This window comes from Bacillus sp. SJ-10 (assembly GCF_002843505.1).
Classification (GTDB): Bacteria; Bacillota; Bacilli; order Bacillales; family Bacillaceae; genus Bacillus; species Bacillus velezensis.
Genome location: NZ_CP025258.1, coordinates 565,001 through 622,500, shown reverse-complemented (window position 1 = coordinate 622,500; position 57,500 = coordinate 565,001). Strand labels below are relative to the sequence as shown.

General features: G+C 45.9%; 59 protein-coding genes, 2 tRNA genes and 3 rRNA genes (2 of these 64 running past the window's edge). 63 read left to right on the top strand and 1 reads right to left on the bottom strand.

Annotated features, from left to right (window positions below; translation table 11 throughout):
• The 15 genes from CXL14_RS03235 to rsmI all read left to right on the top strand — a co-directional run.
• Positions 1–1,640: ribosomal RNA gene (locus tag CXL14_RS03235) — 23S ribosomal RNA — on the top strand; it begins 1,290 nt to the left of the window's first position.
• A 50-nt stretch (positions 1,641–1,690) separates the two neighbouring features.
• Positions 1,691–1,806 (top strand): 5S ribosomal RNA (gene rrf, locus CXL14_RS03230).
• A 174-nt stretch (positions 1,807–1,980) separates the two neighbouring features.
• Complete coding sequence (locus CXL14_RS03225; protein ID WP_007409914.1) at positions 1,981–2,175, top strand: sigma factor G inhibitor Gin; 195 nt, start codon at positions 1,981–1,983, stop codon at positions 2,173–2,175.
• Between the two features lie 149 nt (positions 2,176–2,324).
• Positions 2,325–2,939: a 5-bromo-4-chloroindolyl phosphate hydrolysis family protein gene (locus CXL14_RS03220; protein ID WP_014416714.1), complete on the top strand. Its 615-nt coding sequence runs from the start codon at positions 2,325–2,327 to the stop codon at positions 2,937–2,939.
• 15 nt (positions 2,940–2,954) lie between these two features.
• Positions 2,955–4,073: a toxic anion resistance protein gene (locus CXL14_RS03215; RefSeq protein WP_014416715.1), complete on the top strand. Its 1,119-nt coding sequence runs from the start codon at positions 2,955–2,957 to the stop codon at positions 4,071–4,073.
• Between the two features lie 77 nt (positions 4,074–4,150).
• Positions 4,151–5,584: an aminotransferase class I/II-fold pyridoxal phosphate-dependent enzyme gene (locus CXL14_RS03210; protein WP_014416716.1), complete on the top strand. Its 1,434-nt coding sequence runs from the start codon at positions 4,151–4,153 to the stop codon at positions 5,582–5,584.
• A complete protein-coding gene (tmk, locus tag CXL14_RS03205; RefSeq protein ID WP_014416717.1) occupies positions 5,581–6,219 on the top strand; it encodes a dTMP kinase in 639 nt (212 codons plus the stop codon). The genes CXL14_RS03210 and tmk overlap by 4 nt, the downstream gene beginning before the upstream one ends.
• Before the next feature lie 70 nt (positions 6,220–6,289).
• Positions 6,290–6,619, top strand: coding sequence for a cyclic di-AMP receptor DarA (darA, locus tag CXL14_RS03200; protein ID WP_004264734.1), 330 nt, complete (start codon positions 6,290–6,292; stop codon positions 6,617–6,619).
• Between the two features lie 12 nt (positions 6,620–6,631).
• A complete protein-coding gene (locus CXL14_RS03195) occupies positions 6,632–7,072 on the top strand; it encodes a YaaR family protein (RefSeq protein WP_004264730.1) in 441 nt (146 codons plus the stop codon).
• Between the two features lie 11 nt (positions 7,073–7,083).
• A complete protein-coding gene (gene holB, locus CXL14_RS03190; RefSeq protein ID WP_007409919.1) occupies positions 7,084–8,073 on the top strand; it encodes a DNA polymerase III subunit delta' in 990 nt (329 codons plus the stop codon).
• 2 nt (positions 8,074–8,075) lie between these two features.
• The gene (gene ricT / locus CXL14_RS03185) at positions 8,076–8,903 is read left to right on the top strand and encodes a competence/sporulation regulator complex protein RicT (RefSeq protein WP_004264723.1); all 828 of its coding nucleotides are present in this window, start codon (positions 8,076–8,078) and stop codon (positions 8,901–8,903) included.
• 14 nt (positions 8,904–8,917) lie between these two features.
• Entirely contained in the window at positions 8,918–9,277 is a 360-nt protein-coding gene (yabA, locus tag CXL14_RS03180; RefSeq protein ID WP_004264720.1) for a replication initiation-control protein YabA, read from the top strand.
• Positions 9,278–9,337: 60 nt separating this feature from the next.
• Positions 9,338–10,081 (top strand): tRNA1(Val) (adenine(37)-N6)-methyltransferase, encoded by a 744-nt coding sequence (locus tag CXL14_RS03175; protein ID WP_004264717.1) that lies wholly within the window; start codon positions 9,338–9,340, stop codon positions 10,079–10,081.
• Positions 10,068–10,367, top strand: coding sequence for a GIY-YIG nuclease family protein (locus CXL14_RS03170; protein ID WP_007409921.1), 300 nt, complete (start codon positions 10,068–10,070; stop codon positions 10,365–10,367). The genes CXL14_RS03175 and CXL14_RS03170 overlap by 14 nt, the downstream gene beginning before the upstream one ends.
• The gene (rsmI, locus tag CXL14_RS03165; RefSeq protein WP_014416718.1) at positions 10,342–11,223 is read left to right on the top strand and encodes a 16S rRNA (cytidine(1402)-2'-O)-methyltransferase; all 882 of its coding nucleotides are present in this window, start codon (positions 10,342–10,344) and stop codon (positions 11,221–11,223) included. The genes CXL14_RS03170 and rsmI overlap by 26 nt, the downstream gene beginning before the upstream one ends.
• A 48-nt stretch (positions 11,224–11,271) precedes the next feature.
• Here rsmI and abrB read toward each other — a convergent pair whose 3' ends face one another.
• Complete coding sequence (gene abrB / locus CXL14_RS03160) at positions 11,272–11,562, bottom strand: transition state genes transcriptional regulator AbrB (protein WP_169510469.1); 291 nt, start codon at positions 11,560–11,562, stop codon at positions 11,272–11,274.
• Between the two features lie 482 nt (positions 11,563–12,044).
• Here abrB and metG point away from each other — a divergent pair, with 482 nt between their 5' ends.
• The 48 genes from metG to CXL14_RS02920 all read left to right on the top strand — a co-directional run.
• On the top strand, positions 12,045–14,036 hold the full coding sequence (gene metG / locus CXL14_RS03155) for a methionine--tRNA ligase (RefSeq protein ID WP_014416719.1): 1,992 nt from the start codon (positions 12,045–12,047) through the stop codon (positions 14,034–14,036).
• 76 nt (positions 14,037–14,112) lie between these two features.
• Positions 14,113–14,880, top strand: a complete 768-nt coding sequence (locus CXL14_RS03150) for a TatD family hydrolase (RefSeq protein WP_032864028.1) — start codon at positions 14,113–14,115, stop codon at positions 14,878–14,880.
• A 134-nt stretch (positions 14,881–15,014) separates the two neighbouring features.
• A complete protein-coding gene (locus tag CXL14_RS03145) occupies positions 15,015–16,340 on the top strand; it encodes a resuscitation-promoting factor (RefSeq protein WP_014720609.1) in 1,326 nt (441 codons plus the stop codon).
• Positions 16,341–16,475: 135 nt separating this feature from the next.
• Complete coding sequence (gene rnmV / locus CXL14_RS03140; RefSeq protein ID WP_014416722.1) at positions 16,476–17,039, top strand: ribonuclease M5; 564 nt, start codon at positions 16,476–16,478, stop codon at positions 17,037–17,039.
• Complete coding sequence (gene rsmA, locus CXL14_RS03135; protein ID WP_004264694.1) at positions 17,029–17,910, top strand: 16S rRNA (adenine(1518)-N(6)/adenine(1519)-N(6))-dimethyltransferase RsmA; 882 nt, start codon at positions 17,029–17,031, stop codon at positions 17,908–17,910. Before rnmV ends, rsmA begins: the two co-directional genes overlap by 11 nt.
• Positions 17,911–18,082: 172 nt before the next feature.
• Positions 18,083–18,958, top strand: coding sequence for a sporulation peptidase YabG (yabG, locus tag CXL14_RS03130; RefSeq protein WP_004264691.1), 876 nt, complete (start codon positions 18,083–18,085; stop codon positions 18,956–18,958).
• Positions 18,959–19,169: 211 nt separating this feature from the next.
• Positions 19,170–19,430, top strand: coding sequence for a biofilm formation stimulator Veg (gene veg / locus CXL14_RS03125; protein ID WP_003218330.1), 261 nt, complete (start codon positions 19,170–19,172; stop codon positions 19,428–19,430).
• 162 nt (positions 19,431–19,592) lie between these two features.
• Complete coding sequence (locus CXL14_RS03120; RefSeq protein ID WP_011996172.1) at positions 19,593–19,781, top strand: small, acid-soluble spore protein, alpha/beta type; 189 nt, start codon at positions 19,593–19,595, stop codon at positions 19,779–19,781.
• Positions 19,782–19,924: 143 nt separating this feature from the next.
• The gene (gene ispE, locus CXL14_RS03115; protein ID WP_007409927.1) at positions 19,925–20,794 is read left to right on the top strand and encodes a 4-(cytidine 5'-diphospho)-2-C-methyl-D-erythritol kinase; all 870 of its coding nucleotides are present in this window, start codon (positions 19,925–19,927) and stop codon (positions 20,792–20,794) included.
• 55 nt (positions 20,795–20,849) lie between these two features.
• Entirely contained in the window at positions 20,850–21,707 is an 858-nt protein-coding gene (gene purR, locus CXL14_RS03110) for a pur operon repressor (protein ID WP_004264666.1), read from the top strand.
• Positions 21,704–22,084, top strand: coding sequence for a 2-iminobutanoate/2-iminopropanoate deaminase (ridA, locus tag CXL14_RS03105; RefSeq protein WP_004264663.1), 381 nt, complete (start codon positions 21,704–21,706; stop codon positions 22,082–22,084). The genes purR and ridA overlap by 4 nt, the downstream gene beginning before the upstream one ends.
• Positions 22,085–22,279: 195 nt before the next feature.
• Positions 22,280–22,573, top strand: a complete 294-nt coding sequence (spoVG, locus tag CXL14_RS03100) for a septation regulator SpoVG (protein ID WP_004264660.1) — start codon at positions 22,280–22,282, stop codon at positions 22,571–22,573.
• 191 nt (positions 22,574–22,764) lie between these two features.
• Positions 22,765–24,135, top strand: a complete 1,371-nt coding sequence (glmU, locus tag CXL14_RS03095) for a bifunctional UDP-N-acetylglucosamine diphosphorylase/glucosamine-1-phosphate N-acetyltransferase GlmU (RefSeq protein ID WP_014416723.1) — start codon at positions 22,765–22,767, stop codon at positions 24,133–24,135.
• 21 nt (positions 24,136–24,156) lie between these two features.
• The gene (locus CXL14_RS03090; RefSeq protein WP_004264656.1) at positions 24,157–25,110 is read left to right on the top strand and encodes a ribose-phosphate diphosphokinase; all 954 of its coding nucleotides are present in this window, start codon (positions 24,157–24,159) and stop codon (positions 25,108–25,110) included.
• 84 nt (positions 25,111–25,194) lie between these two features.
• Positions 25,195–25,803, top strand: coding sequence for a 50S ribosomal protein L25/general stress protein Ctc (locus CXL14_RS03085; protein WP_014416724.1), 609 nt, complete (start codon positions 25,195–25,197; stop codon positions 25,801–25,803).
• Positions 25,804–25,887: 84 nt separating this feature from the next.
• A complete protein-coding gene (pth, locus tag CXL14_RS03080; RefSeq protein WP_014416725.1) occupies positions 25,888–26,454 on the top strand; it encodes an aminoacyl-tRNA hydrolase in 567 nt (188 codons plus the stop codon).
• 61 nt (positions 26,455–26,515) lie between these two features.
• On the top strand, positions 26,516–26,746 hold the full coding sequence (locus CXL14_RS03075; protein ID WP_004264650.1) for an anti-sigma-F factor Fin: 231 nt from the start codon (positions 26,516–26,518) through the stop codon (positions 26,744–26,746).
• A gap of 69 nt (positions 26,747–26,815) precedes the next feature.
• Complete coding sequence (mfd, locus tag CXL14_RS03070; protein ID WP_014416726.1) at positions 26,816–30,349, top strand: transcription-repair coupling factor; 3,534 nt, start codon at positions 26,816–26,818, stop codon at positions 30,347–30,349.
• A gap of 136 nt (positions 30,350–30,485) precedes the next feature.
• Positions 30,486–31,022, top strand: coding sequence for a stage V sporulation protein T (gene spoVT, locus CXL14_RS03065; RefSeq protein WP_004264646.1), 537 nt, complete (start codon positions 30,486–30,488; stop codon positions 31,020–31,022).
• 168 nt (positions 31,023–31,190) lie between these two features.
• The gene (locus CXL14_RS03060; protein ID WP_014416727.1) at positions 31,191–32,771 is read left to right on the top strand and encodes a putative polysaccharide biosynthesis protein; all 1,581 of its coding nucleotides are present in this window, start codon (positions 31,191–31,193) and stop codon (positions 32,769–32,771) included.
• Positions 32,761–34,236, top strand: a complete 1,476-nt coding sequence (mazG, locus tag CXL14_RS03055) for a bifunctional methyltransferase/pyrophosphohydrolase YabN (protein ID WP_014416728.1) — start codon at positions 32,761–32,763, stop codon at positions 34,234–34,236. The genes CXL14_RS03060 and mazG overlap by 11 nt, the downstream gene beginning before the upstream one ends.
• Before the next feature lies 1 nt (position 34,237).
• Positions 34,238–34,498: an RNA-binding S4 domain-containing protein gene (locus tag CXL14_RS03050; protein WP_007409934.1), complete on the top strand. Its 261-nt coding sequence runs from the start codon at positions 34,238–34,240 to the stop codon at positions 34,496–34,498.
• Between the two features lie 78 nt (positions 34,499–34,576).
• On the top strand, positions 34,577–34,879 hold the full coding sequence (yabP, locus tag CXL14_RS03045; protein WP_004264638.1) for a sporulation protein YabP: 303 nt from the start codon (positions 34,577–34,579) through the stop codon (positions 34,877–34,879).
• Positions 34,876–35,511, top strand: coding sequence for a spore cortex biosynthesis protein YabQ (gene yabQ / locus CXL14_RS03040; RefSeq protein ID WP_014416729.1), 636 nt, complete (start codon positions 34,876–34,878; stop codon positions 35,509–35,511). Before yabP ends, yabQ begins: the two co-directional genes overlap by 4 nt.
• Before the next feature lie 17 nt (positions 35,512–35,528).
• Positions 35,529–35,906 (top strand): cell division protein DivIC, encoded by a 378-nt coding sequence (divIC, locus tag CXL14_RS03035; RefSeq protein WP_014416730.1) that lies wholly within the window; start codon positions 35,529–35,531, stop codon positions 35,904–35,906.
• Between the two features lie 80 nt (positions 35,907–35,986).
• Complete coding sequence (locus tag CXL14_RS03030) at positions 35,987–36,373, top strand: S1 domain-containing RNA-binding protein (RefSeq protein ID WP_004264630.1); 387 nt, start codon at positions 35,987–35,989, stop codon at positions 36,371–36,373.
• A 157-nt stretch (positions 36,374–36,530) separates the two neighbouring features.
• Positions 36,531–36,607, top strand: a tRNA-Met gene (locus tag CXL14_RS03025).
• Between the two features lie 9 nt (positions 36,608–36,616).
• Positions 36,617–36,688, top strand: a tRNA-Glu gene (locus CXL14_RS03020).
• A 209-nt stretch (positions 36,689–36,897) separates the two neighbouring features.
• Positions 36,898–39,387: a stage II sporulation protein E gene (gene spoIIE / locus CXL14_RS03015; protein WP_007409936.1), complete on the top strand. Its 2,490-nt coding sequence runs from the start codon at positions 36,898–36,900 to the stop codon at positions 39,385–39,387.
• Positions 39,388–39,454: 67 nt separating this feature from the next.
• Positions 39,455–40,192 (top strand): vWA domain-containing protein, encoded by a 738-nt coding sequence (locus tag CXL14_RS03010; protein WP_101287653.1) that lies wholly within the window; start codon positions 39,455–39,457, stop codon positions 40,190–40,192.
• Positions 40,158–41,159, top strand: coding sequence for a protein kinase domain-containing protein (locus CXL14_RS03005; RefSeq protein WP_101287651.1), 1,002 nt, complete (start codon positions 40,158–40,160; stop codon positions 41,157–41,159). The genes CXL14_RS03010 and CXL14_RS03005 overlap by 35 nt, the downstream gene beginning before the upstream one ends.
• A 104-nt stretch (positions 41,160–41,263) precedes the next feature.
• The gene (tilS, locus tag CXL14_RS03000) at positions 41,264–42,682 is read left to right on the top strand and encodes a tRNA lysidine(34) synthetase TilS (protein WP_101287931.1); all 1,419 of its coding nucleotides are present in this window, start codon (positions 41,264–41,266) and stop codon (positions 42,680–42,682) included.
• Positions 42,679–43,218, top strand: a complete 540-nt coding sequence (gene hpt, locus CXL14_RS02995) for a hypoxanthine phosphoribosyltransferase (RefSeq protein ID WP_004264611.1) — start codon at positions 42,679–42,681, stop codon at positions 43,216–43,218. Before tilS ends, hpt begins: the two co-directional genes overlap by 4 nt.
• Positions 43,219–43,315: 97 nt before the next feature.
• Positions 43,316–45,235, top strand: coding sequence for an ATP-dependent zinc metalloprotease FtsH (gene ftsH / locus CXL14_RS02990; RefSeq protein ID WP_004264608.1), 1,920 nt, complete (start codon positions 43,316–43,318; stop codon positions 45,233–45,235).
• A 148-nt stretch (positions 45,236–45,383) separates the two neighbouring features.
• Positions 45,384–46,160: a type III pantothenate kinase gene (locus CXL14_RS02985; RefSeq protein ID WP_007409940.1), complete on the top strand. Its 777-nt coding sequence runs from the start codon at positions 45,384–45,386 to the stop codon at positions 46,158–46,160.
• A gap of 10 nt (positions 46,161–46,170) precedes the next feature.
• Complete coding sequence (hslO, locus tag CXL14_RS02980; protein ID WP_004264606.1) at positions 46,171–47,046, top strand: Hsp33 family molecular chaperone HslO; 876 nt, start codon at positions 46,171–46,173, stop codon at positions 47,044–47,046.
• 45 nt (positions 47,047–47,091) lie between these two features.
• Positions 47,092–47,982 (top strand): peptidyl-prolyl cis-trans isomerase, encoded by an 891-nt coding sequence (locus tag CXL14_RS02975; RefSeq protein WP_014416734.1) that lies wholly within the window; start codon positions 47,092–47,094, stop codon positions 47,980–47,982.
• Positions 47,983–48,057: 75 nt separating this feature from the next.
• Positions 48,058–48,984, top strand: a complete 927-nt coding sequence (gene cysK / locus CXL14_RS02970) for a cysteine synthase A (RefSeq protein WP_007615206.1) — start codon at positions 48,058–48,060, stop codon at positions 48,982–48,984.
• A gap of 166 nt (positions 48,985–49,150) precedes the next feature.
• Entirely contained in the window at positions 49,151–50,572 is a 1,422-nt protein-coding gene (gene pabB, locus CXL14_RS02965) for an aminodeoxychorismate synthase, component I (protein ID WP_014720621.1), read from the top strand.
• 6 nt (positions 50,573–50,578) lie between these two features.
• Positions 50,579–51,166: an aminodeoxychorismate/anthranilate synthase component II gene (gene pabA / locus CXL14_RS02960; RefSeq protein WP_007409944.1), complete on the top strand. Its 588-nt coding sequence runs from the start codon at positions 50,579–50,581 to the stop codon at positions 51,164–51,166.
• Positions 51,163–52,047, top strand: a complete 885-nt coding sequence (pabC, locus tag CXL14_RS02955) for an aminodeoxychorismate lyase (RefSeq protein ID WP_014416736.1) — start codon at positions 51,163–51,165, stop codon at positions 52,045–52,047. Before pabA ends, pabC begins: the two co-directional genes overlap by 4 nt.
• Positions 52,028–52,885 (top strand): dihydropteroate synthase, encoded by an 858-nt coding sequence (gene folP / locus CXL14_RS02950; protein WP_014416737.1) that lies wholly within the window; start codon positions 52,028–52,030, stop codon positions 52,883–52,885. The genes pabC and folP overlap by 20 nt, the downstream gene beginning before the upstream one ends.
• Positions 52,878–53,240, top strand: a complete 363-nt coding sequence (gene folB, locus CXL14_RS02945) for a dihydroneopterin aldolase (RefSeq protein ID WP_014416738.1) — start codon at positions 52,878–52,880, stop codon at positions 53,238–53,240. Before folP ends, folB begins: the two co-directional genes overlap by 8 nt.
• Complete coding sequence (folK, locus tag CXL14_RS02940) at positions 53,237–53,740, top strand: 2-amino-4-hydroxy-6-hydroxymethyldihydropteridine diphosphokinase (protein WP_014416739.1); 504 nt, start codon at positions 53,237–53,239, stop codon at positions 53,738–53,740. The genes folB and folK overlap by 4 nt, the downstream gene beginning before the upstream one ends.
• Positions 53,692–53,901 carry a helix-turn-helix domain-containing protein gene (locus tag CXL14_RS02935; protein WP_003150668.1) on the top strand — a complete coding sequence of 70 codons (210 nt, stop codon included), beginning with the start codon at positions 53,692–53,694 and terminating at the stop codon, positions 53,899–53,901. Before folK ends, CXL14_RS02935 begins: the two co-directional genes overlap by 49 nt.
• A gap of 21 nt (positions 53,902–53,922) precedes the next feature.
• Complete coding sequence (gene dusB, locus CXL14_RS02930) at positions 53,923–54,924, top strand: tRNA dihydrouridine synthase DusB (RefSeq protein ID WP_007409948.1); 1,002 nt, start codon at positions 53,923–53,925, stop codon at positions 54,922–54,924.
• Between the two features lie 89 nt (positions 54,925–55,013).
• Positions 55,014–56,513: a lysine--tRNA ligase gene (gene lysS, locus CXL14_RS02925; protein WP_014416740.1), complete on the top strand. Its 1,500-nt coding sequence runs from the start codon at positions 55,014–55,016 to the stop codon at positions 56,511–56,513.
• 328 nt (positions 56,514–56,841) lie between these two features.
• Positions 56,842–57,500: ribosomal RNA gene (locus CXL14_RS02920) — 16S ribosomal RNA — on the top strand; it runs 891 nt beyond the window's last position.

Sequence of the window (57,500 nt, the reverse complement as noted above, 5' to 3'; positions counted from 1 at the left end):
GAGAATGCCGGTATGAGTAGCGAAAGAGGGGTGAGAATCCCCTCCACCGAATGCCTAAGGTTTCCTGAGGAAGGCTCGTCCGCTCAGGGTTAGTCGGGACCTAAGCCGAGGCCGAAAGGCGTAGGCGATGGATAACAGGTTGATATTCCTGTACCACCTCCTCACCATTTGAGCAATGGGGGGACGCAGGAGGATAGGGTAAGCGCGGTATTGGATATCCGCGTCCAAGCAGTTAGGCTGGGAAATAGGCAAATCCGTTTCCCGTGAAGGCTGAGCTGTGATGGCGAGCGAATTATAGTAGCGAAGTTCCTGATTCCACACTGCCAAGAAAAGCCTCTAGCGAGGTGAGAGGTGCCCGTACCGCAAACCGACACAGGTAGGCGAGGAGAGAATCCTAAGGTGATCGAGAGAACTCTCGTTAAGGAACTCGGCAAAATGACCCCGTAACTTCGGGAGAAGGGGTGCTCTGTTAGGGTGCAAGCCCGAGAGAGCCGCAGTGAATAGGCCCAGGCGACTGTTTAGCAAAAACACAGGTCTCTGCGAAGCCGTAAGGCGAAGTATAGGGGCTGACGCCTGCCCGGTGCTGGAAGGTTAAGAGGAGCGCTTAGCGTAAGCGAAGGTGCGAATTGAAGCCCCAGTAAACGGCGGCCGTAACTATAACGGTCCTAAGGTAGCGAAATTCCTTGTCGGGTAAGTTCCGACCCGCACGAAAGGCGCAACGATCTGGGCACTGTCTCAACGAGAGACTCGGTGAAATTATAGTACCTGTGAAGATGCAGGTTACCCGCGACAGGACGGAAAGACCCCGTGGAGCTTTACTGCAGCCTGATATTGAATGTTGGTACAGCTTGTACAGGATAGGTAGGAGCCTTGGAAACCGGAGCGCCAGCTTCGGTGGAGGCATCGGTGGGATACTACCCTGGCTGTATTGACCTTCTAACCCGCCGCCCTTATCGGGCGGGGAGACAGTGTCAGGTGGGCAGTTTGACTGGGGCGGTCGCCTCCTAAAAGGTAACGGAGGCGCCCAAAGGTTCCCTCAGAATGGTTGGAAATCATTCGCAGAGTGTAAAGGCACAAGGGAGCTTGACTGCGAGACCTACAAGTCGAGCAGGGACGAAAGTCGGGCTTAGTGATCCGGTGGTTCCGCATGGAAGGGCCATCGCTCAACGGATAAAAGCTACCCCGGGGATAACAGGCTTATCTCCCCCAAGAGTCCACATCGACGGGGAGGTTTGGCACCTCGATGTCGGCTCATCGCATCCTGGGGCTGTAGTCGGTCCCAAGGGTTGGGCTGTTCGCCCATTAAAGCGGTACGCGAGCTGGGTTCAGAACGTCGTGAGACAGTTCGGTCCCTATCCGTCGCGGGCGCAGGAAATTTGAGAGGAGCTGTCCTTAGTACGAGAGGACCGGGATGGACGCACCGCTGGTGTACCAGTTGTTCTGCCAAGGGCATCGCTGGGTAGCTATGTGCGGACGGGATAAGTGCTGAAAGCATCTAAGCATGAAGCCCCCCTCAAGATGAGATTTCCCATTCCGCAAGGAAGTAAGATCCCTGAAAGATGATCAGGTTGATAGGTCTGAGGTGGAAGTGTGGCGACACATGGAGCTGACAGATACTAATCGATCGAGGACTTAACCAATTTGAATGTATGCTTACTGTTATCTAGTTTTGAGAGAACACTCTCAATGGTTTGGTGGCGATAGCGAAGAGGTCACACCCGTTCCCATGCCGAACACGGAAGTTAAGCTCTTCAGCGCCGATGGTAGTCGGGGGTTTCCTCCTGTGAGAGTAGGACGCCGCCAAGCTATTATTACGGTAAAGGCAGCTCATCATGAGCTGCCTTTTTTGTTTTTGAATAAAAACAAAACAAACACCGAAATACGGAAACGCCCATATACTAATTGTAAACTTCAAAAAGGTCCAAATTGTGTATACAATCAACAGCTTAAGGGAAGGCTATTCATACGGAGGTGGGCAAAATGAATGAAACGTCCAGCCATGAAGAAACATGTATTGTGTGTGAAACCAAAAAAAGCAGGGGAATCCATATTTATACGAAATTTATATGTTTAGAGTGTGAGAAGAAAGTAGTTTCCACTCCGACCTCTGATCCGAATTATGAATTTTTCGTTCGTAAACTGAAAAGCCTTCATACACCGACGTTATATTCTTAACCCTGAAAAGGGTCTTTTTTTTTGCCTGAAATCAGAGGAGTTTTTACACTTTTTATAAAAGAACTGATACGATAAGAAGAGGAACTTGTTTAGACATGGAATGTAATAGATAATACTGATAAAAGTGAATAAATAGGAGTCGATCAAGTATGAAACCGTTTATTCAATATATGAAATGGACGCTTTGCGGCAGCACAGTTTTTGTATTAGCGGGGATAACCTTCTTTACGATAGGGCATCAGCCTTTTCTGTATTCGCTTTTATACGGGGCAGCCAGCGGAGCCGCAGTCAGTGCGGCCGGTCTGTGGAATGCGAAGCGTCTCTTTTTAAAAAAACACCGGCTGACAAGAAAAGAATATGCTTATATCAAGGAAAATCTTGAGGAAGCAAAGGGTAAAATCATCCGATTACGCAGGGCGCTTTTTCGCTCTAAAAGTATACAAATGCTGAAGCAGAATGCAGAGATACTGCGGATAACCCGACGAATATATCTGCTCACAAAGCAGGAGCCGAAGCGTTTTTATCAGGCAGAGCGTTTCTATTATCAAACGCTTGATTCTGTTGTGGAACTGACGGAAAAGTATGCTCTGCTCTCCTCACAGCCGCGAAAAAATAAAGATTTATCAATGTCCTTGAGTGAGACGAGGATGACTCTAGCAGAGCTTTCCAGAAGGCTGGAAGAGGATCTTCATGAACTGATGAAGGAGGACATCGACGACCTGCACTTTGAATTAGATATGGCAAAGCATTCACTGAGAAAATAAGAAAGGAAGAAGGAAATGGCCAAAGACCGTTCCGACGACAGCATGGGCGCCCAAAATGACCAGACTCATCTAAAGCTTGCAGATACCCTGCCGGAAGAAAAAAGAGAAGCGGCACTTCAGCTCGCTGAAAAACTGGACCCTGGGAACATGCAAAGCATTGTTCTGTTTGGTTCACAGGCGCAGGCGAATCTTCTGGAATTTTCCCACACGATGATAGAGCACGTGCAAAGAAAAGATGCAGGAGAGATGGGACAGATACTGGCTGATCTGATGCTGAAGCTTGACCAGGTAAACCCTGATGATCTGCAGATGAAGAACAAAGGGTTTTTCGCCCGGCTGTTTAAAAGGGTATCCGGTTCTGTGCAGGAAGTGCTTTCGAAATATCAAAAGACAAGTGTGCAGATTGACCGTATCAGCAGAAGGCTGGAACATTCTAAAAATGTGCTGTTGAGTGATAATAAATTGTTAGATCAGCTGTACGCCCAAAATAAACAATACTTTTCTGATTTAACTATGTATATAGCAGCGGGGGAATTAAAATTAGATGAGCTGAAAACAAAGCTGATACCCGAAGCGGCAAGAAAAGCCGAATTACAAGAACACAATCAAATGGCCGCGCAGGAGGTGAATGATCTTCGCCAGTTTGCCGACCGTCTGGATAAGAGGGTGCATGATCTGCTGCTGAGCAGGCAGATTACGCTCCAGAGTGCGCCGCAAATCCGTCTGATTCAAAACACGAATCAGGCACTGGCAGAGAAAATTCAGTCCTCCATTGTTACGGCTATTCCTTTATGGAAGAATCAAGTCGCCATCGCGCTGACGCTTATGAGGCAGCGGAGTGCGGCAGATGTGCAGCAGAAGGCGGCGGATACGACAAATCAATTGCTGCTGAAAAACGCCGAACTTCTGAAAACAAGTACAGTCGAGACCGCCAAAGCCAATGAGCGCGGACTTGTTGAGGCAGAAACCCTCAAAAAAGTGCAGGAAAGCTTAGTCAGCACACTTGAAGAAATCATGTCTATTCAAGAAGAAGGCAGGATGAAACGCAGGCGTGCCGAGGAGGAGCTTGTTATCATGGAAGGCGATTTAAAAAAGAAGCTGCTTGATATGGGGGCCGGCCGGGATAACGGCTAGATGGCAAAAAGTCTTAGCTTTAAGTTGGCTCGCAGTCACGATATAATAAGAAAGACAGGCAAAGGATTTGTTTAAAAATGGACACACCTTTATATACAGCGCTGATGAAGCATGCGCACCGAAATACGTATTCTTTTCATGTTCCGGGACATCACAATGGAGATGTCTTTTTTGATGAAGCCAAATCTGTATATCAATCTCTTTTATCTATTGATATGACTGAGATCACGGGTCTTGATGACTTGCACCACCCGACGGGGGTCATTAAGGAAGCGCAGGATTTGGTGAGCAGATTTTACGGCTCTCAGGAAAGTTTCTTTCTCGTCAATGGAACGACCGCCGGCAATCTGGCGATGATTTTAGCTGTTTGTGAACCGGGTGAACCCATTCTGATCCAGCGTAATTGTCACAAGTCTGTTTTCCATGCGGCGGCATTGGCCGGAGCCAAGCCGGTTTATTTGTTGCCGGAAATCGATGAAAACATGCATGTGCCGGCACATGTATCCCTTTCAGTCATCGAAAAAGCGCTGGCGTCATATCCGAACGCGAAAGGACTTGTTCTGACCAATCCGACTTACTTCGGACACGCCGCCGATTTGACTGCGGCAGTTAAAAAAGCCCATTCATACGGCGTTCCTGTACTGGTGGATGAGGCTCATGGGGCTCACTTTGTGTTAGGCCAGCCTTTCCCGCCTTCATCATTGGCTATGGGGGCGGACGCCGTTGTTCAATCGGCTCATAAAACGCTTCCGGCTATGACGATGGGGTCTTACTTTCATTTGAACAGCACCAGAATTGACAGAGACCGATTAACTTATTATATAAGCAGTCTGCAAAGCAGCAGCCCGTCATACCCGATTATGGCATCTTTAGATACGGCGCGCGCTTATGTGCAGGATATTGCTGAAAAAGGGACACTTCCCGTTCATATGGAGCACATTGAGAAAATCAAACGAAGGTTCGCATCAATTTCTTCTATTGAAATAATCGAGCCTTCCGGATATGGGCTGCGGGCGGACCCGTTAAAATTAATTCTTCGGTCAAAGCTCGGACATTCCGGCTATTCATTACAACGTATTTTGGAGAGTGAAGACATTGTTGCCGAGCTGGCTGACGAGTACCAAGTATTGCTCGTACTGCCGATAGGCGGCCGGCGAATGATAGAACAGGAAACCGTAAGAAACATACAGCAGAAACTGGAGAAAACACCGCCTGATAAATTGCCGGATGCCGTGAATTGGACATTTCCGTCCATTTCGACACTTGAATATCCGCAAAATGAGATGCGGAAGTTTACAAAAGAGCCTGCAGATATAAATAAGGCGGCCGGGCGCTTGCATGCGGGGAACATTATTCCTTATCCGCCGGGAATTCCGCTGATCATGGACGGAGAACGGATAACAGAAGAGATCGTACAAAAGCTTTCCCGTTTAATCGGCATGGACGCGCATATTCAAGGCTTGTTAAACGGGGAACAATTACTTGTCTATATAGAAGAGGAGAAATCATGAGCGGTTTATTTATAACATTTGAAGGTCCTGAAGGTGCAGGGAAAACGACTGTGCTTCAGGAAATGAAAGAGATTCTGTCGGCAGAGGGGCTTCCGGTGACAGCGACAAGAGAACCGGGCGGCATCGACATTGCGGAACAGATCAGAGAAGTGATCTTAAATAAAAACAATACACTGATGGATGCAAAAACGGAGGCACTGCTTTACGCTGCGGCGAGAAGACAGCATTTAGCCGAAAAGGTGCAGCCTGCATTGAAAGAAGGGCGCATTGTGCTGTGCGATCGTTTCATCGACAGTTCGCTGGCTTATCAAGGCTATGCGAGAGGGCTCGGGATTGATGAAGTTCTTTCTATCAACCAGTTTGCAATCGGCGATACGATGCCTGATGTCACCATCTATTTTTCTATTGAGCCGGAAGAAGGGTTGAAACGGATTACGTCGAATGATTCAAGAGAAAAGAATCGTCTCGATCTTGAGGCCCTGCACTTTCACACGAAAGTACGGGAAGGATACCAAAAGGTAATGCAGCGTTTTCCGGAAAGATTCCAGACAATCGACGCATCGAAAAAGAAGGAACTCGTCATTCAGGACGCACTTCAAGTGATAAATGAAGCATTGAAAAAAATTCAGTTGTGACCTGTTTCTCATAAGTTGCTATAATGAATGTAACGACAATGTTCTTTCCAACCTAAAGGGGGCCTAGAGAATGAAACTAATAGTGGCAGTGGTGCAGGATCAGGACAGCAACAGGCTTTTGAAAGTATTAACCGACCACAACTTCAGGGTGACGAAACTTGCGACAACAGGCGGATTCCTTAAATCAGGCAATACGACGTTTATGATCGGGGTGGAAGATATCCGTGTCGATAAAGCGCTCAGCCTCATTAAAGAGAATGGCTGTAAACGTGATCAGATGATTGCCCCGGTATCCCCGATGGGCGGGAATGCGGATTCCTACGTTCCATATCCCGTCGAAGTGGAAGTCGGCGGAGCGACGGTCTTTGTCCTCCCGGTCGATGAATTTCATCAATTTTAAGGATTTGACGACGTGAAAATAAATTCTGACTTACGTACATTTATTGAGAAAAAGCAGCAGCCTGCTTATAAAGCGGCAGAGCTTTCCGGAACGTTTAAAAGTTCAATGGACAGCCAAAGCAGCAAGCTGAAATTTGATCAGCTGAGCAGGTTCTTAACGGATATAGAAACGTTCGGGAAAAGGCTGACGAAGTCGAGAAACTTTAAAGACTTAGCGAAATTCAAAGGATTGGTAAAACGCTTTGTAAAAGAGGCCGTAGACAGCGGATTATCGCATGAGACGGAGAAAAGCTTTGACTTGTACGGCAGCAGCCGGACTCTGGGGCTTGTGAAAGAAATAGATGAAAAACTGCTTCAGCTGACGGAAGAAATGTTAGATCAGGAAAAACCGGCAATTGATTTGCTGGATCGAATCGGAGAAATAAAAGGTTTATTGATTAACCTTTACACATAGAGAGTGATACAATGGCAATATCATGGAAGGAAATGACCGGGCAGCAGCCCAGAGTGATGAGGCTTTTGCATAACAGCATTGAAAAGAAAAGGCTTTCTCACGCATATCTGTTTGAAGGCAAAAAAGGTACGGGCAAATTGGATGCCGCACTGCTTCTCGCAAAAAGCTTTTTTTGCCTTGAAGACGGGACTGAGCCTTGCGGGGAATGCCGGAACTGTAAGCGTATCGAATCCGGAAACCATCCCGACCTGCATGTGGTTCAGCCCGACGGATTATCCATTAAAAAGGCTCAGATCCAATCGCTTCAGGAAGAGTTTTCCAAAACAGGACTGGAATCGCATAAAAAGCTGTACATTATATCCCATGCGGATCAAATGACGACAAATGCGGCAAACAGTCTGCTGAAATTTTTAGAGGAGCCGAGTCAAGACACCATCGCAATTCTTATTACTGAGCAGCTCCACCGAATACTGGATACCATCGTTTCGAGATGTCAGGTTCTTCCGTTCCAGCCGCTTCAGCCGAAAGCCATAGAAGAAAGACTGATTGAACAGGAAGTGAGCCCTCACATGGCCCGGCTCTTAGCAAATATGACAAATAATATTGCGGAAGCAGTCGAATTAAGTCGAAATGATGAGTTTGCAGAGTCCAGAGCGAAAGTGATAAAATTGTATGAAGTCTTACATCAGCGGAAAGGACATGCCTTTTTCTTCATTCAGGATCAGTGGGTGCCCTTTTTCAAAGAAAAAACCCATCAAGAAATGGGTCTTGATATGCTCTTATTGATATACCGTGATGTATTATCCATCCAAATTGGAAATGAAGATAAACTGATTTATCAAGACTTATTCCAATCAATAAAACAGCATGCGCTGCAATTTACACAACAAAGCGTTACGAACCAAATTCTCGCTGTTTTAGAAGCAAAAAAACGGCTTCATTCCAATGTGAATGTGCAGGGATTAATGGAGCACTTGGTGTTAACGTTGCAGGAGGGATAAGCTTGTACAACGTAATAGGCGTCCGCTTTAAAAAAGCGGGAAAAATTTATTATTTTGATCCGAACGGATTTGATATAGAACAAGACAGCTGCGTCATTGTTGAAACCGTAAGAGGTGTCGAATACGGGCAGGTTGTCATCGCAAATAAACAAGTGGACGAGCATGATGTTGTGCTTCCGCTTCGAAAGGTCATACGCGTTGCTGATGAACGCGATCTTCTCATTGTAGAAGAAAACAAACAGGAGGCCCTGTCCGCTTTTGAAGTCTGTCAGAAAAAAGTGGCTGACCACGGCTTAGATATGAAGCTGGTTGATGTTGAGTTTACATTTGACCGCAATAAAGTCATTTTTTACTTTACAGCAGACGGACGGGTTGATTTCAGGGAATTGGTCAAAGACTTGGCTTCTATCTTTAAAACGAGAATCGAATTGCGCCAAATCGGGGTGAGGGACGAGGCGAAAATGCTCGGCGGTATCGGACCATGCGGGAGAATGCTTTGCTGCTCCACGTTCCTCGGTGATTTTGAACCGGTGTCCATCAAAATGGCGAAGGATCAAAATTTATCGTTGAACCCAACGAAGATTTCCGGTCTGTGCGGCCGTTTGATGTGCTGTTTGAAGTACGAAAATGATGAGTATGAGACGGCAAAAGAACAGCTGCCGGATTTAGGCGAAATGATTACGACGGCAAACGGCCCCGCAAAGGTTGTCGGTCTTAATATTCTGGAACGGGTGCTTCAGGTGGAACTGAAGAATCGTGAAAAAGTGATAGAATATACTTGGGAAGAGCTCTTGGAAGAGGGCGTCGTATCCGCACAAACCACAGATTAACGAGGTGTGGAACCTTGGATAAAAAAGAGTTATTTGATACTGTCATAAACCTGGAGGAACAAATCGGTTCGCTGTATCGTCAGCTGGGTGACTTAAAGCAGCATATCGGCGAAATGATTGAAGAGAATCACCATCTTCAGCTTGAAAATAAGCATTTGCGTAAGCGGCTTGATGACACGACAGAGCAAATTGAGAAATTCAAAGCCGATCAGAAAGAAACAAAAACACAGAAGGCAGAGCAGAGTGATATAGGAGAAGGGTACGACAATCTGGCCCGGCTGTATCAAGAAGGCTTTCATATTTGCAACGTCCATTATGGGAGCGTCCGCAAGGGAGATTGCCTTTTTTGTCTGTCCTTCTTAAATAAAAAATAAGGAAAAGGCTTCCGCTGATGTCGGAAGCCTTTTTCAAAGAGTGCCGAAAGGAATAAGATTATGGTTTCATTACGTGATGATGAAAGATTGGATTACTTATTAGCAGAGGATATGAAAATAGTACAGAGTCCGACGGTTTTCGCTTTTTCATTAGATGCCGTGCTGCTGTCTAAGTTTGCATACGTTCCGATTCAAAAGGGGAACATCGTTGATTTATGCACGGGGAACGGCATTGTGCCGCTTTTGCTCAGCACAAGGTCAAAAGCCGATATCACCGGGGTTGAAATTCAGGAACGCTTGTATGATATGGCGCTCCGAAGCGTGGAATACAACGGGCTGGGCGGTCAGATCAGTCTCATTCATGATGATCTGAAAAATATGCCGGAAAGACTCGGACATAATAAATATGATGTTGTCACCTGCAATCCGCCTTATTTTAAAACACCGAAAGAAGCGGAGCAGAACCTGAACGAGCATCTCAGAATCGCAAGGCACGAAATCCTTTGCACGCTTGAAGATGTGATTTCCGTCAGCAGCAAACTGCTGAAGCAAGGCGGAAAAGCGGCTCTCGTTCATCGGCCGGGGAGGCTTTTGGAAATCTTTGAATTAATGAAAGCGTACCGAATAGAACCGAAACGGGTTCAGTTTATTTATCCGAAACAAGGTAAAGAAGCGAATACCATTTTGGTTGAAGGAATTAAAGGCGGCCGCCCTGATCTCAAAATTCTTCCCCCGCTGTTCGTATACAATGAACAAAATGAATATACGAAAGAGATCCGCACGATTTTATATGGAGACAAATAGTCATTTCTTTTATGTGCTGCTGTGCAATGACAACAGTCTGTATGCCGGTTATACAAATGATCTGCAAAAACGGCTGAAAACCCACAATGAGGGAAAGGGCGCGAAGTACACAAGGGCGCGGAGGCCGGTTTCGTTATGCCATGCGGAATCATTTGAAACAAAACGGGAAGCGATGCAGGCGGAATACCGTTTTAAACAGCTGACCCGAAAGAAAAAAGAGCAATATATAGAAGAAAAACGACGCAGCAAGGAGGCTGTATATGTTAAGACGCCAGATGAGTTTTAACGGAAAATCTGAAATGGGAACTCTGTACCTTGTTCCTACACCAATCGGCAATTTGGAGGACATGACCTTTCGTGCAGTAGAGACGCTGAAATCGGCCGATGTCATAGCTGCCGAAGATACGAGACAGACGAAAAAGCTGTGCCATGTTTATGACATAGACACATCTCTCATCAGCTATCATGAACATAATAAAGAAAGCAGCGGCCATAAAATCATTGAATGGCTGAAAAGCGGAAAGAATGTGGCATTGGTCAGTGATGCCGGCATGCCGACAATTTCCGACCCGGGGGCTGAGATTGTGAGAGATTTCACCCAAATCGGCGGATATGTCGTTCCGCTTCCGGGTGCAAATGCGGCATTAACCGCGCTGACCGCATCAGGCATCACCCCGCAGCCGTTTTTCTTCTACGGATTTTTAAACAGACAGAAAAAAGAAAAGAAGAAAGAACTCGAACTCCTGAAAAAACGGCAGGAAACGATGATATTTTACGAAGCGCCGCACAGATTAAAAGAAACATTAACAGCAATGCATGACGTTTTGGGTAATCGAACCATCGCCGTCACGAGAGAATTAACGAAAAAGTACGAGGAATTCATCAGAGGAACCATCGCCGAGGTGATTGAATGGGCAAATGAAGATCAAATCCGCGGTGAGTTCTGTCTCGTTGTCGAAGGAAATCAAACCGCTGAACCGGATGAAGAGGAAAAGCCTTGGTGGACGGAGCTTTCTGAGAAAGAACATGTGGAGCATTACATAAATGAAGGATCTTCTTCCAAACAGGCCATAAAACAAACAGCGGTAGATCGGGACGTGCCGAAACGCGAGATTTATGACGCTTATCACATTCAATCATAAAAAAACCGTTCTTGTGTCGTAACAAGAACGGTTTTTGTATGAAATAGCTTATTTTTGGTTTTGAAGCTGGTTTTGAATTTCAGAGATGATTTGCTCAGCGCCTTCTTTGCTGAGTACCAATTTGCCGCCGGCAAGTTTAAGGTTATCATCAGAAACTTCACCAGTTACTTGGCAAGTCATGTTTGGTTTATATTTTTTAAGGATGATTTTTTCATCATCAACATAAATTTCAAGAGCGTCTTTTTCTGCGATGCCCAGTGTACGGCGAAGTTCGATAGGGATAACTACGCGTCCAAGTTCATCAACTTTACGTACGATACCAGTAGATTTCATTAACAGTCTCCTCCCGAGAGATAATTATTTGTAGTTTATATTTTTCTTCGTCATTATTCGACAAAATTCCTTACATTCCTAGCATAACAAGGTTTCCAATAATCGTCAATCTTTTTGTTTGCTATTGTTTGTAAGAATTAGTTCTTATAGTAAGTAAAGCCTTGGAAATCCTGAAATAACAGGCTTTTTAACTGCTTTTTCGAACCTATTATCCTACTGAAAATCCTTTTAAATCAAGACTTTCGAACCAAGATGTTTTATATTAGTAGATTATATACGACAAATTTCGACATGTTAAGACTTTTTTTAATTTCAATAAAAATTTTTAATTTTATTTACTCTTTTACGCGCAGTACGTATATATCCTTGATCTTAAAGGCTAAGATGGTATCATAGATAGAGGACAAATATCAATATTGTATATCAAATAAAACCGCTCTCGTCCTTTGGGCGTGAGCTTTTCGACATTCTGAATGGGAGGTTGCAACATGCCGCAAGACAATAATACTTTTTATATTACAACCCCGATATATTATCCGAGCGGAAAATTACATATCGGCCATGCTTATACTACCGTGGCCGGCGATGCGATGGCGCGTTACAAAAGATTAAAAGGATTTGACGTACGCTATTTAACCGGAACGGATGAGCACGGACAGAAAATCCAGCAGAAAGCGGAGGAAGAGAATATCACGCCTCAAGCTTATGTGGATCGCGCAGTTGCTGAAATCCAAAAACTATGGAAGCAGCTCGACATTTCTCACGATGATTTCATCCGGACGACGGAAAGCCGGCACAAAGAAATTATCGAGAAAGTGTTTCAAAAACTTCTTGATAATGGTGACATTTACCTGGATGAGTATGAGGGCTGGTACAGCATCCCTGATGAAACATTCTATACGGAAACACAGCTGGTGGATGTGGAACGAAATGAGAAGGGTGAGGTTGTCGGCGGAAAAAGCCCTGACAGCGGACACCCGGTCGAATTAATCAAAGAGGAGTCATACTTCTTCCGCATGAGCAAATACGCAGACCGCCTGCTGAAGTTTTATGAGGAAAATCCTTCTTTCATTCAGCCTGAATCACGCAAAAATGAAATGATTAACAACTTCATTAAACCGGGGCTTGAAGATTTGGCCGTTTCCAGAACGACGTTCGACTGGGGCGTAAAAGTACCGGGAAATCCGAAGCATGTCGTGTATGTATGGATTGACGCACTGTTCAACTATATTACAGCGCTCGGTTACGATACGGAAAATGATGAGCTTTACAAAAAGTACTGGCCGGCTGACGTCCATCTTGTCGGTAAAGAAATTGTCCGTTTTCATACCATTTACTGGCCGATTATGCTGATGGCGCTTGATCTCCCGCTGCCTAAGCAAGTATTCGCGCATGGCTGGTTATTGATGAAAGACGGAAAAATGTCGAAATCAAAAGGAAATGTCGTTGATCCGGTAACGTTAATTGAACGCTACGGCTTGGATGAACTTCGCTATTACCTGCTTCGCGAAGTACCGTTCGGTTCAGACGGTGTCTTTACGCCGGAAGGTTTCGTAGAACGGATTAATTATGACTTGGCGAACGACTTAGGAAACCTTCTGAATCGTACAGTCGCAATGATCCAAAAATATTTTGACAGTGAGATTGGTTCATATGAAGGAAATGTGACAGATTTTGATTCGGAGCTTTCTTCTGTAGCCGGTGAAACGGTTAAAGCTTATGAAAAGGCAATGGAAAACATGGAGTTTTCAGTCGCTTTATCAACGCTATGGCAATTAATCAGCCGTACGAACAAATATATTGATGAAACTGCTCCGTGGGTGCTTGCTAAAGATCAGGAAAAAGAAAAAGAATTACGTTCTGTCATGTATCATTTAGCTGAATCATTACGTATCTCAGCCGTATTGCTCCAGCCTTTCTTGACACAAACGCCTGAAAAAATGTTTGCCCAGCTAGGAGTTGAGGATCAGTCTCTTAAAGCATGGGACAGCATTCAGACATTCGGCCAATTGAAGAACACGAAAGTGAAAAAAGGGGAACCGCTTTTCCCTCGTCTTGAAGCTGAAGAAGAAGTAGCTTACATCAAGCAAAAAATGCAAGGAACTGCTCCTGCTAAAGAAGAAAAGGCGGAAGAGCCGCAAGAGGCAGAGCGTCTTCCTGAAATTACGTTTGATCAATTTATGGATACAGAACTTCGCGTCGCAGAAGTCTTGTCCGCAGAGCCGGTGAAAAAAGCAGATCGGCTGCTGAAATTGCAAATTGATCTGGGCTTTGAACAGCGCCAAGTTGTATCAGGTATCGCGAAGCATTATACACCGGATCAGCTTGTGGGAATGAAGATCATTTGTGTAACGAATCTAAAACCGGTAAAACTGAGAGGCGAGCTTTCTCAAGGAATGATACTGGCAGGAGAATCGGACGGCGTTCTCAAAGTAGTAGCTGTCGACCAGTCATTACCGAAAGGCACTCGAATTAAATAAATAGATGCAAAAGGTGTTTCACGTGTAACATTCCGTCGAACACCTTTTGTTTTTCAACAAGAAAGGAGTTTTTATGATGCTTTTTGATACACATGCGCACTTAAATGCCGAGCAATTTGACACAGACTTAGAGGAAGTCATTGCGCGTGCAAAGGCTGAAAAAGTTGAACGAATCGTCGTTGTCGGATTCGACAAGCCCACTATCACGCGTGCGATGGAGCTGATTGAGGAATATGACTTTATATACGCTGCGATCGGCTGGCATCCGGTAGATGCAATTGACATGACAGAGGAAGATTTATCATGGATTAAGGAACTGTCCTCTCACGAAAAAGTCGTGGCAATCGGAGAGATGGGCCTTGATTACCACTGGGATAAATCACCAAAAGGCGTTCAGAAAGAAGTATTCCGGAAACAAATCGCTCTCGCCAAAGAAGTGAACCTTCCAATTATCATTCATAATCGTGATGCAACGGAAGATGTTGTCACGATTTTGAAAGAAGAGGGGGCGGAAGAAGTCGGCGGCATTATGCACTGCTTTACGGGGAGCGCGGAGGTTGCGCGGCAGTGTATGGATATGAATTTTTATATTTCATTCGGCGGACCGGTTACCTTCAAAAATGCGAAGAAACCAAAAGAAGTGGCAAAGGAAATTCCGAATGACCGTTTGCTGATTGAAACGGACTGTCCTTTCCTGACACCGCATCCTTTCCGCGGTAAACGAAATGAGCCAAGCTATGTAAAATATGTTGCTGAACAGCTCGCTGCATTAAAAGGGCTGACATATGAAGAAATTGCCTCAATTACAACCGAAAACGCTAAAAGACTTTTCCGCATAAACTGACAGAATGCGCTGTCGTAACGTGTAAAGGCTTGTCCGATTCAGTGGATATGTAAAACCGTTCTACAAGCTTCCTTCTCCTCATAAGATAGGTTGTCGATATGTCTCTCTTCCTTTTTTTGCTTTGTTTTTGCATAATGAGGGATACGCTGAAGGTTTTTCATCTTCGAGATGGGAGGGTTGACAGCATTTTAGATACTCTATATAATCTCTCCGAGGAGAAGGAGGCGTTTTTCATCACACAAAAAATGAAAAAACTGTTTTCCGTAAAGCTTGGTAAAAGCAAGGTTATTCTTATTGCAGCTATTATTCTGCTGGGCGGAACCGGGACTGCATACGGGGCACATGAGCTCTCAAAACAATCAGTTTCTGTTTCCATCAACGGCAAGAAAAAGCAAATACGCACTCATGCAAAAACGGTTGGGGAACTTCTGGAAGATTTACATATAGAGACGAGAAATGAAGACCGGATTACCCCGTCTAAGCAGACAGCATTGGCAGACAACATGAATGTCGTGTATGAAGCTGCAAAGCAGATCCGTGTGACAAGAGGCGGAGAAGAAAAGACTTTATGGTCAACGGCAAAAACAGTCGGCGCATTTCTGAACGAACAGCATACACCTGTGAATCAGCACGATAAAATAGATCCAGCAGCAGATACGAAAGTGACAAACGGCATGAAAGTCACGGTCGACCCGGCTTTTCAGGTCACTGTAAATGATGCGGGAAAGAAAAAGAAAATATGGACGACTTCGACTACGGTCGCTGACTTTTTAACGCAGCATAAGATGGACATGAAAGACGAAGATAAAGTAAAACCGGCATTACACGAAAAGCTCACAAAAAATCAGGCCGGCATACAAATCACTCGTATCGAAAAAGTCACCGATGTAGTTGAGGAAAAATTAGCGTATCAAGTGAAAGAAAAAGAAGATGCGTCTCTCGACAGCGGGAAAGAAAAGATCGTTCAAAAAGGAAAAGAAGGCAAACTTAAAAAGCATTTTCATGTTGTCAAAGAAAATGGAAAAGAAGTTTCAAGAAAGCTTGTTAAAGAAGAAACATCTGAAAAAAGCAAAGATCAGATCATTGCGGTCGGCACAAAGCGGCACAGTCCCAAGATTGAGCAGCTCAGTGCACCTGTGAAGGCATCTTCGGGCGAAACCGGATCTTCCGGTAAAGTGATTACCGTGTCTTCCACGGCTTATACCGCAAGCTGCAGCGGCTGTTCCGGCCATACGGCTACAGGCGTTAACCTGACAAGCAATCCGAATGCCAAAGTCATTGCGGTAGACCCAAGCGTCATCCCGCTCGGCACAAGAGTCCACGTAGACGGATACGGGGATGCCGTGGCCGCTGATACGGGCTCAGCCATTAAAGGAAGACGGATTGATGTCTTTTTCCCTGAAAAATCTTCGGCTTACCGCTGGGGAAAGAAACAGGTCAAAATAAAAATTTTAAATTAATTCCGATTCACTCAGAGGGTTTTGCGCCCTCTGTTTTTTTCGTTATAATAGGTAAAGTGTATTTTCAGTATATTAGACGTGACATGCAAGCAAAGGTTTCGTTTTGGATATAAAAAGTTTTTTTTGGAGGAAGTAATGAAAATTAAAGAAATTATTGTAGTCGAGGGACGCGATGACACTGCGCGCATAAAACTTGCCGTTGATGCGGATACGATTGAGACAAACGGTTCCGCAATCGGAGACGAAGTCATCAGGCAGATTCGGCTGGCGCAGGAAACGAGAGGGGTCATCGTGCTGACGGACCCGGATTTTCCGGGGGAAAAGATCCGGAAAACCATTTCTGAAGCAGTACCCGGCTGTAAACACGCATTTCTGCCCAAACATCTTGCCAAACCGAAAAACAAGCGCGGCATTGGCGTTGAGCACGCATCCATTGAAAGCATCAGAGCATGTCTGGAAAATGTGCATGAAGAGATGGATGCAAAGCCGAGTGAGATTTCAGCTGAAGATGTCATACAGGCCGGTCTGATCGGCGGACCGGCTGCCAAAAGACGCCGCGAACGATTGGGCGACCTGCTGAAGATCGGCTATACAAACGGCAAGCAGCTTCAAAAACGGCTGCAAATGTTTCAAATCAAAAGAAGTGATTTTATTGATGCGCTCGATGCTATGAGGCAGGAGGAACAGGATGAACAATAAAGATATCGCGACACCTATCAGAACGAAGGAAATTCTGAAAAAGTACGGTTTCTCTTTTAAAAAGAGTCTGGGACAGAATTTCTTAATTGATACAAATATATTGGACAGAATTGTGGACCATGCGGAAATTACGGATCGGACCGGAGTCATTGAAATCGGGCCCGGAATCGGCGCGCTGACAGAGCAGCTTGCCAAACGGGCGAAAAAGGTCGTCGCGTTTGAAATTGATCAGCGCCTGCTGCCCATTCTCAATGATACGCTGTCTCCGTATGACAATGTAACGATCATTCATCAAGATGTGCTGAAAGCAGACGTCAAATCCGTCATTGAAGAGCAGTTTCAGGATTGTGATGAAATTATGGTGACGGCGAATCTACCATATTATGTGACGACGCCGATCATCATGAAGCTATTGGAAGAACATCTTCCGTTAAAAGGAATTGTCGTGATGCTGCAAAAAGAGGTCGCTGAGCGGATGGCCGCTGATCCTTCCTCTAAGGAGTACGGATCGCTTTCCATTGCGGTTCAGTTCTATACGGAGGCCAAAACCGTCATGACCGTCCCGAAAACGGTGTTTGTGCCTCAGCCTAATGTCGATTCAGCCGTCATCCGTCTCTTGCTTCGTGACGGCCCGGCGGTTGACGTCGATAATGAACCGTTTTTCTTCCAGCTGATTAAAGCAAGCTTCGCACAGCGCCGGAAAACCTTGCTGAACAACCTTGTGAACAATCTTCCGGGCGGAAAAGAGAAAAAAGCTCAAATTGAAGAAGTTCTTCAAGAAACGAATATTGACGGAAAGCGGCGCGGTGAATCCCTGTCCATAGAAGAATTCGCGCTCCTGTCCAACGGATTGCATAAAGCCCTTTTCTAAGAGGGCTTTTTGTTTTGCGTCACCACTTGGACTGCCGCTACATAGGCTAGAGGAGAACCTTATTCATTCAACTGCAAGAAAAGCTTGAAACATCAAGCGCCGCAGCGGAAAGAGGTGTATTTGCCAAGACTTCTTTCATGATGAGGCTTAGTCTATTTGTGGAGTGGGTAACGTGCAATTTCAAATAGGAGATATGGTAGCCAGGAAATCCTATCAAATGGATGTTTTATTTCGCATTATCGGTATAGAGCAAACAAGCAATGGGAATTCAATTGCCATCCTGCATGGTGACGAAGTCAGATTGATTGCGGATGCTGATTTTTCTGATTTGGAGCCTGTCAGAAAAGACGAACAGGCCATGAGAAAGAAAAGAGATGAAAGCAGGATGAATGAATCTCTCGAGCTGCTCCGCCAGGATTATAAGCTGCTTCGGGAAAAACAGGAATATTATGCGACAAATCAATATCAGCATCAGGAGCACTACTTTCATATGCCCGGAAAGGTATTGCATCTGGACGGCGATGAGGCCTATTTGAAAAAGTGCCTGAACTTTTATGAAAAAATCGGTGTGCCGGTATACGGAATTCATTGCCATGAGAAAAAAATGCCGGCATCAATTGACGAGCTGCTTGATAAATACAGGCCGGATATTTTAGTCATCACCGGCCATGATGCATATTCCAAGCATAAGGGAGGCGTGAACGATTTAAGCGCCTACAGGCATTCCAAACACTTTGTCGAAACCGTTCAAAGAGCGAGGCGTAAAGTACCTCATTTGGATCAGCTGGTCATATTCGCGGGGGCGTGCCAATCTCATTTCGAGTCTTTAATCAGGGCAGGCGCGAATTTTGCAAGTTCGCCGTCACGCGTCAATATCCATGCGCTTGACCCGGTATATATTGTCGCGAAAATCAGCTTCACCCCGTTTATGGAGCGGATCAATGTATGGGATGTCCTGAGAAATACGCTGACGAGAGAGAAAGGGCTGGGAGGAATTGAAACGAAGGGTGTGCTGCGTGTCGGTATGCCGTATAAATCAAATGGATGAGTGATAAAACCCGCATATATTTCGCTATGCGGGTTAATTATTTTACATATTGATACATAAATTTCCGGAACTTGTGAAAAATAACGCAGAAATCAATAGAATTTTGTCAAAATAATTTTGTTGACAATGACTTATTAACGTTGATATAATTTAAATTTTATTTGACAAAATTGGGCTCTTGTTGTACAATAAATGTAGTGAGGTGGATGCAATGGCGAAGACGTTGTCCGATATAAAAAGATCGCTTGATGGGAATTTAGGTAAACGGCTTACGTTAAAAGCAAACGGCGGCCGCCGAAAAACGATTGAGCGTTCGGGCATTTTAGCTGAGACGTACCCTTCTGTTTTTGTGATACAACTAGATCAAGACGAGAATTCGTTTGAAAGAGTTTCTTACAGTTATGCTGATATTCTGACTGAGACTGTTGAATTGACATTCAATGACGATGCGGCAAGCTCAGTAGCATTTTAATGGGCAGTGAACCTTTTGTTTACTGCTTTTTGTTTTGCCTTCTAAAGCTCTTCTAATTATTCCCTCGAAAGTTTCAGCCGATTAAACGGAAGCTATAAGTGTCACATGTTTTATCGTGGCGTGCACGAATGGTGATCAATTCTATAAAAGGGGTTGTTTCGTTTGGGCAGACGTCGTGGAGTTATGTCAGATGAGTTCAAATATGAGCTGGCGAAGGACCTTGGTTTTTACGATACGGTGAAAAACGAGGGCTGGGGAGGCATTCGGGCGCGTGACGCCGGGAATATGGTAAAGCGCGCGATTGAGATTGCCGAACAGCAGATGGCGGCTCAGAACCAAAATAACCGATAATGCAGTGGCCCGGGGGACAATCCGTTCCCCGGTTTTTTCTATCGGCTGTCAAAACCGGCGTCAATTTCGGATAAGTACCTCCGGGTCTCCAAATGTGATACAATGTTCATACTTATGTTTAGATGGAGAAGTAGGTGAAAGCTATGCGTATTTTAGAAAAAGCGCCGGCCAAAATCAATCTGTCCCTCGATGTGACGAGTAAACGCCCGGATGGTTATCACGAAGTGGAGATGATCATGACGACAATTGATTTGGCAGATCGGATTGAACTGACAGAACTGCCCGAAAACGTTATCAGAGTGGCGTCGCATAATCGCTTTGTTCCGGATGATCAAAGGAATCTGGCTTATCAGGCAGCCAAACTGCTTAAAGAACGGTTTCAAGTCAAAAAAGGCGTTTCCATTATGATTACAAAAGTGATCCCTGTTGCGGCAGGCCTTGCCGGCGGAAGCAGCGATGCGGCAGCCACGCTCAGAGGGCTGAACAGGCTTTGGGATTTAAAGCTTTCTGTCGAAGAGCTCGCGGAGCTTGGAGCTGAAATCGGTTCAGACGTGTCCTTCTGTGTATACGGAGGCACTGCCTTGGCAACCGGACGCGGTGAGAAGATCAGGCACATTAGTGCTCCGCCTCATTGCTGGGTCGTGCTCGCCAAACCGACGATCGGGGTATCGACTGCCGAAGTGTACCGCCGGCTGAACTTACAGCAGGTTCGGCATCCTGATGTGCAGGCGATGATTGACGCGATTGAAGAAAAAAGCTTCCAAAAGGTATGCGGACAATTAGGAAACGTATTGGAGTCGGTTACGCTCAGCCTCCATCCCGAGGTGGCGATGATTAAAAATCAAATGAAACGCTTCGGCGCTGATGCGGTGTTAATGAGCGGAAGCGGACCGACTGTATTCGGTTTGGTTCAATACGAATCGAAGGTGCAGCGGATTTATAACGGGTTAAGAGGTTTCTGTGATCAAGTGTACGCGGTGCGGATGATCGGCGAACAGAATGCTCTTGATTAAATCCGTATGTTAAGTTATATTATTTTTAAATTATTCGGATTTTGGGGGTAAGTTCATGAAGTTTCGTCGCAGCGGCAGATTGGTGGACTTAACAAATTATTTGTTAACCCATCCGCATGAATTAATACCGTTAACATTTTTCTCAGAACGGTATCAATCAGCAAAGTCATCAATCAGTGAAGATTTAACGATTATTAAACAGACCTTTGAACAGCAAGGCATTGGGACGCTGCTTACAGTGCCGGGAGCTGCCGGAGGCGTCAAATACATTCCGAAAGTGAAACAGGCTGAAGCAGAAGCGTTTATACAGGAGCTGGGACAGTCTTTAGTAAATCCTGAGCGTATCCTTCCGGGCGGTTATGTATATTTAACGGATATCTTAGGAAAACCATCTGTCCTCTCTCATGTAGGCAGGCTTTTTGCTTCCGTTTTTGCGGAGCGGGAGATTGATGTGGTGATGACCGTTGCGACAAAAGGAATCCCTCTTGCTTACGCAGCGGCCAGTTATCTGAACGTTCCGGTTGTCATCGTGCGAAAGGACAACAAAGTGACGGAAGGCTCCACGGTGAGCATCAATTATGTATCAGGGTCATCTAACCGCATTCAAACGATGTCGCTTGCGAAAAGAAGTTTGGCTACGGGTTCGAACGTTTTGATTATTGACGACTTTATGAAAGCCGGCGGCACCATTAACGGCATGATCAGCCTGCTTGATGAGTTTAATGCAAACGTCGCGGGAATAGGCGTCTTGGTTGAAGCCGAGGGAGTGAATGAACGGCTTGTCGATGAATACATGTCACTGCTCACGCTTTCAACCATCAATATGAAAGACAAAACGATTGAGATTCAAAACGGCAATTTTCTGCGATTTTTTAAAGAACAGCATTTAAAGAATGGGGAGACAGAAAAATGACAAAAGCAATCCATACAAAACACGCGCCGGCAGCGATCGGGCCATATTCACAGGGAATCATCGTAAACAACATGTTTTACAGCTCAGGCCAGATTCCTCTTACTGCTGAAGGAGAAATGGTAAACGGTGATATCACAGAACAAACGCATCAGGTGTTCAGCAATTTAAAAGCTGTGCTGAAAGAAGCGGGCGCTTCGCTCGAGACGGTTGTAAAAGCAACGGTGTTTATTGCTGATATGGAGCAGTTTGCGGAAGTGAATGAAGTGTACGGACAATACTTTGATGTACATAAGCCGGCAAGGTCTTGTGTGGAAGTGGCGAGACTGCCGAAAGACGCTCTCGTGGAAATTGAAGTCATTGCGCTGGTGAAATCTTAAATCTCAGAAAAGTGGTTCCGGTCTCCGGGATCACTTTTTTTATGCAGTATATGATCCCCAAATATGGTTTATCACCTAATTGTGTATGTATATCCTATATTTTCAAAAAAACTTTTTGAAACGTGCAGGAATTTAAAAAGAATCGTGGAATTGTTAGACTAATGCTTTTATATAGGGAAAAGGTGGTGAACTACTGTGGAAGTTACTGACGTAAGATTACGCCGCGTGAATACCGATGGTCGCATGAGAGCGATTGCATCCATCACGCTGGATCACGAATTTGTCGTACATGATATTCGTGTGATTGATGGAAACAATGGTCTTTTCGTTGCGATGCCGAGTAAACGCACCCCTGATGGAGAATTCCGCGATATTGCTCATCCTATTAATTCCAGCACGCGGGGCAAGATCCAGGATGCTGTTTTAAATGAGTATCATCGTTTGGGTGACTCTGAAGCATTAGAATATGAAGAAGCCGGGGCTTCTTAAACATAACAAAATGTAAGGACTGCTGATAAAGGCTGACACAAGGCCTTTTCCGGCAGTCCTTTTTTAAATCTGATTTTTCAGTAATAAAGCGATTACATAGAAAATTCTTGCACTTTTTGATGTCTTCTTGAAATCAACAGCTATTTAGGATATATTTTTCTATGGATAAAAGGGATATTGGAGGCCATTAAATGGATAAGCGGTTTGCAGTGATTTTAGCTGCCGGAAAAGGAACGAGAATGAAATCGAAGCTTTACAAGGTCCTTCATCCGGTATGCGGAAAGCCTATGGTAGAGCACGTCGCAGACGAAGCTCTGAAATTATCTTTAGCGAAGCTTGTCACCATCGTAGGACACGGCGCCGAAGATGTGAAGAAGCAGCTCGGACAGAAAAGCGATTACGCTCTCCAAGCAGAACAGCTCGGTACGGCTCATGCGGTCAAGCAGGCAAAACCATTTCTTCACGGAGAAAAGGGTGTCACGATCGTTATTTGCGGCGATACACCGCTTCTGACGGCGGAGACGATGGAAGCCATGCTGAATGAACATACAGACAAAGGTGCAAAAGCCACGGTGTTAACGGCCGTTGCCGACGATCCCGCCGGATACGGAAGAATCATCCGCAGTGAAGACGGCGCCGTTCAAAAAATCGTGGAGCACAAGGATGCTTCGGAGCAAGAACGTCTTGTGAAAGAAATTAACACGGGAACGTACTGTTTTGATAACGAGGCTCTTTTTCGTGTCATCGAACAGGTTTCGAATGAAAATGCCCAAGGCGAGTATTATCTGCCGGATGTGATCGAAATCCTCAAAGACGAAGGCGAAACTGTTGCCGCTTACCAGACTGGTAACTTCCAAGAGACGCTCGGAGTGAATGATAGAGTCGCTCTTTCTCAGGCTGAAATGTATATGAAAGAGCGTATTAACAAACGGCATATGCAGAACGGAGTCACTTTAATCGATCCGATGAATACGTACATCTCACCTGACGCACGTATCGGACAAGATACAGTTATTTATCCCGGAACTGTGTTAAAGGGACAAGCTGAAATCAGCGATGAATGTGTCATCGGCCCTCACACTGAGATAGAGGACAGCTCAATCGGCAGCCGCACTGTGATTAAACAATCCGTTGTCAATCGCAGCAAAGTTGGGAATGATGTAAATATCGGTCCTTTTGCTCACATCAGACCCGATTCCGCAATCGGCAATGAAGTGAAGATCGGAAACTTTGTTGAAATCAAGAAAACACAATTCGGCGACCGAAGCAAAGCATCTCATTTAAGCTATATCGGTGATGCCGAAGTGGGCACGGATGTGAATCTGGGCTGCGGCTCCATCACGGTCAATTATGATGGGAAGAAAAAGTATTTAACCAAAATTGAAGACGGCGCCTTTATAGGCTGCAACTCCAATCTGGTCGCTCCTGTTACAGTGGGAGAAGGCGCGTACGTCGCTGCGGGTTCAACCGTAACTGAAGATGTGCCGGGCGAAGCGCTTGCCATTGCCAGAGCAAGACAAGTAAATAAAGAAGATTATGTGAAAAACATTCATAAAAAATAATCCTAAAATCGGAGGTTTACCATGTCTAACGAATACGGAGATAAGAATTTAAAGATTTTTTCTTTGAATTCAAATCCAGAACTTGCAAAAGAAATCGCGGATAATGTAGGGGTTCAATTAGGAAAGTGCTCTGTTACAAGATTCAGTGACGGAGAGGTCCAGATCAACATAGAAGAAAGTATTCGCGGCTGTGATTGCTATATCATTCAGTCTACAAGTGCGCCGGTTAATGAGCACATTATGGAATTGCTGATTATGGTTGACGCTTTAAAGCGCGCTTCCGCGAAAACAATCAACATTGTGATTCCGTACTACGGTTATGCGCGCCAGGACAGAAAAGCAAGATCACGTGAACCGATTACGGCAAAACTTTTTGCAAACCTGCTTGAAACAGCGGGTGCGACACGCGTGATCGCGCTTGATTTACACGCGCCGCAAATTCAAGGTTTCTTTGATATTCCGATTGACCACTTAATGGGTGTTCCGATTTTAGGCCATTACTTTGAAGGTAAAGACTTGAAAGATATCGTCATTGTTTCTCCTGACCACGGCGGTGTGACGCGCGCCCGCAAACTTGCGGACCGTCTGAAAGCGCCGATCGCGATTATCGACAAACGCCGTCCTAGACCGAATGAGGTAGAAGTGATGAACATCGTCGGTAACGTGGAAGGTAAAACAGCGATTCTGATCGATGATATTATTGATACGGCCGGCACAATCACACTTGCCGCTAACGCGCTGGTTGAAAACGGAGCTGCAGAAGTGTATGCATGCTGTACGCACCCTGTACTGTCAGGCCCTGCCGTTGAGCGGATCAATAACTCTAAAATCAAGGAGCTTGTCGTAACGAACAGCATTAAGCTTCCTGATGAGAAAAAAATCGACCGCTTTAAGCAGCTTTCTGTCGGACCGCTTCTGGCTGAAGCGATTATCCGCGTTCACGAGAAACAATCTGTCAGCTATTTATTCAGCTAAACCGAAACTTTAAGGTTTAAATCCCAGTTATTGTGGGTATTGTTCTAATAGGACGATAAAACGATAATTAGGATGGTGCTGAATATGGCAACTTTAAAAGCAAATGAAAGAACAGATTTTAAACGTTCGACGCTTCGGAAAATCCGTCATTCAGGACATGTTCCAGGGATTATATACGGTAAAGAAACAACGAATACGCCTGTCTCTTTAGACAGTGTCGAATTGCTTAAAACATTGCGGGACGAAGGAAAAAACACGATTATCACAATTGATGTCAACGGAAATCAGCAATCGGTTATGGTGACTGATCTTCAGACAGACCCGCTCAAAAACGAATTGACGCACGCCGATTTTCAAGTCGTGAATATGAGTGAGGAGCTGGAGGCCGAGGTGCCGATTCAGCTGACGGGAGAGGCGAAGGGAGTCAAAGACGGAGGCGTCATCCAGCAGCCGCTGCATGAGCTTTCGATTAAGGCCAGACCGAAGGACATCCCTCAGACAATCAATGTTGATATTTCAGGACTTGAGATGAATGATGTGCTGACCATCGCAGATCTGACTGCTGACGGCAATTATACATTTACAAACGACCCGGAAGAAGTCGTGGCTTCCATCCTTCCTCCTAAGCAGGAAGCATTCGAAGAAGATGCAGAACCGTCTCCTGGGGAAGAGCCCGAAGGAGAAAATCAATAAGCGCTTTAAGACGTAACCCGCCCGAGGTTACGTCTTTTGTGCTAGAATGAGAAGAATTACAGCGATGTTGAGGGAGGATTTACGATGCTTGTGATTGCCGGTCTCGGTAACCCCGGGAAAACCTACGAGAACACGAGACATAATGTCGGCTTTATGGCCATTGACGAGCTTTCTAAAGAATGGAATATTGAACTGAATAAAACGAAATTCAACGGACTTTACGGAATGGGGTTTGTTTCCGGAAAAAAAGTTCTACTTGTTAAACCGCTTACATATATGAATTTATCAGGGGAATGTTTGCGGCCGCTACTGGATTATTATGATGCCGATCATGAAGATCTGAAAGTCATATACGATGACCTTGATCTTCCGACGGGAAAAATCAGGCTCCGGACGAAGGGGAGCGCAGGCGGACATAACGGAATTAAATCGCTTATACAGCACCTCGGAACCCCCGAATTTGACCGGGTCAGAATCGGAATCGGCCGCCCCGCTGGCGGAATGAAAGTCGTTGACTATGTACTGGGAGCTTTTACGAAGGAAGAATTGCCGAATATCAATGATGCCGTCTCAAAAACCGTAAAAGCCTGCGAAGCTTCCTTAACGAAACCATTTTTAGAAGTCATGAACGAATTTAATGCAAATGTATAAGATAAATAATGGGAGACCATACTAGGGAAAAATGATTTTTTCACATCAGGAGGTCCAACGTATGGCTTTGCATTATTTCTGCCGCCACTGCGGCTTTAAGGTAGGGAGCCTGGAATATTCGACGGTGCCGACACAGTCACTTGGATTTCAGCACTTAACAAATGAGGAAAGAAACGATATGATTTCATATAAAGACAATGGAGATGTCCATGTTCTTACAATTTGTGAAGACTGCCAAGAGGCGCTGGAACGCAATCCGCACTACCATGAACACAACACATTTATTCAATAAGAAGCTTTGGTGTAGATTCTAGACCAAAGCGTTTTTCTGTTCTTGCAGAAAATAGAGAGGAGGGCCCATATGGACAACATTCAAACCTTTATTAAAGAAAGCGATGATTTTAAATCCATTGTCAACGGTTTACATGAGGGGCTGAAGGAACAGCTGCTTGCGGGTCTGTCAGGTTCCGCGCGTTCTGTTTTTACCTCTGCCCTTGCACAGGAAACGAAAAGGCCGATTTTCTTTATCACCCATAATTTATATCAGGCCCAAAAAGTGACGGAAGATCTGACGGCGCTTCTCGGGGATCAATCTGTTTTTTTATACCCCGTGAATGAATTGATTTCTTCAGAAATTGCGGTAGCGAGCCCTGAACTGCGCGCTCAGCGGCTTGATGTCATTAATAGATTAACAAACGGAGAAGCGCCGGTCGTTGTGGCGCCCGTTGCGGCAGTGAGAAGAATGCTTCCGCCGAAGGAGCTGTGGAAAAGCAGCCAGCTCGTCATTTCACTCGGAGACGAAATAGAACCGGATCAGCTGTCCGCGCGCCTTGTAGAGGTGGGGTATGAGCGTTCCGATATGGTTTCTGCACCCGGTGAATTCAGTATTCGCGGCGGAATTATCGACATTTATCCGCTGACGTCGGAGCATCCGGTGCGAATTGAACTGTTTGATACGGAGGTCGATTCCATCAGAAGCTTCAATTCTGATGACCAGAGATCAATTGAGACGCTCAAACATGTGGCGATCGGACCGGCGAAGGAATTGATCATCAGGGCGGAAGAAAAAGCCCGTGCGATGGAAAGGCTCGATAAAGGGCTTGCCGACAGTCTGAAAAAGCTGAAGCAGGACAAACAAAAGGAAATGCTTCATATCAATATCTCACATGATAAAGAACGGTTATCAACGGGACAGACTGATCAGGAACTTGTGAAGTATCTCTCGTACTTTTACGAAAAGCCTGCTAGTTTGCTAGATTATACACCGGCAGACACGTTGTTACTGTTAGACGAGGTCAGCCGCATTCATGAAATGGAGGATCAGCTGCAAAAAGAAGAGGCCGAATTTACGACAGGTCTGCTTGAGGAAGGGAAAATTCTGCACGACATTCATTTATCCTTCAGCTTTCAGGAGCTTATGAGTGAAAAGCGGCGCCCGGCTATTTATTATTCATTATTTTTGCGTCATGTCCAGCATACAAGCCCTCAGAATATCGTGAATGTGACAAGCAGGCAGATGCAGAGTTTTCACGGGCAGATGAATGTGCTCGCAGGTGAAATGGAGCGCTTTAAGAAATCAAACTTCACCGTCGTCTTTTTAGGCGCAAATAAGGACAGAACCGACAGATTGGCATCCGTGCTGGCTGATTACGAAATTGAAGCCGCAAAAACGGACAGCTCCAAAGCGCTTGTGCAAGGACAGGTCTATGTCATGGAAGGCGAGCTGCAATCCGGTTTTGAACTGCCGCTGATGAAGCTGGCCGTCATTACGGAGGAAGAGCTGTTCAAAAACCGAATTAAGAAAAAGCCGAGAAAGCAGAAGCTGACAAATGCCGAACGGATCAAAAGCTATTCCGAGCTTCAGGTCGGTGACTATGTCGTCCACGTCAACCACGGGATCGGTAAGTATTTGGGGATCGAAACACTAGAAATCAAAGGCATTCATAAAGATTACCTCAACATTCATTATCAGGGCAGCGATAAGCTGTACGTCCCTGTAGAACAAATCGACCAGGTGCAGAAGTACGTCGGCTCTGAAGGGAAAGAACCGAAGCTTTATAAACTGGGCGGCAGTGAATGGAAACGGGTGAAGAAAAAAGTTGAAAACTCCGTTCAGGATATTGCCGATGATCTGATTAAGCTTTATGCGGAACGGGAAGCAAGCAAAGGCTATGCGTTCTCGCCGGATCATGAAATGCAGCGGCAGTTCGAATCTGCTTTCCCTTATCAGGAAACAGAGGACCAGCTCCGTTCCATTCAGGAGATTAAAAAGGACATGGAAAGAGAGCGCCCGATGGACCGTTTGCTTTGCGGTGATGTCGGTTACGGGAAGACGGAGGTAGCCATCCGAGCGGCCTTTAAAGCGATCGCAGACGGAAAGCAGGTCGCGCTTCTTGTGCCGACGACAATACTCGCGCAGCAGCATTATGAAACCATTATGGAGCGTTTTCAGGACTATCCGATTAACATCGGTCTTCTCAGCCGATTCAGAACGAGAAAAGAATCCAATGAAACGATTAAAGGCCTGAAAAACGGAACGGTAGACATCGTAATCGGAACCCACAGGCTCTTATCTAAAGACGTCGTCTATAAAGATCTCGGCTTGCTCATCATTGATGAAGAGCAGCGCTTTGGCGTAACGCATAAGGAAAAAATCAAACAGATCAAAGCCAATGTCGATGTGCTGACTCTTACAGCGACGCCGATACCGCGTACGCTTCATATGTCCATGCTCGGTGTGCGGGACTTATCTGTTATTGAAACGCCGCCGGAAAACCGTTTCCCTGTTCAGACATATGTCGTGGAATACAACGGCGCGCTTGTGCGGGAAGCCATCGAAAGAGAACTGGCGCGCGGAGGACAGGTATATTTCTTGTACAACCGCGTGGATGACATCGAGCGGAAGGCTGATGAAATTTCCATGCTTGTTCCCGATGCGAAAGTGGCATATGCCCACGGAAAAATGACTGAAAATGAATTGGAAAGCGTCATGCTCAATTTTCTGGAAGGGGAATCAGACGTCCTTGTCAGCACGACTATTATTGAGACAGGCGTAGATATACCGAATGTCAATACCTTGATTGTGTTCGACGGAGACAAAATGGGGCTGTCTCAGCTGTATCAGCTGAGAGGACGGGTCGGCCGTTCCAACCGCGTCGCTTACGCGTATTTTACGTACCGCAGAGACAAAGTGCTCACTGAGGTGGCGGAAAAACGGCTGCAGGCGATTAAAGAATTTACCGAGCTGGGATCAGGCTTTAAAATCGCCATGCGTGACTTGACGATCAGGGGAGCAGGGAACCTTCTCGGCGCCCAGCAGCACGGCTTTATCGACTCAGTCGGTTTTGACCTGTACTCGCAAATGCTCAAGGAAGCGATTGAAGAGCGGAAAGGCGATATTCCGAAAAGCGAACAGTTTGAGACAGAAATCGATATCGAGCTAGACGCGTATATTCCTGAAAACTATATACAAGACGGCAAGCAAAAAATCGACATGTATAAACGCTTCCGGTCGATCGCCACAATTGAGGAGAAAAATGAGCTTCAAGATGAAATCATCGACAGGTTCGGCAGCTACCCTAAAGAGGTTGAATGGCTGTTTACGGTTGCTGAGATGAAGGTATACGGAAAATATGAACGCGTCGAACTCATCAAGCAGGATAAAGACGCGATCAGATTTACCATTTCTGAAGAGGCCAGCGCACAGATTGACGGCCAGAAATTGTTCGAACTCGGCAATAAATACGGCCGGCAGATCGGACTGGGAATGGAAGGGAAAAAGCTGAAAATCTCAGTACAGACGAAAGGCCGCAAAACGGAAGAGTGGCTGGAGACCGTGCTCGGCATGCTGAAAGGCCTTCAGGATGTGAAGAAAGAAACAATCCCGTCTTCATAAAAATTGTTACTCTCTGGTGTATATTACATTTGATGTGACGGATACTAATTTCAAGCGAGTGGCGGAAGCTACATAAAGTAAAGAGCTTTAGTACTTTCCCTTAAATATCATCACATGAAAGAGAGGCACCAGAGAGATGAAAGCTACAGGTATCGTACGTCGTATTGATGATCTAGGACGGGTCGTCATTCCTAAAGAAATTCGGAGAACACTGCGAATCAGGGAAGGAGACCCGCTTGAAATATTCGTTGACCGCGACGGAGAAGTTATATTGAAAAAATATTCTCCTATCAGTGAGCTTGGCGATTTTGCGAAGGAATATGCAGATGCTTTGTATGACAGTCTCGGCCATTCCGTCTTGATTTGCGACCGTGACGCGTATATTGCCGTTTCAGGCAGTTCGAAAAAAGAATTTCTGAACAAAGCCATCAGCGATTTGCTCGAAAAAACGATGGATCAGCGCAGCTCAGTGGTAGAAAACGACGTGAAGTCCGCGCAGCTTGTTAATGACATTGATGAAGATATGAGCTCCTATACCATAGCTCCGATCGTGGCAAATGGCGATCCTATCGGCGCCGTGGTCATCTTTTCCAAGGAACAGGCGCTTGGTGAAGTAGAACATAAAGCGGTAGAAACGGCAGCCAGTTTTTTGGCGAGACAAATGGAGCAGTAGGTCTTATTACCATTATTGAAATAAGAAAACGGAGAAAGAGCAGCTCTTATACAAGTGCTGTTCTTTTTCATATTCATATGTGCTCTCTATCGGTTCGGCCGTTAGGATTGTGATATAATAAGCTCGTTTTATAGACGTAATTTTCTAGCGGCTGGAAGGAGCTTTTGGATGAACGATTCAGTTGGCGCTAAGCGGCAATCGGCATGGAAAGGTGCTTTTGTGCTCGTCGTTGCGGGCATCGTGACGAAGATATTAAGCGCCGTGTACAGGGTTCCTTTTCAGAATATTGTCGGTGACGTCGGATTTTACATTTATCAGCAGGTGTATCCGTTTTTAGGGATCGCGGTCATGCTGTCAACATCTGGTTTTCCGGTAATCATCTCTAAATTAATGAACGATTATAGCGATCATAAACAAAAAATAATGAAAATTTCCGCCCTTTATGTCACGGCGGCCGGACTTGTTCTGTTTGCGCTCATGTATGCCGGCGCGGCGCCGTTGGCCGGTTTTATGGGTGACGACCGCCTTGTGATGCTGATAAGGGTCGCGGCGTTCGCTTTCATACTGTTTCCGTTTACGGCGGTTTTCAGGGGGTATTTCCAAGGCGTGCATGATATGATGCCGTCAGCCTTATCCCAGATTACGGAACAGCTTCTTCGCGTGGCGGTGCTTCTCGGTTTATCCTTCTGGCTTTTGAAAAGCGGCCGCTCATTATACGCGGCAGGTGCGGGGGCGGCCTCGGGATCAATTGCCGGAAGCTTGGCGGCCCTTTGTGTATTGGCTGTTTTCTGGTATAAGCGGGAAGAAACAAAGAAGGACGGCGGACATATCGAAACGGCCGTCATTATAAAAAAGCTGCTGCTTTATTCAGTCACCATCTGTATCAGCAGTGTACTTATGCTTTTGCTTCAGCTTGTAGACGCCTTAAACTTATATTCACTGCTTTCAGACGGGACGGAGAGCCATGCCGCGAAACAGCTGAAAGGCATATATGACCGCGGACAGCCGCTCCTTCAGCTGGGAACCGTGTTTGCCGTCAGTATCGCCGCGTCATTGGTTCCTTCAATTTCAAAAGCGGTGCATGAGAATAAGCCGTTTATCATAAAAGAGAAAGCGACATCAGCCGTCAAGCTCTGCCTTGCGGTAGGGATCGGTGCATCAGCCGGGCTTTTTTGCATTTTAGAGCCGGTGAATATCATGCTTTTCCAAAACAGTGAGGGGACGCAGACCTTACAAATATTCAGCTTATCTATCTTTTTTGCCTCGATTGCGCTTACGGCAGCCGCGATTCTGCAAGGAGCGGGACATACCGTTTTCCCCGCCGTATCCGTTTTGGCGGGAGGGGCGCTGAAATGGGTGCTGAATGTTTGGCTGGTCCCCGGCTGGGGTATTACAGGAGCGGCACTGGCGACCGTCTTGGCATTTGCCGCAGTTGCGTGCCTGAATCTCCGGAGAATTTGGTCGAAGGGCTGGCTGACGAATATCGGCGGCGTGATTGCCCGTCTATGCTGGTGCAGCCTGCTGATGGTCTTCTTTCTGCTCGTATATATGAAGCTTTGGCAGTTATTTGTTCCTGTCAGCAGGGCCGGAGCTGTATGTGAGAGTCTGTCTGCGTCAGTCATCGGAGGACTATTGTTTATTTATTGTATGATAAGAATGAAGATTTTCACGGACGAAGAGCTGAGCGGCCTTCCTTTCGGCAGTGCTTTAAGCAAATTGAAAAAGAGGAGAGAAAAACATGGCAGGTAACATTACGGTCGTCGGCCTCGGCGCCGGAGACATGGATCAATTGACAGTGGGCGTACATAAGCTGCTGACTCAGGCGAAGCATTTATATATAAGAACGAAAGACCACCCTTTGATTTCGGAATTAGAGCAAGAGACGGAAGCGGACATCCGGTATTTTGATGATATTTATGAAAAACATGATCAGTTTGAAGCGGTCTATGAAGAGATCGCGGACATTCTGTTTGAAAAAGCGAAGCAAGAGGATGTCGTCTACGCTGTGCCCGGGCATCCGTTTGTCGCTGAGAAAACCGTTCAGCTGTTATTTGAACGCTGGGAAGAACAACAGATAGCTGTTCATACTGCCGGAGGGCAAAGCTTTCTGGATGCCACTTTTAATGCTTTGCGAATTGATCCGATTGAAGGGTTTCAATTTACGGATGCGCAAACAATGACGCCGGATGAGCTCGAACTCCGCCATCACCTGATCATTTGCCAGGTTTATGACCAGATGACGGCCTCTGAGGTAAAGCTGACGCTTATGGAGAAATTGCCTGACGACTATGAAGTGGTCATCGTCACGGCAGCCGGAAGCAAGGGAGAAAAGATGACCAAGGTGCCTTTGTTTGAACTTGACCGCAATGTAGAAATAAATAACTTAACAAGCGTGTATGTTCCGCCGATTAAAAAAGAAGAACTCCTTTACCAGGAATTTTCTGCATTCCGAAGTATTATTCGTGAGCTTCGCGGGCCGAACGGCTGTCCGTGGGATCAAAAGCAGACACACCAGTCATTAAAGAAATATATGATTGAGGAATGCTACGAACTGCTTGAGGCCATTGACGAAGAGGACACGGATCACATGATAGAAGAACTCGGGGACGTCATGCTTCAGGTTATGCTGCACGCCCAGATCGGAGAAGACGAGGGGTATTTCTCAATTGATGATGTCATCAGAGACATCAGTGCGAAGATGGTCAGACGGCACCCGCACGTGTTTAAGGATGTTAAGGTTCAGGATGAACATGATGTCGTCGCCAACTGGGAAGAAATCAAAAAGGCGGAAAAGCAAACAACATCCTCTTCATTGCTGGATGCTGTGCCGAAAACACTGCCTTCTCTTGCAAAAGCGGCCAAGCTTCAGAAAAAAGCCGCGAAAACCGGCTTTGACTGGGATGACGTTCAGGATATATGGGATAAAGTAAATGAAGAGCTGAAGGAATTTTCTGCAGAGGCTTCCGCCGAAACAGCAGATGAAATCAGCTTAAAAGCTGAATTCGGCGATGTTTTATTTGCATTGGTCAATATCGGCCGATACTATAAAATTGAGCCTGAGGAAGCGCTCGCCATGACAAATGACAAATTCCGCAGACGCTTTGCTTATATTGAGAAAGAAGCGGCAGCAAAGGGACTTGAATTGACCGCAATGTCACTTGAAGAAATGGACAAATTGTGGGATGAAGCAAAAGAAATGGAGAGGAGATTCTGATATGAGACTTGATAAGTTTTTAAAAGTATCCAGATTAATTAAACGCCGCACATTGGCGAAAGAGGTCGCCGATCAAGGGAGAATCACCGTTAACGGGAATCAGGCGAAAGCCAGCTCAGACGTAAAAGCCGGTGATGAACTGACGGTCCGCTTCGGCCAGAAGCTTGTCACCGTGAAGGTAAACGAATTGAAAGAAACAACGAAAAAAGAAGAAGCCGCGGGCATGTATACAATCGTCAAAGAAGAAAAACTCGGCGAATAGGCTTGTTCTAAACAAGGCTCCCGCCTCATACAATGCAGTAATAATGCTAAAAGTATCGAGGATATGGGGGCTGAATAGATGAATTCATATTATGAGCAAAAAGGTTCTTCTTCTGTTCCGGAACAGCATGATGTAACGATGAAAGGGAGAAAGCATTTAGACATTTCGGGCGTCAAGCATGTAGAAAGTTTTGACAACGAAGAGTTTTTGCTGGAAACAGTTATGGGAATGCTTTCCGTCAGAGGCGAGAACCTGCAGATGAAAAACCTTGATGTGGAAAAAGGGATTGTATCTATAAAAGGCAGGGTGTTTGACCTTGTATATTTAGACGAGCAGCAAGGGGATAAAGCTAAAGGGTTTTTTAGCAAGTTGTTTAAATGACACTGACGACCCAATTTTATACGATGCTGGCAATGACCGGTATGGGCGCCTGGCTCGGAGCGTCGCTTGATACATACAGGCTGTTTGTCAGCCGCGCCAAAACGGCCAGATGGCTGTTATTCATTCATGACATTCTCTTTTGGATTGTACAAGGTCTGATGTTTTTCTATGTGCTGCTCAACGTGAATGAAGGAGAACTCAGGGTATACATTTTCTTGGCTGTCTTACTGGGTATTGCGACGTACCAAAGCCTGTTTAAACGAATGTATATAAAAATACTGAAATTTGCCATTCATCTTGCGGTGTCTCTTTACCAATTCGCAAAAAAGCTCATTCAGCACGTGCTGTTCCGTCCGGTGCTTCTGCTCTTTAAGCTGCTCATCGGGCTGATCACAGTTATTTCTTTATACTCCTATCGGGTGAGTGCCTTTTTTGCGAAGTGTCTTTTTAAGATCGTAGCTTTTTTGCTGTATCCGCTGTTCTTCCTGTTGAAACAATTATTGAAACTTCTTCCTGAAAAATGGCGTCTTACTTTCAAACGATATTTTCAAAAAAGTGCAGGATTTTCACAAAAGAGCAAGAAACTAATCATAACAATCAGATCGACCATGATACGTATTTTGAAAAGGTGAAAGGAGGACCGTCTGGTTTGAATCTATCTAGAGAACGTACAATAACTGAAATTCAAAACGACTATAAAGAGCAGGTTGAACGGCAATCCCAGCTTATGAAAAGAAGGCGGAAAGGGCTTTTCAGACGGTTGATCGTATTCGGCGCCCTTGTGTTGTTGACGGCTATTGTCTTAGCGGGTTCTCTGTGGTCACAGACCTCTTCCCTTAGCGCAAACGAAGAAAAGAAAGCTCAGCTGGAAAAACAAGTGAAAAAATTGAACGCGAAACAGGCTGATTTAAAAGATGAAATTTCCAAATTAAAGGATGAGGATTACGTCACAGAGCTTGCCAGAAGAGACTTGTTTATGTCAGGAAATGGTGAGATTCTCTTTAATGTAGAAAAGAAGAGCAAGTAGCCTTGTTGACACTTAAATTTTTATTTAGGTATAATTAAACAAACGATCTTTTTATAAGCCTAAGGAGGAGCACTTTTTTTATGTCGATTGAAGTTGGCAGCAAGTTGCAAGGGAAAATAACAGGTATTACAAATTTCGGAGCATTTGTTGAATTGCCTGGAGGCTCAACCGGTCTCGTTCATATCAGTGAGGTAGCCGATAATTATGTAAAAGACATTAACGAGCATTTAAAAGTCGGCGATCAAGTTGAAGTGAAAGTCATCAACGTTGAAAAAGACGGGAAAATTGGTTTATCAATTAAAAAAGCTAAAGACCGTCCGCAAGCCAGACCTAGAAATGATTTCCGTCCGAAAGAATCTTTTGAACAGAAAATGAACAAGTTTCTTAAAGATAGCGAAGACCGCTTATCATCTTTAAAACGAAACACGGAATCAAAACGTGGAGGGCGCGGAGCAAGAAGAGGATAACTTGCTGCTTTCTATAAATACATGGAGCATCCGTCTATCCCAGCGGGTGCTTTTTTTGTATGCGTCCGTATAGTCAGAAAATTAAAACTTTAAAGTTTCTGTTGACGAGATGAAGAAACCTTTGTATTATATAACTTGTGCTTATAAGCACCTATATGGCGGTGTAGCTCAGCTGGCTAGAGCGTACGGTTCATACCCGTGAGGTCGGGGGTTCGATCCCCTCCGCCGCTACCATATATATCCGGCCCGTTGGTCAAGCGGTTAAGACACCGCCCTTTCACGGCGGTAACACGGGTTCGAATCCCGTACGGGTCATCAAGCGAATCGGCTTCTGTTGCAGAAGCCGATTTTTTCATATTTAGACAACTTTTTGAGAAATGTCGGAGGAAATACGAAAGGAAAGGGGAACAAGGGAGAAAGCGTCGAAGAGTTCTTTAGAATTGTTACCTTCTTTTGACAAAATCCTATCTGGGCTTTCATTTATAATGACAAGCAACGAATAAAACAGGTGGGGGATGAGAGCAATGGAAAAAGCGGAAAGAAGAGTGAACGGGCCGATGGCGGGACAAGCTCTGGAAAAACTGCAATCGTTTTTTGAAAAGGCGGCAAAGCTTACAGTCCATCAAGCGCATTCACTTTTTTTCTATAAGGGGTTCATTTATGTCGTGATCGGTTTTTTACTTGGACGGGCTTTCATATTATCTGAGGTTCTTCCGTTTGCACTGCCGTTTTTCGGAGCGATGCTGTTGATCAGAAGAGATAAAGCCTTCTATGCTTGTCTGTCTTTACTTGCGGGCGCTTTAACCATTTCGCCGAAACACTCTTTATTGATTCTCACAGCTTTGGCCGTCTTCACTCTATTTTCGAAAATCGGTACATATATCGTGCAGGACCGGGTGAAGATGCTGCCGATCGTGGTGTTTTTCTCTATGGCTGCCGCGAGAATCGGATTTGTTTATTTTGAAAGCGGCGCTTTTACCACCTATGATTATGTGATGGCTGTTGTCGAGGCGGGCCTGGCCTTTATTTTGACGCTGATCTTTTTGCAAAGCCTGCCGATTTTCACGATCAAAAAAGTGAAGCAATCGTTAAAAATAGAAGAAATCATCTGTTTTATGATCTTGATCGCATCCGTATTAACCGGGCTTGCCGGTGTTTCATTTCAGGGAATGCAGGCTGAGCATATCCTGGCCCGCTATGTCGTGCTGAGTTTTTCCTTTGTGGGCGGGGCAAGCATCGGCTGTACGGTCGGTGTTGTGACCGGACTGATCCTCGGGCTTGCGAATATCGGGAATCTCTATCAAATGAGTCTGCTTGCGTTTTCCGGGCTTCTTGGCGGGCTGCTGAAAGAAGGAAAGAAAGCCGGCGCCGCAGTCGGATTAGTGATCGGCTCACTGCTGATTTCATTATATGGAGAAGGATCTGCCGGATTAATGACCACTCTTTATGAATCTTTGATTGCCGTTGTTTTGTTTTTGATTACGCCCCAATCGATTACGAAAAAGGTGGCGAGATACATACCGGGCACTGCTGAGCACAGTCAGGAACAGCAGCAGTACGCAAGGAAAATCAGAGATGTCACCGCCCAGAAAGTAGACCAGTTCTCCAATGTGTTTCATGCCTTGTCGGAGAGCTTCGCCACCTTTCATCAGACATCTTCTGATGAGCAGGCGGAAGAAGGGGAAGTGGATCTCTTTTTAAGCAAAATCACCGAGCATTCCTGCCAATCCTGCTATAAGAAAAGCAAATGCTGGGTTCAAAACTTTGATAAAACATATGACTTAATGAAACAAGTTATGCATGAAACAGAAGAAAAACAGTATGCCTCAAACCGCAGATTAAAAAAGGAGTTTCAACAGCACTGTTCCAAATCCAGACAGGTGGAAGAGCTGATTGAGGACGAACTTGCCCACCATCATGCCCATCTGACACTGAAGAGAAAAGTTCAGGACAGCAGAAGGCTTGTTGCCGAGCAGCTGTTGGGGGTTTCTGAGGTCATGGCGGACTTTTCTCGGGAAATAAAACGGGAGAGGGAGCAGCATTTTATTCAGGAAGAACAAATGATAGAGGCGCTTCAGCATTTCGGAATCGAGATTCAGCATGTCGAGATATACAGCTTGGAGCAGGGCAATATTGATATCGAAATGACAATCCCGTTCAGCGGAGGACACGGCGAGAGTGAGAAAATTATCGCCCCGATGCTGTCTGACATTCTTGAGGAGCAGATACTTGTCAAAAGCGAACAGCACTCGACTCATCCGAATGGCTACAGCCATGTCGCGTTCGGTTCGACCAAGTCGTACCGGGTATCGACAGGCGCGGCTCATGCGGCAAAAGGCGGCGGCCTTGTCTCCGGCGACAGCTACAGCATGATGGAACTGGGGGCGAGAAAGTATGCGGCCGCGATCAGTGACGGCATGGGCAATGGGGCGAGGGCCCATTATGAGAGCAATGAAACGATTAAGCTGCTCGAAAAAATTCTCGAATCAGGTATTGATGAAAAAATAGCGATCAAAACGATCAACAGTATTCTGTCTTTACGGACGACAGACGAAATCTACTCAACTCTCGATCTTTCTATCATTGATCTTCAGGATGCAAGCTGCAAATTCTTGAAGGTCGGTTCAACGCCGAGTTTTATCAAGCGGGGAGATCAAGTCATGAAAGTTCAGGCCAGCAATCTGCCGATCGGCATCATCAATGAATTTGATGTGGAGGTTGTAAGTGAACAGTTAAAAGCGGGAGATCTGCTCGTCATGATGAGTGACGGTATTTTTGAAGGGCCGAAGCACGTTGAAAACCACGACCTGTGGATGAAACGGAAAATGAAAGGGCTGAAAACCGAAGATCCGCAGGAAATCGCTGATATATTAATGGAAGAGGTCATCAGAACGCGTTCCGGCCAAATCGAAGACGATATGACGGTGGTTGTTGTCCGGATTGATCACAACACGCCGAAATGGGCTTCCATCCCGGTGCCGGCGGTTTTCCAAAATAAAAAGGAGATTTCTTAATCCTTTCGTATAAATCACTTTCCTTCTGGCGAAGATGGGACTAATCGTATCACCGGGAGGAATGTATGTGAATAAGGGACATTTAAATCAAGTTCTGCTGATTACAGATGGCTGCTCCAATCATGGTGAAGACCCGATCGCAATGGCGGCTTTCGCCAAGGAGCAGGGGATTACGGTGAATGTTATAGGAATTATGGAAGAAAATGCGATTGACCAAGAGGCAATGAAGGAAGTTGAAGGCATCGCCATGGCCGGAGGCGGCGTCCATCAAGTTGTGTATGCGTCACAATTGTCTCAGACGGTTCAAATGGTGACGAAAAAAGCAATGACCCAGACGCTGCAAGGCGTCGTCAATCAAGAGCTTAAACAAATTTTAGGAAAAAACGTTGAAATGGAAGAGCTTTCTCCTGAAAAACGCGGCGAAGTGATGGAAGTTGTTGATGAACTCGGCGAAACGGTTCATCTGCAAGTGCTTGTGCTGGTTGATACGAGTGCGAGTATGGCGCCGAAACTGCCGACGGTGAAAGAAGCGCTGGTCGATCTTTCCATCAGTTTAAATTCCCGGGCCGGACAAAATGAATTTGCAATGTGTATATTTCCCGGGAAAAGCCAGGAAGTTGAGCTTGTACTGAATTGGACGCCGAAGCTTGAATCCCTTTCTGCACTCTTTGCGAAGCTGTCGACCGGCGGTATCACCCCTACGGGCCCCGCTATCCGGGAAGCGACGCAGCAGTTTGAGAGAATCCGCTCAAGAAGGAGCATGTTGGCAGATGATGAACGACGCTTTAACGAGTTTGGCATGTAGTCTGGCACCGGGGACGGCAATTCAGGGCAAATGGAACGGCAAATCCTACAGATTGCTCAAACAGCTTGGAAAAGGGGCTAACGGTATTGTATATTTGGCAGAAGCATCAGGCGGACAGGTCGCTTTGAAAATAAGCAGCGACAGCATGTCTGTTACCTCTGAAGTGAATGTCTTAAAATCCTTTTCAAAGGCCCGGTCGCAAACGATGGGGCCTTCTTTTTTTGATGCGGACGACGCGTTTATACCGCAGCTGAATAAAAATGTCTCTTTTTACGTGATGGAGTACATAGAAGGGCCGCTTCTTCCGCAATATATCAGCAGTAAGGGAGCGGAGTGGATTCCGGTGCTGATGGTGCAGCTTCTTTCCAGCCTGTCAGTCCTTCATCAGCAAGGATGGGTTTTTGGCGACCTCAAACCGGACAATCTCATTGTAACCGGACCACCGGCTGCCATTCGCTGCATTGATGTAGGGGGAACGACAAAACAGGGCCGCGCGATTAAAGAGTATACGGAGTTTTACGACAGGGGCTATTGGGGGTATGGAACAAGAAAAGCAGAACCATCCTATGACCTGTTTGCTGTCGCAATGATCATGATCCACTGTGTCCAGAAGAAAGAGTGCAAAAAGTCAGGACAGCCGAAAGAACAGCTTCGTTCTATCATTGAAGGCCATCCGTTTCTGAATAAGTATAAGAAGGTTCTGTTTTCTGCTTTAAACGGCCAATATCCGTCTGCGGAAGCCATGAAGCATGACATCCTGACGGCGGGGCAGAGCGCCGGGAGCAAAAGGAAAGCCGCCGTCAAGCCTAAGCCGCCGCATTCAAAACCGCGGCAGGGCACTGTATCTCAAACGCGGTATAAACCTAAACAAAAACCCGCAAAGCACAATGGTTTGTTTGAAACAACACTTATTTTAATCAGCGTTCTCGCCCTTTATTTCGCTTACATCGTCTTTTTTCTCATCTAGTGCCGGCCGGACGCCTGCGCTCATGCTTCTTCTTTGCTTGGAGGGAATGAAAGTGATAGGATATGTATATCTTTAAAAAACCTGCTCATTGTGAGGGGGACATTGTGAAAAGCGTGGAAGATTTTTTCAAAACATATCATCTTCAGGCGGAGGGAGAAACGATTATTGCCGGGGTCTCCGGAGGCCCTGATTCAATGGCGCTTCTCAGTATGCTGAATAAGCACTTCGGGCATTCCTCCGTTATCATAGCGGCGCATGTCGACCATCAGTTCAGGGGTCCTGAATCTGAAGAAGATATGAAGTTTGTGCAGTCATATTGCGAGGCTGAACACATCCTCTGCGAAACGGTACAGATTGATGTTTCTGCATACGCAAAGAAGAATAAGCTGAACAAGCAGGCTGCCGCGCGTGATTGCAGATATCAGTTTTTCGAAGATCTGATGACAAAACACCAAGCGAAGTTTTTGGCGCTGGCTCATCACGGCGATGACCAGGTTGAGACAATGCTCATGAGGCTTGCGAAAGGTACGCTCGGGGCAGGGCTTGCGGGAATGCAGCCCGTCCGCGAATTTGCATCCGGCTGGCTGATTAGGCCTTTCCTCTATACGGCAAAGGATGAAATCCTTGAATACTGCTGTCAAGAAGGGCTCAGCTACAGAACGGATGAGAGCAATGCAAAAGACGATTATACAAGAAACAGATTCAGAAAGACCGTGCTTCCTTTTTTAAAACAAGAATCACCTGACGTTCATAAAATGTTTCAAAAGGTGAGTGAAGCACTGACAGAAGACGAACAATACCTGCAGTCATTAACGAAAGAACGAATGAATAAGGTTATTACAAGCAAGTCTGACACATCTGTTGAAGTCAATTCCTCTCAATTGCTTGCCCTTCCGATACCTTTACAAAGAAGAGGAGTTCAACTAATATTAAACTATCTTTATGAAAACGTTCCATCGTCGTTTTCCGCCCGCCACATACAGCAGTTTCTCGAATGGGCGGAAAATGGAAGCGCCTCGGGAGTGCTTGATTTTCCGAAAGGGCTGAAGGTGGTCAAATCATATCAGACATGTTTGTTTACATTTGAACAATGGCAATGTGAAAAGGTTCCCTTTGAGCTGCAGCTGCAAGGAGCGGAAGGCGAGACTGCTGTTCTCCCCAACGGCTTTATGATAGAGGTGGCCGATCAGGCTGACCCTCATATCAAAAATGGGAATGCTGTTTTTATGACAAGCAGAAATAAGGTGCAATTTCCTTTAACAATCCGGACGAGAAAAATCGGCGATCGGATCAAACTTAAAGGGATGAATGGCTCGAAAAAGGTGAAAGATATATTTATTGATCATAAACTGCCTCTGCGGGATCGGGACGAATGGCCGATTGTAACGGATGCGAGCGGTGAAATTATCTGGCTGCCTGGCTTGAAAAAATCCATCTTTGACGATCTTGTGATTTCAAACAGTGACCGCATTGTATTACAATATAGACAGCATGAAAAGTGTAGGGGGCAAGCATTAACATGAAACAGGATATCGAAAAAGTGCTGATCTCAGAAGATGAGATCCAGCAGAAAGTAAAACAGCTTGGAGAACAATTAACAAGCGAGTACAGCGACACGTTTCCGTTGGCAATCGGTGTGTTAAAGGGAGCGCTTCCTTTTATGGCTGATCTTATAAAGCATATTGATACATATTTGGAAATGGACTTCATGGATGTATCAAGCTACGGAAATTCCACGGTTTCTTCCGGAGAAGTCAAAATCATCAAAGATTTGGATACATCTGTAGAAGGCCGGGACATCTTAATCATTGAAGATATTATCGACAGTGGGTTAACCTTGAGCTATCTCGTAGAACTCTTCCGATATCGTAAAGCGAAATCAATTAAGATTGTTACCCTGTTGGATAAACCAAGCGGAAGAAAAGCGGACATTAAAGCAGACTTCGTAGGCTTTGAAGTTCCTGACGCGTTTGTTGTGGGTTACGGACTTGATTATGCCGAACGCTATCGCAATCTGCCTTACATCGGAGTATTAAAACCGGCGATTTATGAAAGCTGATCGGCTGCCTGCTTCCGAGATGGTTATCGGTTGTATTGGAATGATTTTCTATGGTACTATTGAACATAGTTGTGCTTACTGTGGGAGGAGGTAAGGAATGAATCGGGTCTTCCGTAATACCATTTTTTATTTACTTATTTTATTAGTAGTAATCGGGGTTGTGAGTTACTTCCAGACTTCAAACCCGAAAACAGAAAATATGTCGTACAGTACGTTTATCAAGAACCTCGATGAGGGGAAAGTTGATAGCGTATCGGTTCAGCCTGTCAGAGGTGTTTATGAGGTAAAAGGACAGCTGAAAAAATACGACAAAGACCAGTACTTTTTAACACATGTTCCTGAAGGAAAAGGAGCAGACCAGATATTTGATGCAATTAAAAAGACGGACGTAAAAGTTGATCCCGCACAGGAAACAAGCGGGTGGGTGACGTTCTTAACGACGATCATTCCGTTTGTCATCATCTTTATTCTGTTTTTCTTCCTGCTCAATCAGGCTCAGGGCGGCGGCAGCCGTGTCATGAACTTCGGAAAGAGCAAAGCGAAGCTGTATACGGAAGAAAAGAAACGCGTGAAGTTTAAAGATGTAGCCGGCGCGGATGAGGAGAAGCAGGAGCTCGTTGAGGTTGTTGAGTTTCTGAAAGATCCTCGCAAATTCGCCGAGCTTGGCGCCAGAATCCCTAAAGGCGTGCTGTTGGTCGGACCTCCGGGAACCGGTAAGACGCTGCTTGCGAGAGCCTCAGCCGGTGAAGCGGGCGTTCCTTTCTTCAGCATCAGCGGATCTGACTTCGTTGAAATGTTTGTCGGTGTCGGTGCTTCCCGTGTGCGTGATTTATTCGAAAATGCGAAAAAGAATGCGCCTTGTCTGATCTTCATTGATGAGATCGACGCGGTGGGACGTCAGCGCGGCGCAGGTCTTGGCGGCGGGCATGATGAACGCGAACAGACGCTGAACCAGCTGCTTGTAGAGATGGACGGTTTCAGTGCGAATGAAGGAATCATTATTATCGCTGCGACAAACCGTGCGGACATTCTCGACCCTGCATTGCTTCGTCCGGGACGTTTTGACCGTCAGATTACGGTAGACCGTCCGGATGTCATCGGCCGTGAAGCCGTATTACAGGTCCATGCGAGAAACAAACCGCTTGATGAAACGGTGAACTTAAAAGCGATCGCTTCAAGAACACCCGGTTTCTCAGGCGCCGATTTAGAAAACCTTCTTAACGAAGCGGCACTTGTTGCTGCCCGTCAAAACAAGAAGAAAATTGATATGCGCGACATTGATGAAGCGACGGACCGTGTCATTGCGGGCCCTGCGAAGAAGAGCCGCGTCATATCGAAAAAAGAACGCAATATCGTGGCGTACCACGAGGGCGGTCACACCGTTATCGGACTTGTGCTGGATGAAGCCGATATGGTTCATAAAGTAACGATCGTTCCGAGGGGGCAGGCGGGCGGATACGCGGTCATGCTTCCGAGAGAAGACCGTTACTTCCAGACAAAACCTGAACTTCTCGATAAAATTGTCGGTCTTCTGGGCGGACGCGTTGCCGAGGAAATTATCTTCGGCGAAGTCAGCACGGGCGCTCACAATGACTTCCAGCGGGCAACGAACATTGCCAGAAGAATGGTGACAGAGTTCGGTATGTCAGAAAAACTCGGACCGCTTCAGTTCGGTCAATCTCAAGGCGGTCAAGTATTCCTGGGCCGGGATTTCAACAACGAGCAAAACTACAGTGATCAGATCGCTTACGAAATCGATCAGGAAATTCAGCGCATCATTAAAGAATGTTATGAGCGTGCGAAAACCATCCTGACTGAAAATCGCGATAAGCTTGAATTGATTGCTCAGACATTGCTTGATGTGGAAACATTAGATGCGGAACAAATCAAGCATCTCGTGGATCACGGAAAACTCCCTGAGCGCAATTTCTCAGATGACCATCTTCAAAAAGACGATGTGAAAGTAAACATCCTGTCTAAAACAGAAGACGAAAAGAAAGACGAGCCGAAAGAATAGTTCGCTTTCTGATATGAAAACCGCCGGCGTATACCGGCGGTTTTTTTACTGGTTCCGTTTTGTTTACAAAAGAGCCGCAGATCGTGTATGGTATTGTAGAATGTTGAAAATGTTATGATTAGAAACTATTCAAAAGTGGTGATAGAGGTTGTTACTGGTTATAGATGTGGGGAACACCAACACCGTGATTGGTGTATATCATGATGGGGAATTAGAATATCATTGGCGCATAGAAACGAGCAGGCACAAAACAGAAGACGAATTCGGCATGCTGCTCCGCTCCTTATTTGAACATTCCGGACTCATGTTTGAACAGATTGAAGGGATTATCATCTCATCCGTGGTGCCGCCGATTATGTTCTCTTTAGAAAGAATGTGCACAAAATACTTTCACATCGAGCCGCAAGTTGTCGGCCCGGGAATGAAAACAGGTTTAAATATAAAGTATGACAATCCGAAAGAAGTGGGAGCTGACAGGATCGTCAATGCCGTTGCGGCGATCCAGCAGTATGGCGGCCCCTTAATTGTTGTTGATTTCGGAACGGCGACGACGTATTGCTACATTGATGAAAACAAACAATACATGGGCGGCGCGATTGCTCCCGGCATTACGATTTCGACGGAAGCGCTGTACTCACGTGCGGCGAAGCTTCCGAGAATTGAAATTGCCCGTCCGGACAATATCATCGGCAAAAACACGGTAAGCGCCATGCAGTCCGGCATCCTTTTCGGCTATGTCGGACAAGTTGAAGGTATAGTGAAGCGGATGAAATGGCAGGCAACACAGGAACCGAAAGTCATTGCGACAGGCGGGCTTGCGTCATTAATCGCAAACGAATCAGACTGTATTGATATTGTTGACCCGTTTCTCACTCTGAAAGGGCTGGAAATCATTTATGAGCGAAATCGTGTGGGTCACGTATAGGAGGTAAACGATGGATTATTTAATTAAAGCAATTGCATATGACGGTAAAGTGCGGGCTTATGCAGCCAGAACGACAGATATGGTTAATGAAGCGCAAAGAAGGCATGACACGTGGCCGACGGCATCAGCCGCAATCGGCCGGACGATGACAGCTTCTCTGATGCTCGGAGCGATGCTTAAGGGTGAAGATAAGCTGACAGTCAAAATAGAAGGCGGCGGCCCGATCGGAGCCATTGTCGCAGATGCGAACGCAAAGGGTGAGGTAAGAGCATACGTATCAAACCCGCACGTTCATTTTGACCTCAATGAACAAGGGAAACTGGATGTCAGACGGGCGGTCGGAACTGACGGAACACTCAGTGTCGTAAAAGATTTGGGCTTGCGTGATTATTTTACGGGACAAGTAGAGATTGTCTCGGGTGAACTCGGTGACGACTTCACGTATTACCTTGTTTCTTCTGAACAAGTCCCTTCATCTGTCGGCGTAGGTGTTCTGGTAAATCCTGATAACACGATTCTCGCTGCGGGCGGGTTCATCATTCAGCTTCTTCCGGGGACTGATGAAGAAACCATTTCAACAATTGAGAAGCAATTATCTCAAATCGAACCGATTTCAAAATTGATTCAAAAAGGCCTGACACCGGAAGAAATCTTAGAAGAAGTTCTGGGTCAAAAACCGGACGTTCTCGAAACAATGCCGGTCAAATTTCACTGTTCTTGTTCAAAAGATCGATTCGAAACGGCCATTTTAGGACTAGGCAAAAAAGAAATACAAGATATGATAGAAGAAGACGGAAAAGCCGAAGCGGTTTGCCATTTTTGTAATGAGAAATATTTATTTACAAAAGAAGAACTGGAAGAGCTTCGTGACGAAACAACCCGCTAGCTCTTTAGCGGGTTGTTCTATTTTATAAAAGGGATGGGGTAGATTTTGAAATCGAGAACACTTTTGACGATTATTGTAGCGGCGCTGTTAGTATGCAGTGTGACAGTGGCGTATAAGTTAACAAAATCCCAAGCCGCGGGGTCATCTGAAGAATCCATCGCGACAATCGGTGATAAACATATCACACGGCAAGACTGGATGAAAAAGATGGAAGACCAGTACGGAAAATCAACTCTGGAAGACATGATTAATGCACAAGTAGTGGAAGAGCTTGCGAAAAAGAATAAACTCACAGTTTCAAACAGCGAATTGGAGCGGGAGTTTCTTTTAATCAAAGCGGTGAATAATTCATTTTATGAAGACAGCCATATTACCGAAAAAGAATGGAAAGACCAGATCCGCTACAACATTCTTCTTGAAGAACTGCTGACGAAGGACATCGATATATCGGATAAGGAAATGCAATCATTTTATAATAAAAATAAAGAATTATACCATTTCGATGATTCCTACAGAATCCGGCACATCGTCGTCAAAAACAAAGAAGAGGCGGACAGGGTGCTTGCTGATTTGAAAGGCGGTTCCAGCTTTGAAGCAGTCGCCGCTGAGCGTTCCACGGACAGATACACGTCTCAGTATGGCGGAGACCTTGGCTTTGTGACAGAAAACCAGGAAAATATCCCGCAGGCATATATCACAGAAGCTAAAAATCTTAAAGAAGATGAATGGTCCGCTGAACCGATTAAAGTTTCCTCAAGATACGCCGTCATTCAGCTGAAAGAAAAGCTTAAAGCGAGGACTTTCTCATACAATGAAGTGAAGAGCCAAATCAGACGCCAGATCGCGATGGATCAATTAGGTGACAAGGCGACAGTCAAAACGCTGTGGAAAGAGGCGGGGGTCTCTTGGTTCTACGGGGAAAAAAGAACTAAATGATTGACAAAAAATTTTGAAATTGATAACTTATATTTATAATACCAATAAATTTAGTCGGAAATTGAGGTGTCCAACATGGTGCGTATTGCAAATTCTATTACTGAACTAATCGGAAATACTCCTATTGTGAAATTGAATCGCCTGACGGATGAAAACAGTGCAGATGTATATCTGAAGCTTGAATACATGAATCCGGGCAGCAGCGTAAAAGACCGGATCGGAGTGGCGATGATTGAAGCGGCTGAAAAAGAAGGAAAATTAAAAGCCGGCGACACAATCATTGAACCGACAAGCGGAAATACAGGGATCGGTCTTGCAATGGTGGCAGCGGCTAAAGGTCTCAGAGCCATTCTCGTTATGCCTGATACAATGAGTATGGAACGACGCAATCTGCTGCGCGCATACGGAGCGGAGCTTGTGCTGACTCCCGGCGCAGAAGGAATGAAGGGCGCCATTAAAAAGGCGGAAGAACTTGCGGAGGAACACGGATACTTTGTGCCTCAGCAATTCAACAATGCGGCAAACCCGGAAATTCACCGCCAAACGACGGGGAAAGAAATCGTAGAACAGTTTGGTGACGACCAGCTTGATGCGTTCGTGGCCGGAATCGGTACCGGCGGAACCATCACGGGAGCGGGCGAAGTGCTGAAAGAAGCATATCCATCCATCAAAATCTATGCGGTAGAGCCGGCGGATTCTCCAGTTCTTTCCGGCGGAAAACCGGGCCCGCATAAAATTCAGGGTATCGGAGCGGGATTTGTCCCTGAAACATTGAATACGGACATCTATGATCAGATCATTCCCGTCAAAAACGAGGATGCATTTGAATATGCCCGTAAAACGGCAAAAGAAGAAGGGATTCTCGGCGGCATTTCTTCCGGAGCGGCCATTTACGCGGCACTGGAAATCGCGAAAAAACTGGGGAAAGGCAAGAAAGTGCTTGCGATCATCCCTAGTAACGGAGAACGTTACTTAAGCACACCGCTTTATCAGTTTGAATAGAGACATACACACGGCTCCCGGCTGTATCCGGGAGTTTTTTTGTGCTGAAGCATCGAAAATCCAAAAAACGTTTCGAATTTTATGGTTGGAAGTGAAATTCACTTTTTTCACCAGTGTGATTGCTTTAAAATAAAACTACAGTAAAACGAAGCAGAGGATTGATATGATGGCACAACGCAGACCGGCAGGAAGAAAAATACCTTTTACGAAACAAGCATTTTTACAGCGATATGAAAACCTTTCGAAATCGAGAAAACGGCATGTTCTGCTCGAAAGCGCGAGAGGGGGAAGATTCAGTATAGCCGGTCTAGATCCGATTGCGTCCGTCAGAGGGAAAGACGGAATTACAACGATCAAGCATGAGGGGGAAACACTGTTTAAAGAAGGTGACCCGCTGCGGGCCTTTCATGAATGGTTTGGAACGCTCGGAACGGAAACAAACGTTGAGTTTCCGGACTTTCAGGGCGGTGCGATTGGTTTTATCAGTTACGACTACGCCCGATATATTGAGAATTTTAAGATGCTGTCGTTAGATGATCTGGAAACACCTGATATTTACTTTCTTGTTTTTGATGATGTGGCCGTTTATGACCATGAGGATGAGGCGTTATGGCTCATTACCCATACTGAAGCGGAAGAAGCGGATCTTGCGGAAGAAAAGCTGTCCGGCTTAGAGGACATGTGGTGTTCCCTCCAAACGGCGGACGAGCCTTTTTCACCGCTGGATCGGAATGGGGACGGATCGTACGCCGCTCCGTTCACTGAAGAAGGATTTTCGCAGGCTGTAGAACAAATTAAACAATATATCGCGAGCGGCGATGTGTTCCAGGTTAATTTGTCCATCAGGCAGTCTCAGTCCTTATCCGTTCATCCGTATGAGGTGTATAAACACTTGAGAAACGTCAATCCGTCTCCTTACATGGCCTATCTCGAGACACCGGGGTTTCAAGTGATATGCGGGTCGCCGGAGCTATTGGTGACAAAGAAGGGGAAGAAGCTTGAAACGAGACCGATCGCGGGTACGCGTTCAAGAGGAAAAGACGATGCTGAAGACAAGGCTTTGGCTGACGAATTAATTCACAATGAAAAAGAACGTGCGGAACACGTCATGCTTGTTGATCTTGAGCGCAATGACCTCGGGCGCGTATCGCGCTACGGCTCCGTGCGCGTTAACGAATTTATGGCGATCGAAAAGTATTCCCACGTCATGCATATCGTGTCAAACGTACAGGGAGAGCTGCAGGACGGATATGACGCGACAGACATTATTCATGCGGTGTTCCCGGGGGGCACCATCACGGGAGCGCCCAAAGTGAGAACGATGGAAATTATAGAAGAGCTTGAGCCGACAAGACGGGGGCTTTATACTGGATCTATAGGCTGGTTCGGATTCAACGGAGATTTGCAGTTTAACATTGTGATCCGGACGATCTATGCAGCCGGCGGACATGCTTTTATGCAGTCCGGAGCAGGAGTGGTCATTGATTCGGTTCCGAAGCATGAATACAAGGAATCGTTCAAAAAAGCTTTTGCGATGAAAAAGGCGTTAGAGCTGAGCGAAGAAGAGACAAAAAATCAGACGAGGTGAGCAGAGATGATTTTAATGATTGACAATTATGATTCATTTACGTACAACTTGGTTCAATATTTGGGTGAGCTCGGGGAGGAACTGATCGTCAGACGGAATGACGAGATTACGATTGAGCAGATTGAAGAGCTGGGTCCGGACTTCTTAATGATTTCACCCGGGCCGTGCAGTCCTGATGAAGCGGGGATCAGCCTCGAAGCCATCAAACATTTTGCCGGCAGTATTCCTATTTTCGGCGTATGTCTCGGGCATCAGTCGATTGCGCAAGTATTCGGCGGCGATGTCGTCAGAGCAGAGCGGCTCATGCACGGCAAAACGTCAGAAGTTATGCATGACGGACAGACGATTTTTAAAGGCCTGCAAAATCCGCTGGTCGCCACCCGGTACCATTCACTTATTGTCAAAGCGGACACGCTGCCGGATTGTTTTACGGTATCCGCTCAAACCAAAGAAGGAGAAATTATGGCAATCCGCCATAATGAGCTGCCTGTTGAAGGTGTTCAGTTCCATCCGGAATCCATCATGACCTCCTTCGGCAAAGAGATGCTCAGAAACTTTATAGAGACACACCGCAAAAAGGAAGTAACGGTGTGATTATATATTTGAATGGTCAATATATAGAGGAGAAAGAAGCGGCGCTTTCTCCTTTTGACCATGGTTATCTGTACGGGATCGGCGCGTTCGAGACGTTCAGGCTTTACAGCGGCCGGCCGTTTCTGCCGGATGCGCATGTCGCCAGGCTCAACAGGGCGCTTCGGGATCTGCAGATTGCATATGAGGTGAACAAACAGGAGCTGCTTGATATGCTTCTGAGACTGTTGCTCCTCAATGACATCAAGGACGGCAGCGCGCGTGTCCGGCTTAACATCTCGGCAGGCGTCAGCGATAAGGGATTTGCCGCGCAGACTTATGAAAAGCCGACCGTCCTTTGTTTCGTCAACCGGCTCAATCCGGAAACTCTGCCTGTTCAAAAAGAAGGCAGGCTTCTCTCTGTCCGGAGAAACACGCCTGAAGGATCTTTTCGGTTAAAATCCCATCACTATTTAAACAACATGTATGCTAAACGGGAGATCGGGAATGATCCCAATCTTGAAGGCATTTTCCTGACCGGAGAAGGAGATGTCGCGGAAGGCATTGTCTCCAACGTGTTTTGGCGAAAAGGAGACAAGGTCTTTACGCCATCTTTGGATACGGGAATTCTCGACGGCGTAACGAGACAGTTTGTCATTGATGAATTGAAACGGCAGGGGACAGAAGTCACCGAAGGCCGATTCCGTTTTCAATCAATGCTTGAAGCGGATGAAGCATGGATGACAAACTCCGTGCTTGAAATCATCCCGTTTTCTAAAATAGAGGAAGTTCCGCTGCCAGGAATGAGCGGAAAAACGGTGCAATTGCTCCGTAAGCAGTATCAGCATGAAATAAACAAAATGAATGTACAGGAGGAGGAACAAAATGGCGCAGCAAACAATTGAACAGCCTAAACTGATTCATACAAAAAAAGGCGCTCTGTCCTATAAAGAGAAGACGCTCGTTATGGGGATATTAAATGTAACGCCAGACTCCTTCTCTGACGGCGGCAAATACGACAGTACGGAAAGGGCGCTTCTGCGTGCGGTGAAGATGGCTGAAGAAGGGGCGCATATCATAGATATCGGCGGTGAATCGACAAGACCCGGCGCATCACTCGTGTCGGCTGATGAGGAAATGTCACGAGTCATCCCCGTCATAGAACGGATCACAAGCGAGCTGGACATTCCGCTTTCAATCGATACGTACAAAGCGTCCGTGGCAGACGAAGCGGTCAAAGCGGGAGCCTCTATCCTTAATGACATCTGGGGGGCGAAAGGTGATCCTGACATGGCGTCAGTAGCCGCCGCACACGGGGTTCCGATTATCTTAATGCATAATCGCATGGAAAGAAACTACAACGATCTTATTCCTGATATGCTTGCAGACCTGATGGAAAGCGTGAAAATTGCCGCAGAAGCCGGCGTCACAGATGAAAACATGATTCTGGATCCGGGGATCGGCTTTGCGAAAAACTATGAGGACAATCTGGCTGTCATGAACAAGCTGGAGGTGTTCAGCGGGTTAGGTTATCCGCTGCTCCTGGCGACATCGAGAAAAAGGTTCATCGGCCGTGTACTTGACCTTCCCCCTGAAGAACGTGCCGAGGGAACGGGAGCGACAGTATGCCTTGGCGTCCAGAAAGGCTGCGACATTGTGAGGGTGCACGATGTCAAAGAGATCGCAAGAATGACTAAGATGATGGATGCTATGTTGAACAAAGGAGGCGCACATTATGGATAAAGTATATGTGGAAGGTATGGAGTTTTACGGATATCACGGCGTGTTCGAAGAAGAAAACAAACTCGGCCAGCGCTTCAAAGTAGACCTGACTGCCGAACTGGATTTGAGCAAAGCGGGGCAAACGGATGACCTTTCTTATACCATTAACTATGCGGAATTGTACAGTGTCTGCCGCGGCATCGTTGAGGGCGAGCCCGTTAATTTGGTCGAGACCCTTGCGGAACGGATCGCAGACACCGTCCTTGAGAAATTTGAGCCGGTGCAGCAATGTACGGTAAAGGTTGTTAAGCCTGACCCGCCGATTCCCGGCCATTATAAATCAGTAGCTATAGAAATGACGAGAAAGAAATCATGAACAATACGGCATATATCGGCCTCGGTTCCAATATGGGCGACCGTGAACATTATTTGCGCCAGGCAGTGGCCATGCTCAGCCGGCATCATGGTTTGACGGTGTCAAAGGTGTCCTCCATATATGAAACAGATCCCGTCGGCTATGAGGATCAAGATCAGTTTCTCAATATGGCGGTTGAAGTGAAAACGTCGTTATCTCCTTTTGAACTTCTTGATGTAACGCAGAGCATTGAAGCTGAATTAGGCAGAACGAGAGAGATTCGCTGGGGACCGCGGACGGCAGACCTTGACATTTTGCTGTATAATCGTGAAAATATTGAAACAGAGCGGCTGATTGTTCCGCATCCGAGAATGTATGAGCGCTTATTTGTCCTTGCGCCGTTAAAAGAAATATGTCCGCAGGCGGATCATATCACGATAAGCGCTGAAACAAACCAAGAAGGTGTAAGAGTATGGAAGCAGAAATCTGGGGTAGGCGAATTCGTGCATTCAGAAAGCTGAAAGGTTATACTCAAGAAGGATTTGCAAAAGCATTAGGTATATCAGTTTCTATTGTCGGTGAAATTGAACGCGGAAACCGATTGCCGTCAGATGCCATCATTCAAGATGCGGCAGATGTTTTAAATATAAGTGCGGACGAATTGGCCCCGCCTGAAAAATAGACAAATGAAAGGAGGGGAAAAATGTTTAAAATCGGTGATATTCAATTGAAAAACCGGGTTGTGCTTGCCCCTATGGCCGGTGTCTGCAACTCAGCGTTCAGATTGACTGTAAAGGAATTCGGAGCCGGATTGGTATGCGCTGAAATGGTCAGTGACAAAGCGATTCTTTACAACAACGCCAGAACAATGGGGATGCTTTACATTGATGAACGTGAAAAACCGCTCAGCCTTCAGATTTTTGGAGGGAAAAAGGAAACTCTTGTGGAAGCGGCGAAGTTTGTAGATCAAAACACGACTGCTGATATTATTGATATTAACATGGGATGTCCCGTACCCAAGATTACAAAATGTGATGCGGGCGCCAAATGGCTTCTCGATCCTGATAAGATTTATGAAATGGTATCCGCAGTAGTAGATGCTGTTGATAAGCCGGTTACAGTGAAGATGAGAATGGGTTGGGATGAAGAGCACATCTATGCGGTGAAAAATGCCCAAGCCGTTGAACGTGCCGGCGGAAAAGCCGTTGCCCTGCACGGCCGCACAAGAGTGCAAATGTATGAAGGCACTGCGAACTGGGATATCATTAAAGAAGTGAAGCAATCCGTCTCCATTCCCGTCATCGGAAACGGTGATGTCAAAACGCCTCAGGACGCGAAACGTATGCTTGAGGAAACAGGAGTTGACGGCGTCATGATCGGCCGGGCCGCACTCGGCAACCCGTGGATGATTTACCGTACGGTGCACTACCTTGAAACCGGTGAGTTAAAAGACGAACCGAAAGTCCGTGAAAAAATGTCGGTATGCAAACTGCACTTAGACCGCCTGATTAAGTTAAAAGGCGAAAATGTGGCAGTCAGAGAAATGAGAAAACACGCTGCCTGGTACCTGAAAGGTGTCAGAGGCAATGCGAATGTACGCAACGAAATCAACCAATGTGAGACGCGTGAAGAAGTTGTGCAGCTTTTAGATGCATTTACCGCCGAAGCAGAGGCAAAAGAGCTTCAAGATGCAAAAGTAGGTTAATATACACCCTCTATTGCTGCTCACTGCCAGCTTACCGCTGGCAGTTTTTCTGCTTTTTCGTGAAATCAAAATGTAACGGAGTGATACCAATGAGTCAAGAAGAGCAAAATCATGAGGAATTGAACGACCAGCTGCAAGTCAGACGAGATAAAATGAACCAGCTGAGAGAAAACGGCATTGACCCTTTCGGCGAACGTTTCGAGAGAACGCATCAATCTCAACAGATCATTGACGCCTACCAGGAGCTTTCTAAAGAAGAACTGGAAGAAAAAGCGATCGAAGTGACCATTGCAGGCCGTATGATGACAAAGCGCGGAAAAGGGAAAGCCGGCTTTGCGCATCTGCAGGACTTAGAAGGTCAAATTCAAATTTACGTAAGAAAAGACAGTGTCGGCGAAGAACAATATGAAATCTTTAAATCTTCAGACCTCGGAGACGTTATCGGCATCACGGGGAAAGTTTTCAAAACAAACGTAGGCGAGCTTTCTGTCAAAGCGACATCTTTTGAACTGCTGACAAAAGCACTGCGTCCTCTTCCTGATAAATATCATGGGTTAAAAGATGTTGAACAGCGTTACCGCCAGCGCTATCTCGATCTCATCGTAAACCCTGACAGCAAACAAACGTTTATCACACGCAGCAAAATCATCCAAGCGATGAGAAGATACTTAGATGACCATGGATACTTAGAAGTTGAAACACCTACGATGCACAGCATACCGGGAGGAGCGTCTGCACGCCCGTTCATCACGCACCATAACGCGCTCGATATGCCTCTTTATATGCGTATTGCGATTGAACTGCACCTGAAACGCCTGATTGTCGGCGGATTGGAAAAAGTCTACGAAATCGGCCGTGTGTTCCGTAACGAAGGTGTTTCTACACGCCATAACCCTGAATTCACGATGATCGAGCTGTATGAAGCGTACGCCGATTATAAAGATATTATGAGCCTTACGGAAAACCTCGTTGCACATATTGCGCAGGAAGTGCTTGGAAGCACCACAATCCAGTACGGCGAAGAGCAGATTGATCTGAAACCTGAATGGAAACGACTCCACATGGTAGATGCGGTCAAAGAAGCGACAGGCGTAGATTTCTGGAATGAGATGACTGTTGAAGAAGCGCGCGGTCATGCAAAAGAGCATGGTATCGAGATCACAAACTCAATGACGGTGGGTCATATCATCAATGAATTCTTCGAACAAAAAATTGAAGAAACACTCATTCAGCCTACATTTATTTACGGCCACCCTGTAGAGATTTCTCCTCTTGCTAAGAAAAATCCGGAGGACCCTCGCTTTACAGACCGTTTTGAGCTGTTTATCGTCGGCCGTGAGCACGCTAATGCGTTTACGGAGCTGAATGACCCTATTGACCAGAGGGAACGCTTTGAAGCGCAATTAAAAGAAAGAGAAGAAGGAAACGATGAAGCGCATATGATGGATGAAGACTTCGTTGAAGCTCTTGAATACGGCATGCCGCCGACCGGGGGATTGGGTATCGGTATCGACCGCCTTGTCATGCTGTTAACAAATGCTCCGTCTATCAGAGACGTTTTATTATTCCCTCAAATGAGACAACGCTAATAAAAGGGCAGGCGCCGTTTCTGCTTATCGCAGTACGGCGCTTTTTTAGAAACAAGCCGCTCGTAAAACTTTTTTGATTTTCTTTTAAAAAACTATTGCACTATTATTTGTGAGGTGGTATATTATTATTCGTTGCCGCTAAACAAGGCGCTGACGAAAAAAAGAAATTCAAAAAGTTGTTGACTTCAAGAGATTGATAAGATATAATAATAAAGTCGCTTGAACGAAAGACAAAATGATCTTTGAAAACTAAACAAGACAAAACGTACCTGTTAATTCAAAGTTTTAAATAAATCGCACAGTGATGTGCGTAGTCAGTCAAACTACTTTATCGGAGAGTTTGATCCTGGCTCAGGACGAACGCTGGCGGCGTGCCTAATACATGCAAGTCGAGCGGACAGATGGGAGCTTGCTCCCTGATGTTAGCGGCGGACGGGTGAGTAACACGTGGGTAACCTGCCTGTAAGACTGGGATAACTCCGGGAAACCGGGGCTAATACCGGATGGTTGTTTGAACCGCATGGTTCAGACATAAAAGGTGGCTTCGGCTACCACTTACAGATGGACCCGCGGCGCATTAGCTAGTTGGTGAGGTAACGGCTCACCAAGGCAACGATGCGTAGCCGACCTGAGAGGGTGATCGGCCACACTGGGACTGAGACACGGCCCAGACTCCTACGGGAGGCAGCAGTAGGGAATCTTCCGCAATGGACGAAAGTCTGACGGAGCAACGCCGCGTGAGTGATGAAGGTTTTCGGATCGTAAAGCTCTGTTGTTAGGGAAGAACAAGTGCCGTTCAAATAGGGCGGCACCTTGACGGTACCTAACCAGAAAGCCACGGCTAACTACGTGCCAGCAGCCGCGGTAATACGTAGGTGGCAAGCGTTGTCCGGAATTATTGGGCGTAAAGGGCTCGCAGGCGGTTTCTTAAGTCTGATGTGAAAGCCCCCGGCTCAACCGGGGAGGGTCATTGGAAACTGGGGAACT

Bases quoted from the DNA above. Each gene is read 5' to 3' on its own strand.
- CXL14_RS03225 (WP_007409914.1), top strand. From the start codon at position 1,981: ATGAATGAAACGTCCAGCCATGAAGAAACATGTATTGTGTGTGAAACC.
- CXL14_RS03220 (WP_014416714.1), top strand. From the start codon at position 2,325: ATGAAACCGTTTATTCAATATATGAAATGGACGCTTTGCGGCAGCACA.
- CXL14_RS03215 (WP_014416715.1), top strand. From the start codon at position 2,955: ATGGCCAAAGACCGTTCCGACGACAGCATGGGCGCCCAAAATGACCAG.
- CXL14_RS03210 (WP_014416716.1), top strand. From the start codon at position 4,151: ATGGACACACCTTTATATACAGCGCTGATGAAGCATGCGCACCGAAAT.
- tmk (WP_014416717.1), top strand. From the start codon at position 5,581: ATGAGCGGTTTATTTATAACATTTGAAGGTCCTGAAGGTGCAGGGAAA.
- darA (WP_004264734.1), top strand. From the start codon at position 6,290: ATGAAACTAATAGTGGCAGTGGTGCAGGATCAGGACAGCAACAGGCTT.
- holB (WP_007409919.1), top strand. From the start codon at position 7,084: ATGGCAATATCATGGAAGGAAATGACCGGGCAGCAGCCCAGAGTGATG.
- CXL14_RS03175 (WP_004264717.1), top strand. From the start codon at position 9,338: ATGGTTTCATTACGTGATGATGAAAGATTGGATTACTTATTAGCAGAG.
- CXL14_RS03170 (WP_007409921.1), top strand. From the start codon at position 10,068: ATGGAGACAAATAGTCATTTCTTTTATGTGCTGCTGTGCAATGACAAC.
- rsmI (WP_014416718.1), top strand. From the start codon at position 10,342: ATGTTAAGACGCCAGATGAGTTTTAACGGAAAATCTGAAATGGGAACT.
- metG (WP_014416719.1), top strand. From the start codon at position 12,045: ATGCCGCAAGACAATAATACTTTTTATATTACAACCCCGATATATTAT.
- CXL14_RS03150 (WP_032864028.1), top strand. From the start codon at position 14,113: ATGCTTTTTGATACACATGCGCACTTAAATGCCGAGCAATTTGACACA.
- CXL14_RS03145 (WP_014720609.1), top strand. From the start codon at position 15,015: ATGAGGGATACGCTGAAGGTTTTTCATCTTCGAGATGGGAGGGTTGAC.
- rnmV (WP_014416722.1), top strand. From the start codon at position 16,476: ATGAAAATTAAAGAAATTATTGTAGTCGAGGGACGCGATGACACTGCG.
- rsmA (WP_004264694.1), top strand. From the start codon at position 17,029: ATGAACAATAAAGATATCGCGACACCTATCAGAACGAAGGAAATTCTG.
- veg (WP_003218330.1), top strand. From the start codon at position 19,170: ATGGCGAAGACGTTGTCCGATATAAAAAGATCGCTTGATGGGAATTTA.
- ispE (WP_007409927.1), top strand. From the start codon at position 19,925: ATGCGTATTTTAGAAAAAGCGCCGGCCAAAATCAATCTGTCCCTCGAT.
- purR (WP_004264666.1), top strand. From the start codon at position 20,850: ATGAAGTTTCGTCGCAGCGGCAGATTGGTGGACTTAACAAATTATTTG.
- ridA (WP_004264663.1), top strand. From the start codon at position 21,704: ATGACAAAAGCAATCCATACAAAACACGCGCCGGCAGCGATCGGGCCA.
- glmU (WP_014416723.1), top strand. From the start codon at position 22,765: ATGGATAAGCGGTTTGCAGTGATTTTAGCTGCCGGAAAAGGAACGAGA.
- CXL14_RS03090 (WP_004264656.1), top strand. From the start codon at position 24,157: ATGTCTAACGAATACGGAGATAAGAATTTAAAGATTTTTTCTTTGAAT.
- CXL14_RS03085 (WP_014416724.1), top strand. From the start codon at position 25,195: ATGGCAACTTTAAAAGCAAATGAAAGAACAGATTTTAAACGTTCGACG.
- pth (WP_014416725.1), top strand. From the start codon at position 25,888: ATGCTTGTGATTGCCGGTCTCGGTAACCCCGGGAAAACCTACGAGAAC.
- CXL14_RS03075 (WP_004264650.1), top strand. From the start codon at position 26,516: ATGGCTTTGCATTATTTCTGCCGCCACTGCGGCTTTAAGGTAGGGAGC.
- mfd (WP_014416726.1), top strand. From the start codon at position 26,816: ATGGACAACATTCAAACCTTTATTAAAGAAAGCGATGATTTTAAATCC.
- spoVT (WP_004264646.1), top strand. From the start codon at position 30,486: ATGAAAGCTACAGGTATCGTACGTCGTATTGATGATCTAGGACGGGTC.
- CXL14_RS03060 (WP_014416727.1), top strand. From the start codon at position 31,191: ATGAACGATTCAGTTGGCGCTAAGCGGCAATCGGCATGGAAAGGTGCT.
- mazG (WP_014416728.1), top strand. From the start codon at position 32,761: ATGGCAGGTAACATTACGGTCGTCGGCCTCGGCGCCGGAGACATGGAT.
- CXL14_RS03050 (WP_007409934.1), top strand. From the start codon at position 34,238: ATGAGACTTGATAAGTTTTTAAAAGTATCCAGATTAATTAAACGCCGC.
- yabP (WP_004264638.1), top strand. From the start codon at position 34,577: ATGAATTCATATTATGAGCAAAAAGGTTCTTCTTCTGTTCCGGAACAG.
- yabQ (WP_014416729.1), top strand. From the start codon at position 34,876: ATGACACTGACGACCCAATTTTATACGATGCTGGCAATGACCGGTATG.
- CXL14_RS03030 (WP_004264630.1), top strand. From the start codon at position 35,987: ATGTCGATTGAAGTTGGCAGCAAGTTGCAAGGGAAAATAACAGGTATT.
- spoIIE (WP_007409936.1), top strand. From the start codon at position 36,898: ATGGAAAAAGCGGAAAGAAGAGTGAACGGGCCGATGGCGGGACAAGCT.
- CXL14_RS03005 (WP_101287651.1), top strand. From the start codon at position 40,158: ATGATGAACGACGCTTTAACGAGTTTGGCATGTAGTCTGGCACCGGGG.
- hpt (WP_004264611.1), top strand. From the start codon at position 42,679: ATGAAACAGGATATCGAAAAAGTGCTGATCTCAGAAGATGAGATCCAG.
- ftsH (WP_004264608.1), top strand. From the start codon at position 43,316: ATGAATCGGGTCTTCCGTAATACCATTTTTTATTTACTTATTTTATTA.
- hslO (WP_004264606.1), top strand. From the start codon at position 46,171: ATGGATTATTTAATTAAAGCAATTGCATATGACGGTAAAGTGCGGGCT.
- cysK (WP_007615206.1), top strand. From the start codon at position 48,058: ATGGTGCGTATTGCAAATTCTATTACTGAACTAATCGGAAATACTCCT.
- pabB (WP_014720621.1), top strand. From the start codon at position 49,151: ATGGCACAACGCAGACCGGCAGGAAGAAAAATACCTTTTACGAAACAA.
- pabA (WP_007409944.1), top strand. From the start codon at position 50,579: ATGATTTTAATGATTGACAATTATGATTCATTTACGTACAACTTGGTT.
- folP (WP_014416737.1), top strand. From the start codon at position 52,028: ATGGCGCAGCAAACAATTGAACAGCCTAAACTGATTCATACAAAAAAA.
- folB (WP_014416738.1), top strand. From the start codon at position 52,878: ATGGATAAAGTATATGTGGAAGGTATGGAGTTTTACGGATATCACGGC.
- folK (WP_014416739.1), top strand. From the start codon at position 53,237: ATGAACAATACGGCATATATCGGCCTCGGTTCCAATATGGGCGACCGT.
- CXL14_RS02935 (WP_003150668.1), top strand. From the start codon at position 53,692: ATGGAAGCAGAAATCTGGGGTAGGCGAATTCGTGCATTCAGAAAGCTG.
- dusB (WP_007409948.1), top strand. From the start codon at position 53,923: ATGTTTAAAATCGGTGATATTCAATTGAAAAACCGGGTTGTGCTTGCC.
- lysS (WP_014416740.1), top strand. From the start codon at position 55,014: ATGAGTCAAGAAGAGCAAAATCATGAGGAATTGAACGACCAGCTGCAA.